Origin of the sequence: Rhodococcus sp. P1Y (assembly GCF_003641205.1) — a bacterium.
Lineage (GTDB): Bacteria > Actinomycetota > Actinomycetes > Mycobacteriales > Mycobacteriaceae > Rhodococcoides.
Genome location: NZ_CP032762.1, coordinates 4,537,878 through 4,595,548, shown reverse-complemented (window position 1 = coordinate 4,595,548; position 57,671 = coordinate 4,537,878). Strand labels below are relative to the sequence as shown.

Here is a 57,671-nt window from a genome sequence, read left to right as displayed (position 1 = left end):
GTGCGTTGGGTCGATCCGTCGGTGTCGTTCATTGCTGCCTCTGTTCTTCGCGTTGGTATCCTCATCGGTTCCCCGTGTCATCGGTCGAGTCGTTGGCTGCCGCCACGCGTAGGTCGGAAATGCTGTCACGCACAAGAAACTTTTGAACTTTCCCGCTTGCGGTACGTGGGAAGTCGTCGACCACGAACAGCTCCTCAGGCCACTTCTGGCGCGCTATCTCCGCACGATCGAAATGGGCTCGCACGTCGTCCAACGATGGAGTCTCGCAATCGTGGCGCACCCGCACCACGCCAGTAGCGTGCTCGCCGAGCCGAGCGTCTTGACCGGCGACGACAACCGCCTCGGCTATGCCGGGCATGGATAGCAGAACGTCTTCGACCTCTACCGCACTGATATTCTCTCCGCCGCGGATGATGACATCCGATTTTCGATCCGTGATGGTCAGATAGCCGTCCACCAGGACGCCGACATCACCCGTGCGATACCAACCGTCCGCATCGAACGCGTTGTCGGTCAACAAATCACTCGTGTATCCGAGACATAGGTCGGGACCTCGACTCAAAATTTCACCGTCTTGGGCCAATTTGATCTCGACACCCAGGCGTGGCGCACCGTCCGTGTTCAAACGTTTGCTCTCGGGTGCGCTGTAGGTCGATCCTGTGACCGAGGGATGTTCGGTGCTCCCATAGGACCGCGTGACGCAAATGCCGAGTTCGGCGAGCTGGCGTGTCACCGTCGGTGGAACCGAGGAGCCTCCCAGCCCCATGTACTTCAAATACTTCAGATGGGCCGGTGTGAACTCGGGTTGGTCCACCAGGCTGGTAACGAAATACGGAGGACCGCCACCGATCGCAATTCCGTGACTGTCCATCAAGCCGAGCACCCGTGCGGGGTCCCACTGGTCCAGCAGGTCGATCGAACTTCCGTCGAGGACAGGTGTCAACAGGGCGCTCACCATGCCGATGAAGTGGCCCACCGGGAGTGCGGTCAACTGCGGCCCACGGTCAGCTGGATAATTGGCAGCCAGCTGGCGTGTCTCGAAGCCGAGAGTTTGATGACTGTGGACGACGCCTTTCGGGTCGCGCGTCGTACCCGAGGTGAACGCGATGACTGCCGGGGTGGACGGATCGACTTCGAGCGTTCCCTCCATCGGCTGGTCGGCGAGCAGTTCGTCGAAGCCGGCACCGACAATGCCCACGATCGGGACCTGCTCGCTCACCGCTGGGTCGTACTTCATCCGCCCGAACTGTTGGGCCGTGATGTACACCTTCGGTTCGGTCTCGGCCAAGACGAACCTCAGTTCCTTGGCTCCATAGAAATGCACCACGGGGACCACGACTGCACCGAGGAACGAGGAGGCCCAGAAGGTGGCTGCAGCTTCCATCCAGTTCGGAAGCTGCATGACCACCACATCACCCGGTCCCACTCCCCGTTCTCGCAAGCCGGCGGCCAGGCGCCTCGCGACGAGCTCGACGTCGCCGTACGTTCCCTCGTACGGGCGTACTGCAGAGTGCACCCTGAAGGTGACATCGGGATGTGCCTGCAACCCGGCTGCGACCATCATGCCAATCGACTCCGTCGTCCACCATCCCTCCGTCTCGTAGAGCTGCTTCAGTTGGCCGGGGATTGTTCGCATCGACTCGAGTTCCTCCGAGGATTGGGGACACAACAGGGGAATTGCGTGATTGGCTTTGCGTACCGGAGGCAGTCGCTCGACGGTCACGTTCGAACCCGCAATTGCACAACGCGGGACAATTACCGAGCTCGAGCATCAGTCGAGCCCGCGCACGGGCAACACACGCTGACTCGCATAAAAGTACTCTGGTCGAGCAGCTTTCGAGGCATTTCCGGGAAACGGCTGGATGTCTCCACGTGAGCGGACGATCGAGATCGGCTGTCGCACTCCCACAATCGGGATGTCATGCCTCCAATCGACAGCCCTCGGGGCCAGGCATCCGCTGTACCTCGGGCCTAGGTTCCATTGCAAATGTGATCTACGTTCTATATTGTACGAGAGTGTGATTCTCGTTACGGCGGTATCGGGAGTCCAGTATCCCGCACCATTTCTCGGAGGCGGACGGGCACTTGGTTGTTCGTCGGTTCCGAGCGAGCGAACGGAGTTTTCTGTTGACGACATCGAGTGCCAATCCTGATTTGAACTGGTTGATTTCGGTCGATGACCACATTCTCGAGCCGCCCCATGTGTGGCAGGACCGGATCGCGTCGAAGGATCGTGACCGTGCGCCCAAGCTTGTGCGCAACGGTGACAAGGAGACGTGGGTGTACGAGAATCGCATCGTTCCCACCAGTGGGCTGTCGGCTGTGGTCGGGAAGTCTCGGGAGGAGTTCAGTCCGGAGGCGATCACGTATGCGGACATGCATCCTGGGTGCTACGACCCGAAGGTCCGGCTCGAGCACATGAACGAGGCCGGTATTCTGGCCTCTCTCGGGTTCCCGTCTTTTCCTCGGTTCTGCGGTCAGATTTTCTATGAAGCCGAGGACAAGGATCTTGCGTTGCGCTGCTTGCAGGCCTACAACGACTGGATCTTCGAGGAGTGGTGTGCCACCGACCCGGGCCGGTTCATTCCGTTGGTGATCATTCCGCTCTGGGACCCGCAGTTGGCTGTCAAGGAGATCGAACGTACCGCTGCTCTGGGTGCGCGTTCTGTCGCGTTCTCCGAAAACCCCGAACCTCTGGGCCTTCCGACCATCAACGATCCCAGCCGATACTGGGACCCCGTCATGGCCGCCGCAGCCGACAACGACCTCGTCATCTCCATGCATGTCGGGTCCTCCTCGCAATTGCCTACCATCGCCAGCGACGCACCCTTCATGGCCAATCTCACCTGGGGGGCGACCCGTACTGCGGGGACGATGTTGCAGTGGCTTTTCAGTGACTACTTCGCCAAGCATCCCAACCTGAAAATCGCTCTGTCCGAGGGCAATATCGGGTGGATTCCGTACTTCCTCGAACGCGCCGAGCAGGTCTACACCAAGCAACGTTTCTGGGCCGCCAAAGGCGTCAAGTTCGAAGGCCATGCCGCCACCGAGGTCCCCATGGACCTCGACATCCGCCAACGGTTCAGAGACCACGTCTACGGCTGCTTCATCGAGGACGAGGCCGGTATCGCCAACATCGATCTCATCGGCGAGGACAACATCATGTTCGAGACCGACTACCCGCACTCCGATAGCACCTGGCCCGACTCCATCAACGTCGCCCGCAAACAGATTCAGCATCTTCCCGAAGCCACCCAGTACAAACTGCTCCGCGGCAACGCCGAGAAACTGTTCCGTTTCACCCCCACCGTCCCCAACCTCGGCTGATGGCTCGCTCGACGCAGACAGACCGCGAAGGCGAGGGGAGGGGTGACGCTTCATCGCCTGGACCCGGGGTCTTCGCGGGCGTGAAAGTCGTCGAACTGGCCCAATGGGTGTTCGTGCCGGTCGCCGGTGCCCTGCTGTGCGATTGGGGAGCCGAGGTGATCAAGGTCGAATCCCCCTCAGCCGGTGACCCCTACCGAGGACTGGTGGAGCAGGGTGTCACTACCGGCAGCGAGACAGTCAACTACTCCGTCGAGCTAGCCAACCGGGGCAAACGAAGTATCGGTCTCGATTTGAAGAGCGCCGAGGGACGAGACATTTTCTACGCGTTGATCGCCGACGCCGACGTGTTCTTGACTAACTTCCGATCGACAGCCCTCGACCGGCTGGGACTGAGCGTCGAAACTTTGCGAGAAATCAATCCGCGCCTGATCTACGCGCGCGGACATGGATTTGGTGTTCGCGGTCCCGACAAAGATGTTCCGGCATACGACAACACGGCCTTTTGGTCACGTGGAGGAATGGCGCACGTGCTGACGCCCGAGAGCATGGAGCACCCGTTGAATCCACGTGGTGCATTCGGTGACCGCCAGGCGGCGATGAACCTTGCTTTCGGAGTATCGAGCGCACTCTTCCGACGGGAGCGCACGGGGGATGCGTCCGTCGTGGACGTGTCCTTGCTTGGCAGTGCGATGTGGACACTCGGTTCAGACATGCTGGGTGCGCTGCAGGGCCAGATGCCTCGCGCCCGAACATCGCGTGGGGAAGGACCGAACCCGCTGGGTAACGTATTCCGCACCAAGGACGGTCGCCACATCACCCTGGCTCTCCTGCAACCCGATCGATACTGGCCCGAGCTCTGCAGCATCATCGGGCGCGAAGATCTGCTCGATGACGATCGCCTCTCCACCATGGCAAGCCGGGCTCACAACCGATCTGAGTGCCTCCGGATACTGGACGAGATCTTCGCGGACCGCACCTACTCCGATTGGGTCGCTCGGTTCGAAAGGTCCCACCTGCCCTGGGCTCCGGTTCAATCCGTGGAAGAGGTCCTCACCGATCCGCAAGTCGTTGCGAACGACTATCTCTCCGCGGTGGAGTTCGACGACGGCATCGAGCTGACTTTTCCGAACGGGCCAGTGCAATTCGACGAGACTCCGCCGGTTCTTCGGAGGGCGCCGGCCCACGGTGCCGACACAGAGGACGTGCTCCTCGGCCTAGGCTTCGACTGGGACCGAATCATCGAACTCAAACTCTGCGGCGCGATCCTGTGAGCAGCCGTCACTCGAGGCGCTTGGACGCGTACTACCGCGAACACCCACTCTCGCTCTCGAAAACCACAATGGCACTCTGTCCCGAAAGGCGACGATGATCCGACGTAGAAGTCAACTCCCCAGTATTGTTGCAGCACTGGGTTTCGCTGCGATGCTCACCATCTCGTGTGCTTCGCCCTCCACCCAGGCCGCAGAATCGGAAGACGTCGGCGATCCAGTGGCCGGGGGCGGCATCGAGGCCGTACAGGTCAGTGAGCCACGCTCGCTCGACCCAGCCGCACTGGGGAACGTCTGGGCGACTCAAGCCATGATCGGCAACGCGCTCTACGGAACGCTGATGACCAACGATCCCGAAACGTTGGAGATCGATTACAACATGGCCGAGGCTTTCTCGACCGACGACGGTGGCGCGACGTACACGATGAGATTGCGGCCGGAATTGATGTTCACCGACGGCACGCCACTGGATGCCGAGGCGGTCAGATTCAACTGGGAGCGCATGAAGGACCCGGCGCTCGGTCCCGGTGCAAGCAAAGTCAGTCCGCAAATCGCGTCGATGACAGTGATTGACCCCGTCACCTTGCAGGTGACGATGGTGGCGCCCAACTCACATTTCGATCAAGCGGTGGTTACCAGCGCACTCAACTGGATTGCGTCACCCACCGCCCTCCGTCAGAACCGTGCCGCGTTCGACGATGCGCCGGTCGGTGCCGGGCCGTTCACCATGAGCAGCTGGAGCCGCCACGACAGAATCACCATGTCCAAAAACCCTGAATACTGGGATGCGCCCAAGCCTTACCTCGACTCGGTGTCGTTCCGTTTCATCGCCGATGCCGCTCAGCGGTTCAATGCTGTCTCTACCGGTGCGACCGATGTCAGCTCCGAAACCAATCCCAAAATCGTGGACGATGCCGACGCCCAGAATCTCGGGACAGACGTCGTCGCGACCGGCGGTGGGCAGTACCTTGCCATGAACACCCGTACTGCGCCGTTCGACGATCCGCGGGCACGCCGGGCGGTGTCGATGGCCCTCGATCTCGCAACACTCAACATGATCGTCTACAGCGATGCAGGTGAGGTCCCGAACACGCTGTTTTCCGCCGAGTCGCCGTACTACAGCGATATCGAACTGAGGCACACCAACCAGGAGGAAGCGCAGGCGCTCTTCGATGAGCTGGCCGACGAAGGAAGCCCGGTGAAGTTCGACTTCACCAGCTTCTCCAGCGCGGAGAACAAGCTCGCAGCGGAAGCCGTTCAGACACAACTGAGCGTCTACGACAATGTCGACATCGGAGTGAAAACCCTGGACTCCACCACTATTCAATCAGTGGTCGGGAACCGCGATTTTCAGATGGTGGTCACCAGCGCGAACATTCTGGATCCCGATACCGAACTGTGGGTCAATTTCCATTCGAAGTCGTCGGGCAACATGACCGGCATCAGCGACCCGGAACTCGACCGGGCACTGGATGCGGGTCGGGTCGGAGCGACACAGGAAGAGCGAAAGAATGCGTACGACGAAGTCCAGGAACGCCTGGTCGATCTGGTTCCGGGCGTGTTCTACATCAGGTCGACGCCGGCGATGTTGTCGGGCACGGGGGTGTACGGCGTGAAGCTCTACGGCCTCGGGTCGCCGCTTCCTGAAGAGATGTGGACGAACCAGGGATCGAACTGAGCCTGTTTAATAGTCGATTTCGCTGGAAGGTAGACGGTGGGTTCACAGATGGACGCTTCGATTGTAGGCATGGGCTTGACCGAGCAGGGCCGTCATCTGGGCGTATCCGGGCGTGAATTGCGTCGACAGGCGCTCGATCTCGCGCTGGCGGACGCCGGGCTCGGGCGGTCGGAGATCGATGGCTACATCATGGTTGGCGCGTCGTTCGAGGATCTCAGATACTTGGGACTCTCCCCAGGCTTCTCGTACTCTTTGATGACGGGCGGGACGTCGCCCACCGCGAGCGTCTTGGTGGCCGCCGGTGCGATCGCCACCGGTCAGGCTACGACCGTTGCCTGCCTCTACGGGGAGGCTTATTCGTCGCCGCACAAGAAGCTGTCCCCGCATACCGAGAACGGAACGGAGCGGGATATCAGGGCCTACAGCTACGGCTATCCATACCTGTACGGCATGGTAGGGCCTGCGGCCACCTACGCGCTCGCGGCCCGTAGGCATATGGAGTTGTACGGCACGACGTCCGAGGATCTCGGCCGGGTCGCGGTCGTCGAGAGGGAGTATGCGTCCACGCGGCCCGGCGCCCAGGGGTACAAGCAGCCGATCACCCTCGACGACCATCAGGGTTCACGGATGATCGTCGACCCACTCCGCCTGCTCGACTGCTCTCGACCGACCGACGGCGGTGCCGCCGTCATCGTCACGTCGACCGAGCGTGCCGCTGACATCACCGATCGAGCCGTCAGTGTGCTCGGTGGCGGAACGTCGCATGCAATCGAGACATGGTGGAACGGAACGATGTTCGAGTCGATGAATGTCGGCCGAGCGGCTCGGACTGCACTCGGCCAGGCTGGCGTCGACCTCGAGGACATCGATACTGCACAGCTGTACGCTCCCTTCACGATCGCAGTCCTGATGCAGCTGGAGGAGTACGGGTTCTGCGCGCCCGGCGAGGGCGGCGAATTCGTTGCAGCGGGCCACACCGGGCCGAACGGCAGCATCCCGACGAATACAGGTGGCGGCCAGCTGTCCGGCTTCTATGCCACAGGCTTCACACCGCTGAGCGAAGGGATACTTCAGATGCGTGGTCAGGCGCCTTCCAGCCAGATCGACGATCCAAAAACATGTCTTGTGAGTGGTTCTGGTGGCAATGGTGGTGTGCAGGGCTCGTGGTCACACGCGAGCCTCGTCCTGGGAGCGACGCGGTGAGCGTGGGACGCCCGCTTCCGGGCGATGTGGTCGAGGACGCGATCGATCAACCGTTCTGGGATGCGTGCAGGGAGGGCATTTTCCTGGTCTACCGCTGTGCCGAGTGCGGAAAGTCGTTCTGGCCCGCGGGATCATGCCCGACTCACGGAATGCAGAGCACCGAATGGGTACGTTCGTCAGGTCGGGGACGCGTGCACACGTGGACCGTCGTGCATCACAAGTACTCCCGGACGTTCACCGACAGCCCGACCATCGTTGCGGTGGTGCAGCTGGACGACGGGCCCTTTTTCCACACGAACCTCACAGCCGTCGACTTCGTCGAACTCGCCGTCGGCCTGGCGGTCCAGGTATTTTTCAGTGCCGACGACGAAGGCATGGTGCTGCCTGTCTTTCGACCTGTGGTGCCTGCGGACGATCGCTAGCTGGCTTCACAGTAAGCCAGCAGTACGCGCTCTGCCCCTCCTCTTCGCGGTACGCACCGCTGAGAGGAGGGGCAGAATTCGTCGGCCGTTGGACGGTCAAGGCCCTTCCAGGATGGTTACAGCGGAGACGGCGGAGGGACCACCGATGTTGTGTGCCAGACCGACTCGCGCATTCTCGACTTGATTGATTGCTGTCCCGCGCAGCTGGTCGAAGAGCTCGACACATTGGGCCACACCGGTCGCGCCCGGCGGGTGACCTTTCGACTTCAGTCCGCCACTGGGATTCACCGGTAGCGAGCCGCCCACGGACGTCTCACCGGTTTCGAGGAGCTTGTAGCCCTCGAACCGATCCGCAAACCCCAGGTCCTCGTAGCTGATCAGTTCGATTCCGGTGAAGTAGTCATGGATCTCGGCGACGTCCACATCGGCCGGAGTCATTCCTGCCATGCGGAATGCACGCTTGGCAGCCCGTGTGGTGGCCGGGAACGCGGTCATGTCGATCTTGTGCTGATGCATGACGGAATCGAGACCCAACCCGACACCGCGTACCCAGACGGGGCGGTCTGTATATCGGTCGACTGCATCCTCGGAAGCAAGGATCAGCGCCGCAGCTCCATCGCTTTGCGGGGCGCAGTCGTACAGGCCGAACGGAGTTACCACGGTAGGAGCCTCGAGTGCCTGCTCGATGGTGATCTCGAATTGCAGTCGTGCTTTGGGGTTGTTCGCACCTTGGCGGTGATTCTTGACCGCGATCATGGCCATGTGTTCACGTGTTGCGGGCGATTCGTGAAGGTAACGGTTCACATGCAGGGCAAAGCCGGCAGGGGAGACAACGCCGAGTGGGTAGTCCCACGCCATGTCACGCGAAGCCGATTCCCACTCCCACAACATGGCTTTCGATGCCGTCTCGCGAATCTTGTCCGCACCCATCACCAGCGCCACCTCGAAGGCACCCGAGGCGATTCCGTACAGGGCATTTCGGATCGCGTCGTTGCCCGTTGCGCACGAGTTCTCGATTCGAGTTACCGGGATGTCGGGTATTCCGAGTGAATCGGCGAGAACGCCCGACGGGAATCCGTCGGTTGTACCCATTGCGCCGAACCACGCCGCTTCGATGTCGGACTTCTCGATACCCTTGTCCACGCTGTGTGCGGCGTCTGCATAGGCCATCGGCAGTAGATCTTTCATCCCCAGGGCGAAATGCTCCGCGAACGGTGTCATTCCCGCGCCGACGACTGCAACTTTTCTCATACAGTCACTCCTTCCGCATCGGCAGCATGTGCCGGGTTCATGATGACGTCGGGTTCGAATGCATAGCCGTAGTCCGAAACACCCGAACGGATCGCGACCCGACGAAGCGTCAGACGTCCTCGGGCTCCGATCTCGACCGAACCGGCATGTGCTCCGGTCACCTTCACCAGGGCACGTACGCCGACATGGTCGAGCTCGACGATGACCAACGAGTACGGCGTTTTGAGGCCCGGCACCGGCACATGCACAGTTGCCTCGGTGTACACGGTGCCGACACGCGGCAGCGGAACCAGTTGGTACCGGGTGTCGAGCGTTCCGTTGTCGGCCAGGTGGTAACGAGGGGGGAAATCAAGCGCGTCGCCGTCTTCGAACCGACCTGCTTCCCAACGAACCTTGGACTCGAAGGCCCGTGCATAGGCCGCAAGTGATATCGGAATTTCGATGCCGGGAACCGTGACACTCGGGCGCGGGACTTGCGGCTGTGGCTCGATACGATGCACCGTCACCGGACCGGACACCACGGTGATGCCGGAGAGGTTGGCCTGCTCCACACCCACCAGCGGTCCTGTCGTCTTCGACTCGGCCATGTCTGCGAGGGCAAACAGTCCCGAGCTCGCGCCCGTGGTCGGGAGCGCTGTGGAACGGCCGTCGCCGAGTTCGGCCGCCATCGTGGCGTCGAGGCCGGCAACGGCGGACGGATGTTTCAACCAGGCCGCTTCGAGAGAAGCCAGGAATCCTCGATCATGTTCCAACCGGGCGTCGCCGTACTCGTGTATCGCACCGGCCAGGTTGCGTGTTCGAACCGGTAGGCTTCTGGCGATTCGCGCCGACGTCCTTACTTGTAAACCATTTTCGGACGTCACTGCGGCGGCGGCGCCGGCTGGATCGAGATCGACACCGATCACCAAAGTGCGTGGCCGGGCAGATCCCAGCGCGTCCAGAGTGGCAGGTGCGCCGCCAAGTCGTTCGGTGACCTCCAGTTCCGGATCGAGCCCGAGCCCTGCGAGAAGTACTGCAGCGTTGCTGCTTTCGAGCAGGGGTAGATTGCGGGTGATCAGCACTACTGTGTCCACCGGAGCTCCGGCGAGGGCAGCGCGCCCGGCTTCTACCGCCATGGTGATGGCATCTTCGTCGTCACCGACGAGGCGGTGTCCGGGGGTACCCCACGGGGGTAAATACGTACCGATCGAAGCTATATGGGGCATGTCGATCTCCTTCCCGAGCTGCGTGGGCGATGCCGCGCGGTGCGGTGAACCGGGGCCAGGAGTGAGCCGGTGTGCGCCGGCCGCTCATCGCCTGCGTCGCCGCGCGAACGGCCGGACCCGGGGACACCCATCCGCTGGCAATCGTTCGAATGAGACGTGTTTGGTGTCGCCATCGATAACGTGTCGACGGTTGCCAGCTTACGCGCAGTCCACGCACGACACAGGCGAACGAACCAAACACCTGCTCTCACAAGATTGCGAGCATCCCTTTGCCTGCGACGCCACGAGCGCGTGCAGGTAGGTGGCAGGTTCATTCGAAATAGGCAGCTTGCAGGTCGTCTTTGTTCCGGCGCAATTCGCTTGCTTCACCTGACAGGACGACGCGGCCGTGGTTGAGAACCACGGCACGATCGGACACCGCCAGTGCCAGATCCACGTGCTGTTCGACCAACAGCACCGCTATACCCTCGTCGAGAGCCAACTCGCGGATCGCAGGCAGCATCTTCGTGACGATCAAAGGTGCCAGACCCAAGCTCATTTCGTCTATCATGAGTGCTCTCGGTCGGGACAGCAGTGCGCATACAACGGCAAGCATCTGCTGTTCTCCGCCTGACAACAAACCGACCTTGCGAGTTCGCAGACCGGCGATTGTGGGGAACCGCTCAAGCAGGAAAATTTCGCGTTTCGGGTCAGGTTTGCGGCTGGTCAGGCGGAGGTGCTCGCGCACCGTCATCGAGGAGAACAGTCCGCGGTCGTCGGGAACCAACCGTAGTCCGCGGCGGGCTGTCAGGAAGGGTCGCTTGTAGTCGACCTTGTCGCCCAGGTAGCTCACCCGGCCGCCCATCGCGGGCAGAAGACCCGCCAGGGCGAGCAGGGTGGTGGACTTGCCCGCGCCGTTGGGTCCGAGTAGCGACACAACCTCTCCCGCAGCGACAGACAGGTCGACGCCGTCGACTGCGGCTATTCCGTTGTAGCCGGCTGATAATCGAACTGCTTCGAGCGCGGATTCAGACATCGGACTCCTCCAAAGGAGCTCCCAAGTACGCGGCCATGACACTGGAATCGATGCGCGCCTCGTCCGGTGTGCCGGTAAAGATGATCTTGCCGAATTCCATCACGTAAATGCGATGACACACACCGAGAACGAGTGACATGTCGTGGTCGATCAGCAGTATGCCGGGTCCACTGCGGGCAACCTCGCGAACACGTTCCGCGAAGTCCTCGCTCTCATTGCTGTCCAGCCCCGCTGCAGGCTCGTCCAGCAACAAAATGCTGCACCTACCGACCAGCGCGCGTGCGACTCCGACGAGCTTCTGTTGACCCAGCGACAGGTCCCTGGCGACGACATCGCTCACGTTGTTCAACCCAACGACTCGGAGCGCAGCTGTTACCGCGGAGTCGACCTTGTTCCCGCGCCGCACGAAGATGTCCCGGATCATCACGGACAAGCCTCCCGGACGCAGTGGTGCGCTGACGTTCTGGGCGACGCTGAGATTGGAGAACAATTCCCCGGACTGCCACGTGCGGGAGAGCCCCGCACGACGCTTGAGGTGCGGGGCCAGTCCGGAGATGTTCTCTCCGCCGAGTGAGGTCGTACCCTCGGACTTGGCGAAGCCTGTGATCGCGTCGACGAACGAGGTCTTCCCTGCACCGTTGGGACCGATGAGGCCGACAATTTCGTTCGGCCGTACTTCCAGCGAAACACTATCGTTGGCAACGACGCCGCCATACCGCACGGTTATGTTGTCGGCAATCAAACCGTGGGTCTTTCCCTCACTCATGGCTCGCTGCCACCTCCCTGTCTGTATCGGTTCTGTCCGGCTGCGTAGTCGACGCATCCGTGACGGGTGGCCCGGAGCGGGATGCTCTGACCCGATCGGCTACGCGGGAGAACTCGCCGGCGATACCGACGGGATTGAGAATGGCAGTGAGAATGAGGGCGATGCCCGAGATCAGCGCGTAGTAGTTGCCGAGCGACAGCGCTTCGTGCACGAGTACGTAGACGATGCCGAGCGGGCCGATGACGCCGGCGACGGCAGCTCCCGTGAACGATGTGATGCCACCGAGATAGGCAACCGCAAGGACCTGCAGACCGACGAAGACGGTGAACGATTCGGCTGACAGCTGGCCTGCGCTGTAGCCGATGAGGCAACCTGCCAGTCCGGCTATGAAGGCCGATATTCCGAATCCGATGAGCTTGGTGGACCGAACGTTGATGCCGACGGACGCGGCAGCGCGTTCGTTGGCACGCACAGCGAGAAAGGTCCGGCCGGTATCTCCGGATGCGAGGCGAATGAACACCCATACGACGACTGCCGCTACCGCGAGAACCGCCAGAGAGAATGGCAGTCGAGCGATTTCGGTGCCCTTTCGGACGCCGAAGTCGAATCCGAACAATGTCGGATTCCCGATCGGGTTGCCCGACGGTGGGGTGAGGCTGTAATTGTTGAACACGAAGCGTTCTATGGCGAGCGCAGCCGCGATGGTGACAATCGCAAGCTGTGCCCCACGGATCCTGAATGCGGGCATTGCTACGGCCATTCCGAGCAGTGCTGCTACCAGGGACGACAGCAGAACGGCCAAGATGGCCGGCATGTCGAAGTCCGTCGTGAGCTTGGACAGTGTGAAGCCTGCAGCACCCGCGAATGCCATCTGTGCCAACGAAATCTGTCCGAGGTATCCGGTGATGACCACGTACGACAGGGCCAGCAACATGAGAATTATCGAGTAGGTCAATCCGAAACGGTAGGTGCTGGATACGACGGTCAGTAGAACGACCATTGCCACGATCACGATCGTTGCCGGGATCGGGCGAAACGTCGGAACCTTGACGTCCGGCAGCTTTACCGTCTGTAGTGATCCGCGCGAGGGTATGCGCCCGCCGAACAGGAACAGAATCACGATCACCACGACGAAGGGTACGACCTGGTCGATTCCGGACTGTGCCCAGACGGGCCACCAGGCGTATCCGGCGATGAGGTTGAGCATCGACTGGAATGCACCGAGAGCAAGGGCCGCGACCGCGACGGTCATGACCGAGTTCATTCGTGCAATCAGAAGCACCGCCAATGCCGGTACGACGAGAAGCGTGTAGTTCAACGGGTTCAGCCCCGTCAAACTCGAACCGAGGATGACGCCGAGGGTGCTCACGAATGCGGCGGCAATCATCGCGATTGCTGCGAGCCTGTCGGGAGAGAATCCGAGAAGCGTTGCACCACGCTCATTCTCAGCAGCCGCGCGAGTAGCAGCGCCTGCGCGGGCGAACGTGAAATATGCCCAGATCGCGCCCGAGGTGAACAACATGATGGCCGTCATGAGCAGCTCTGCCGACGAGACGGAGGTGCCCAGCACGTCGACGGTACCGGTGGGAACGAGCGAATCGACGCGAATATTGTTCGGCCCGAATCGAATCACCACCAGCGCCTGCACTGTAAGCATGAGCGCGACGGATACCACGACTTGAGCGAGGGCCGGGGCCTTGCGTACCGGCCTGAAAACGAGGTAGTGGGTGATCAGTCCGAGCAACACCGCCATACCGAGAGCAATCGCCAGTGCCACCATCGTCGACGGTGGGGTTCCCAACTCCACACGGCCGATCGGGAGCACCAGGTCGCCGTCGATGCGCAGTTGGGCAAAGACATAGGCCCCCCACATCGCGGTTGCACCTTGCGAGAAATTGATGATCCCGGTCGACCGGTAGACGAGCAAGAGCCCGTTTGCCAGTCCGATGTAGACAGCGCCGAGGCCCAATCCGAGGACCGCGAACTGGATGTAGGTACTCATTTTGTACTCCGTCGATCGACTTCGGTCACGAGCTCGGCAACAGAGAAACGTCCAAGTCGATGTAACCTTCTTCGTTCACCGGTGCCAGGTCGCCGCTTTCCTGCACCTCGAAGAAAATAGCTTGGCCGTTGCACGCCGTGGCGATTTCGGGCCATTGGTTGCCGTCGCAGGTGACGGACGGGCCGGCGAAAGACTCGAAGTTCGCGACCTTCTTGAACGTCTCGGTGACCGACTCGGCCGTCACGTTCGAATTCTCCGCGGCATTGAGAATGTTGGCGATATTGGCCACGCTGGCAAATGCGTACAGCGACCGGGACGAAATCTCTGCACCGTACCCGACCGCATTCATGGACTCCTCGAAAGCGCTCAGTTCTTCCTGAACCGATTCCGGCGCAAGCTCACTGGCGCGGGGCACCCACAATCTCGGTTGCATGATCGCACCCGCACTGTCGGATCCGAGTTGGTCGATGAACTCAGCGCAGGATGCGGTGAGTATCGTTCCGTCGAATCCCTGCCTACGCAATGCCTGGAAAAGTCCGGTACATGCGTCCTCTGGCAGTGAGATCACGCCGGCCACATCAGGGTTGTCAGCGATCTGGGTCGCGGCCACCACATTCAAATTCGCGCCTGCGGCTGGTGGATACTGAACTTTGACGTCGATATCGAGATTCTCCGCGATCGGGAGGATCAGATCGTCGACGTATGCGTGGCTGGTCGGGGACTCGTTGACCGCGAGCGAAGCTGATTTCTTGCCCATCATGTTCAACAACGAGAGGGTGCTCAGCGAGCCGAAGGCTACCGGCCCGGTGAAGAAGAACGCTTGGCCGTATTCCGCTTGATCGGCGACGAACGAACCGGCGAGTGTTCCTATGATCGGTATCTGCGCGGCCGCAAGAATGGGCACGCCTGCACCCATGCTTTGATCGATGGCGTCGATGACCAGCGGCACTTGCTTGGAAACGAAACCGTTGGCGCACGTGATCGATGTTTCGGGGCTTCCGTCGCCGGAGCAGACGTCGATGTCTATCGGGCGTCCGCCGATCCCTCCAAGCACTTCGTTCACGTAGTACTCGGCTGCCTCGAGCCCGTAACCGCTCTGTGGATACGCAGTAGCGCCGAGTAGTGGTGCCTGGGCGCCGATGACTATCGGGTCGCCGGATGCCGACGTGCCGTCTGGTCCGGGTTCGCTCGAGCTGCAAGCGGAAACGGCCAGAGCGGCGACAGCCACCAATACGCCTGTCGAGAAAAATTTGTTCATTTTGCCCGTCTCTCGTCATGTGCTGTCCCGGTGTGCGAATGGAGTCGCAACGCGCAACTAGAACTCTTCGCCTGATCCGGTGCGGTTGATCGGCGAGTGGACTGCCGCGAAGCGCCGTGGTCGCCGAAAGCCGGTCTACCCGTCCCTCTTCGTTAGGTCGAGACAGAGTGGATGTGACGTACGCTACTTCAATCATCGCAATGATTGCAAGAATTCGCGGACTGGCGCCAGGCAGGTGCCGGGATGCCGAAACGAGGTGCTCTACGAGCGAAGGGAACGCGACAAATCCCCCCCAGGGGCGCTTGGGGGAGATGTTCTAGACGCGGCGGTCGGGGTGGGTCAGACCCTGGACCTTTTGCTGCCGCGAATGACCTGCCGTGAGATCGCGGCGGAGGCGTTGACGATGTTGTCACCGTAGCGTCGCAGAACCACCGCTTGCGCTGCGGCGAGGTGATCGCGCGCGATGCGTTCGGCTTCTTCGGCGTTTCCGGCCGAAATCTCCTGAACGATTCTCGTGTGTGTGTCGAGCGCGAACTCTGCCTCGGTCTCCGAGGGATATTCGCCACTCTGAGTGCTCACCTCGGCCCATGCCTCTTCCTGCGCGGACCACAGTGCGACGTAACTGCTGACTGCGTACCTGATGGAGGCGTTGGGCGTGAAGGAAACCACGAGATCGTGAAACTCACGCGAGGAGTGGGTGAAGGCGACTCCGTCCCCCAGTTGATGCGAGGATTCCTCGATTGCCGCGGTCAGCGCAGGAACCACGATGGCGTTGCGGTCCGGGCGTTGCGCGCATGCTGCTGCACACATCGGCTCGAGCGTCTGCAATCCGACGGCCAGGTCGTTCAACGTGACGCGCCCCGCTTGCAGTGACAGGCCGAGGTGATACGCGGCGGAAAATTCGTCCGGGCGGTGAACATCGGCACCACCGACATTGCCGCGGCGGACGGTGACGAGCCCCTCGGTCTCCAGGATTCGAAGCGCCTCGCGAACAGATGGGTAGCTGACGCCGAAGTCCTCGACAAGTTGTTCCTGGGTGGGAAGCCGGTAATCGTCGTCGGCGAGTATCCGATTCCGCAGCTCCGCCGCGACCGTTTCCGCGATGCGAAGCTGTGGGACGCGACCGCGCCTAGCGGTTGCCACGCAAGCCCGGTTCTGTCATGACGGGAAGTATAAGCACCAATCGATGAGTTAGTAAACATTGCTATCCTTACAATGATTGCGCTAGCCTCGGCTGTATGGATTTCACGATGTCTGCGGCGGCAGTAGCGCTGCGTAGTGAGCTGCGCACGATGATTCACGAGCAGTTGCCCGCCGATTTCGTCGGCGCGTTCACCGACGATCCCGCCGACCTCGAAGTCGCGCAGAAGTTTTGCCGCCTCCTCGCGGACCGCGGCCTTCTGTGTCTTGCATGGCCGGAGGAAGCCGGCGGGCGAGGCGCATCGGTGTGGGAGCAAACGGTCGTGCGCGAGGAAATGTGGGCCCATCACGAACCCCGGGGCGCCCAGTACATGGGCGTCAACTGGGTCGGGCCGACGATCATGCGGCACGGAACGAAAAGGCAGCAAGAGCAACACCTTCCGCCGATTTCGCGAGGCGAGATCATTTGGTGCCAAGGCTTCAGCGAACCGAATTCCGGCTCCGACCTTGCATCGCTGCGCACTACCGCGAAGCCCGATGCGGACGGTTGGCTGATATCGGGGCAGAAGATATGGACGTCCTACGCGTCGATGGCACAGTGGTGCTTCTTGTTGGCACGCACATCGACGGGTGGTCGCAAGCAGGAAGGCTTGACCGTCTTTCTCGTTCCCATGTCCGATCCGTCCATCGAAGTTCGCCCGATTCGCGCGATGCTCGGCCCCCATCACCTCAACGAAGTGTTCTTCGACGAATTGAGGGTTACCGAGGACAACGTGCTGGGAACCGTGGACAACGGCTGGAGCGTTGTGCAGGAGGTCCTGGCCTACGAGCGCGTGGGCATCGCACGCTACGCACGCGCAGAACGCCTGCTGCACGACGCACCGAAAGTGTTGGGCGATCGGTGGGACGATGTGCCGTCGGAACTGGGCAACCGGTGGACCCGAATGCTGACGCACTGCAGGCGTGCTCGACTACTGGCGTACAAAGTCTTGGCGTTGCAATCCGAGGGCAAGGTACAGCCGGGTGACGCTGCGGCCTACCGAATCGCAGTCACCACCCTCGACCAGGACAGTGCAGAGGTGCTGATCGAAATCGCGGCCCTGGCCGATACGGATTCCGCGGGCGCGGCCGAGCGCGAGGCGATTGTTCAATTCAGAAAAGAAGTCGAAGAACATTGGCGGTATTCGCAAGCGGCGACCGTCGCGTCGGGGAGTATCGAAATGCAACGCGTCCTGTTGGCTCGAGCACTTTTGGCGGTGTCATGATTCTGGAGTTGAGTGAAGAAGCAGCCGAGTTCGGACGGGGCGCCCGTAAGGCGTTGGGAGCGGCGGGCGGCGACGCGTTGGCGCAGCTTGCAGAAGAGGACTCGACACGTCGTGAGCAACTCGTCGCGCCGGTGCTGAACGAACTGGGTGCATGGGATCTCGACCCACGGGGCGACGCTTTGGAGTTGGAGGCTGCAGCCGCCCTTTGCCGGAATGCTGGCTACTGGGCAACGCCCTACCCTGTCGCCGAGCGGCTATCGCGTCCGCTCGACCTCGACGCCGACGGACTGATCGTCGTCGCCGACGGTTTTCCCGCGGCGCCGATTCACGGTCTCGATCTGCGCTGGGTTGCTGTGTCGATGTCCGGCCACCGCAGCAGGGCCACTCCTCGGTCGACGAGCACGTCGCTCCGAAACGACGCCTTCGTGGTCCCGCTGGATCTGAGCGATATCGACGACGACGGCGGTCAGGACCTTGCGCTGGGCCTGTTGCTTCCGTGTTGGACCTTGCTGGGCATGCTCGACCGAGCGGTCGACCTGACCCGCTCGCACGTACTGATGCGTGAGCAGTTCGGGCGTCCCCTCGCGCAATTCCAGGGAGTGCAGTTTCAGCTCACGGATGCGGAAGTCGAACGCAGCGGTGTCGAGGTCCTCGCGAAGTACGCGCTGTGGAGCGTCCAGGTCGGCAACGAGGAAGCTCTCCATGACGTTCTCGCCGCGCGGCTCGCAGCCGTCGAGGCTGCACAGAAGGTCTTTCGCGTCGCCCACCAGCTGCACGGAGCAACCGGCTTCTGTGACGAAACGACACTGTCATGGTTGTCTCGGTACAGTCTTCCGCTCCGCCGCCTCCCATTCGGCCAGTCGGCAACGAACGACGAGCTGACTCGTCTCGCCGGTAGGGGCGGTCTCACCGGGCTGTTCAGCGCCGTCGGCGCGCCTGCCGCCTCATGAAATACGACCTCCCGGATGCGTTGATCGTCGAGTGCGACGGCCCGATCCGAACCGTCGTCATCAACCGTCCTGACGCGCTCAACGCGGTCGACAAAGATCTGCACTGGGCGTTTGCACATGTGTGGCGGCAGCTGGCCGCCGATGTCGACGCTTCCGTGGTCGTACTGACCGGCGCGGGCCGGGCGTTCAGTGCAGGTGGCGATCTGGAGTGGCTCACCTCGTTCCTCGACGATCCGGTTGCTCGCGACGAAAGCATCCGAGAGGCAGCCGAGATCGTCGACGAGATGATGAGGTTTCCGCTTCCCGTGATCGCGGCTGTCAACGGCCCCGCGGTGGGACTCGGGTGCAGCATGGCGGTGTTGTGCGACATTGTGCTCGTGTCGGAAACCGCATCCCTGGCGGATCCTCACGTCGCCGTCGGTCTTGCCGCCGGTGACGGTGGGGCGGCCTTCTGGCCGCTTCTCACGCCGATACTGAGGTCGCGTGAGTTCCTGTTCACCGGTGACCGGATCTCGGCGAGCATGGCAGTCGAACTCGGTCTCGCCTCCCGAGTAGTCGCACCCGACGATCTTGCCGATGAAGCGCACCGCCTCGCGCTTCGCTTGGCAGGTTTGCCGAAAGACGCATTGCGACACACCAAAAGAGTTGTGAACATGCACCTTTCCAGGGCGCTGGCCGGCCCGATGCAAGCCGGGTTGGCTGCGGAGATCGCCACCATGCAATCACCGGAACACCGTGAGCGTCTGCAGGAACTCGAGAAGAGGGGGCAGCGTCGTGGTCAGTGATTCCGGGGGACTCGAGGAATTCCGCCACGAAATCCGGCAGTGGTGTGCGACGAACATTCCGCCGGAGTGGCGCCGGGATCAGACAGGAGCCTCGGACGAGGCTTTCGTCCAGTTCCAGAAGGAATGGTTTCAGCAGCTCCGGAAAGCCGACTTGGCGGTGCCGCACTGGCCCGCAGAGTGGGGCGGGGGCATGTCCGTCGCAAAGCAGACCATCCTCTATCGGGAATTGGCTGCACACGACGCGCCGCGTCTGGTCTTACCGTTCGTCTCCATTCACCATGCAGCGTCGACTCTGCTGTCGGCCGGAACCGAAGCCCAGCGCACTCGCCACCTGCCCGCGATTCTGAACGGCGAAATTTGGTGCCAGGGGTTCTCGGAACCGGGTGCGGGTTCTGACATGGCAGCGTTGAAAACCAGTGCCCGTCGCGATGGTGACGGTTACATCGTGAACGGTCAGAAGCTGTGGGCCAGCGGCGCGCTTCACGCCGATTGGTGCCTGCTGTTGGCCCGCACCGATCCGGCAGCCCCCAAGCGACACGGTATTTCGTACTTTCTGATGGACATGCGATCGCCTGGAATCGAGGTTCGCCCGATCCGGCAAGCCACAGGTGAGTCGCACTTCTGCGAAATCTTCCTGAACGACGTCTTCATCCCTGGCGATCAGCTGGTGGGCCCGGAGAACAAGGGTTGGACCGTTGCTCAGGAAACTCTGGGTGCGGAACGCGGTATGACCATGCTCGAGTTGGCCGAACGGCTGGGGACCGGCGGGTTCCAGTGGGTGCTCGACCTGTGTCGATCTCCGGGGGCCGACGGACGAAGGCCGATCGAGGATGCCGTCGTGGCCGACAGGTTGGCGACATTGGACATAGAAGTCACGGGACTTCGCATTCTTTGTCAGGAATTCGTGGAGCAACGCAGTGCCGGGCCCGCCGATGCCTCGATCGTCAAGCTGTATTACAGCGAACTGCTCCAACGTATGACGGACTTCGGCACCGAGATCGCGGGTCTCGCGACGCACACCGAGCTGCAGAAGCCGCTATCGAGCGGATGGGAGTCGGGAACATGGGCGCTCGATTTCATCAGTTCCTGGGAATGGACGATTCCCGGTGGCACGAGTGAGATCCAACGAACGATCATCGGGGAGCGTGGCCTGGGCCTTCCCCGCGAACCCAGGGGAAAATGATGTCGATCGAGACGCAAGATCTCTCCGAATTTCACGATGACCTGCGATCGGTCGCCCGCGATCTGTTGGCGCGAAGTGGCCCCGGCGAGAACGCGCCGTGGCAGCCGTTGGTCGACTCCGGTTTTCTGGCTCTCGAAGTCCCAGAAGCATTCGACGGTGCCGATGCAACACTCGCCGAAACCGCTGTCGTTCTGACGGAGATGGGCCGTACCGCCGCGGCGGGGCCGTACGCAGGGATTGCGGTGTTGGGCCTGGCGCTTCTCGACTCGCTGTCTCCCTCGACGGTTCGCGACGCCTTGTACGCGTCGACGGTCACGGGTGCAGCACGGCCGGTCGCGGTGATCCCGGGGGAGGGGCCCGACATGCTCGTTGCACGGCTCGAACACGCAGCGGACGGGTACATCCTCGACGGAACTGTTGCCTTCGTACTCGACGCACCTGCGGCCGATAATCTCCTGATTCCTGCCCTCGCAGCGGACGGCTCGGTCGTAGTCGTGCACCTCGAGCCGAATGTGCCGGGGCTCGACATCGTCGAACATCCCGTTCTGGACTCCAGTCGATCTCTCGGCTCCGTGGTTGCCGACAACGTCGCCGTCCGTGCCGATTCGGTGTGGCGGTTCGAAGCCGACGGCCGAATCGCGTTGCAGAGATTGAACAACCGCGCGGCGATCGCTGTCGCATGTGACAGTGTCGGATTGAGCGAGGCAATGCTGGACGCAACGGTCGCCTTCGCAGGGGAACGCGAGCAGTTCGATCGAAAGGTCGGCTCGTTCCAAGCAGTCAAGCATGCGTGTGCGGATATGCTCGTGCAGCTCACTGTCGCGAAGAAGCTTGTTGCGGCCGCCGTTTCAGCGGACAGAGGTGGCGTCGACGAGGCCGCGGTGGCGGCGTCGATGGCGAAGTCGTTCGCGTGCAGCATGGCAGTACAGACTGCAGGAAAAGCGATGCAGCTGCACGGCGGTATGGGCTACACGTGGGAGAGCGGAATTCATGTGTACCTCAAGCGTGCTGCCCTCAACCGGTCGCTGTTCGGATCGCCGGCGCAGCATCGCGCGCGACTGGCGCGACGCTACGGCTGAGTTTCCGCGCGACACTCGCAGAACCAACGAGTCGGCGAACGAACCTTTCGGGTTCGTTCGCCGACTCTTTTCGGCACGCTGCCGGCGGTGCGAATCAGCGACCCGCCGGCAGCGCCTCGCTGTAGTCTCCGTCCGGAGCGGTGGCCTCAGCATTCCACTGTTCGACGAGGACTCGCTTGAGTACTTTTCCGGAATCGTTGGTCGGTAGTGGCTCATCTCGCATCCACCATCGGCTGGGGACGGCGAAGTGAGCCAAGCGTAGCGCGGCGAAGTCGCCCAACTCCGAGACAGACGGTGCAGCCCCTGGTTCCAGACGAACGACAGCAGCGACGATTTCACCCAGGTCCGAGTCCGGGAGCCCGATGACGGATACTTCGCGCACTGCTGGATGGGCGCGGAGGACTTCTTCGACGCGAGCGGGAGCGATGTTCTCGCCGCCGCGGATGATCACGTCTTTGGCGCGTCCGGTGATGTACAGGAAGCGATCGGCGTCGACGTGTCCGAGGTCGCCCGTCCGGATCCAGCCGTCGGCATCGATCGTGTCGTCCCCTTGCGCGCCCCAGTACCCATCCATACCTGCTGGCGAGCGAATCAACAGTTCGCCGTTTCCATCGGAATCAGCATTGTCGACACGGGCTTCGACGACGGGTGCCAGTCGACCGGATGAACCTGGGTGACTCGCGATCTCGGCACCGACGCCTGTGCTCACGACCCCTCCGGCTTCGGTCAGACCGTATGTCTGCCCGACTCCCCGGCGCGTGCTGGGGAAGGCGCTCTTGACGCGAGCCAGGAGCGCGTCGTCGACCGGGGCCCCACCCAGAACGACCGTCCGCAATGATTTCACGTCGCGCAGCGGGAGGTCCTCGTGCCCCAGAATCCGTTCCATCATCGTGGGGACGCCGGAGAACATCGTCACTTTCCGAGACTCGATGAGCGACAGAACCGCTTTCGGATCGAAACGTCCCTCCAGGAAGACGATTTCACTGCCCGTCATCAACGGAAAGAGAATCAGCTGTATCGCGCCGATGTGAAACAGTGGAAGCCCTACGAGCGCAACACTCGCAGGATTGTCGTCCGTGATCTGCGTGGGCAGTTTCTTCGCGACAACCATGAGCGTCTGGAGGTTGGCGACGAGAGCGCGGTGGGTGAGGACCGCGCCTTTGGGGAAGTTGGTCGTCCCCGCGGTGAAGAGAATGACAGCCGGGTCGTCCTCGCCTGTGGTGTCCGAACCGTCGGGCGCCGGGAACGAATCCAGGGCCTCGAAAACGTCGTCGACGCTCGGGAGCATGAGGGTGGTGACGAAACCGGGCACCCGCTCGGAGCGGCGTTCGTCGGTGACGACGATGACGGGCGATGCAATTTCACATGCGTTGGCCATCTCCTCGGCGGACCACCAACCGTTGCACGGAACGACGATCGCGCCGATGTCGAGAATCGCAAAGAACATACCCACCCATTGGGGGCTGTTCGAGGCATAGATGCCGATACGGTCACCGCGCTCGACGCCCTTGGAGCGCAGGTATTGCGCGAAACGGTGAACCATCTGCTCGTGCTCTGCAAACGTCACCACAGTCGCACCGTGACGGATGAATGGCCGGTCGCTCCAGCGGCGAGATTCGCGCAGAGCAGCCATGATCGTCGTCGGCCGGTCTCTGTAGACGAGCCCTGGGTGGCCGCAGAAGCTACCAACCTCGACGGTGTCGCCCCACAGGTTCGTTTCGGGCATCAAGAACTCCTCACCGAGTGGCATCCGCGCTGGTCAGCGAGCCCGACCGCGCGGTGGGACACCCATTTCATGTTCGATGCTAAGTGTGTTTGTTCAATCATGTCAAGGATTGCAACTTTAGTGCTATGTTGATTCTGCGACGCTCCTGGCACACGGGATGGGTTCGCGAGCGATTCGCACGACGTCAGCCCGGCCGCGTCAGGCCGAGCACCCAAATCCCCTCGTCGAATCCGCTTACGTCACAGATCAGGAGGCTTACATGACAGACACGACACTCGAAACAGATCGCGAGTTCGCGCGTATCGACGACGAACAAGTGGCCGCTTTGAGGAACATGATCGGGAAGCCGATCCGCAGCGATCGGCCGCACATCACGGAGCTCACCTCCGACGCGATCCGGCATTACGCCTTTGGTATCGGAGATCGGAATCCCCTGTGGACCGAACCCGAATACACTGCATCGCAGGGAAAACCGCAGTTGGCACCCCCATCGGCGCTTCTTGCGATGGACAAGGTCTTCAGTGGTTATGTCACAGGGCTGCCCGGCATTCACGCGATGTACGCCGGCACGACGTTCGAGTTCGAACGTCCGTTGCAGGTCGGTGACAAGCTGAAGGGCAGCGCAACCCTGAAGGAACTGATCGAACGGCCGAGCAAGTTCGCCGGTCGTTCTTGGCAGCAGATTTATGAGGTGCCGTTCCACGATCCCGAGGGCAACCTTGTGTGTACGGGGCACTCGTACTGCTTCCGTATCGAGCGCGACAATGCTCGTGAGAACAAGAAGTACGAAGAGATTCGCGTGGAATGGACGCCGGATCAGATTCAGGAGATCGCGCAGCGTTACCGCGACGAAGAGGCACGCAGGCGCGGTGACAAGCCGCTGTACATCGACGAAGTCAAGGTCGGAGACAAACTGCCTGCGCTCACCAAGGGGCCGTACACCGCGACAACGGCAATCGCCTACCTGCTGGGCTGGGGTGGACTGTACGTGCGCGGCCACGGCGACGCATTCGATCTCTTCAATCGCCACCCGGCTCTCGGGATACCCAACGAGTGGGGCGTGCCGGAGCCACCGGAGCGTGTGCACTGGGATCCCGACCTGGCTCGCCGCGTCGGCGTTCCGGGGGCCTACGACTACGGCCCGGAACGCGTGTCGTGGATGAGTCACGTCATCACCGACTGGATGGGTGATGCAGGATTCATGAAGTATCTCGACGTTCAGGTCAGGCGCCATAACGTGCTCGGTGAGCTCGTAACGTGCGATGGTGAGATCACTGCTGTCGACACCGCAACGCGCACAGTCGAAATCAAGCTCGATGCAGTAAATCAGGACGGACACGAGTCTGCTCGCGGTACCGCACGAGTAGTGCTTCCCGCCCGATAGAACACACTGAATCAACGGACGCCGCATGTGCACTGACGTGTGGCGCACTGCGAGGGCTGGACGGGCATTGTCGCTCGTTCAGCCCTCGCTTGCGTTTCTGGGCTCGACCGAACACCGGTTGTAATCCATCCTTATGAAGATAACAAGACTTGCAATCGTTAGCTGTTGATGGTTGGCTCAGTCAGGGCATGTGGTCTGCGTCACTGATTTCTGCGGAATCGAGTTCACGCGGCTGCGTCGTCGACGTCGAACTATCTGATTCGAATCACTCTCGAAGCGAAGGGGCGGTCGTTATGCAGTTGGCCCGATACACGAACAACGATTCCATCGATGTCGGCGAAGGTTGGAGTGTCGAACGCCTTACCTCACCCAGTCGATTGTTCGGAGCGAACGGCATCCGTACCGGGGCCGACGGCCGTATCTACGTCGCACAGGTGGCAGGCAGTCAGATAAGCGCATTCGACGTCGAGACCGGACAACTGGAAACCATCAGTGCAATGGGCGGCGACATCGTCGCGCCCGACGATGTCGCCTTCGATCCAGCCGGCGACATGTACGTCACCGAGTATTACAACGGCCGCGTGAGCGTTCGTGGAGCCGCCGGGGGCACGCGCACGCTGCGTGACGATCTTCCGGGAGTGAACGGAATTACCTTCCATCAAGGACGGTTGTTCGTCAACGAGTGCCGCATCGGTGGCCGGTTGATGGAACTCGACCTTGCAGGCGGTGCGCCCCGAGTGTTGCTGGACAACCTCCCGATGCCGAACGCGATGGAGGTCGGTCCGGACGGGTTGCTGTACTACCCGATGTTGGGTACCAACGAAATTTGGAGGATCGACCCAGAGGGTGGCGAACCGCAACGCGTCGTCGGTGACCTCGGTGTGCCCGATGCGGTGAAGTTCGACTCCGAAGGTTTCATAGTGTCCACGCAGGTTGCGTCGGGTGAGGTGTTGCGAATCAACCCGCGAAACGGCGACCGCACCGTATTGGCCAGTCTCACAACGGGTCTCGACAACCTCACCTTCGTTGGAGATCGCCTCTTCGTTTCCAACATCACGGGACAGATCACCGAGATACTGGGCGGCGGAGAGACAAGAACGGCGCTGCCGGACGGACTGACCTGGCCATTGGATCTCACCGCCGGACCCGACGGCACCGTGTACATCGCCGACGGCGCAGCCTTGGTGGCGCGCACTCCCGACGGCGAACTTCGAGACCTGGGGAGACTGTTCAGCCCGGGCTACCCGACGTACGTCCGTGGGGTGGCTGTGTCGGGTGACGGAGAGTTCGTGTGTACCGGTAACGGTGCGGTGGCTCGCTACCGGCCGGCGCTCGCCGAGTCGGAAGTCCTGGCCGACGGGTTCGACCAGCTCTACGGGGTCGCGGTGTCATCGTCCGGTGTTGTTGCGGTCGCCGACATGGGCGCAGGCAAGGTGTACTCCGTCGAAACCGGTGGGGCGACGGCAATCGCCACGGGTTTGTGTCAACCCGTGGGTGTTGCCTTCACCCCGTCCGGCACCTGCCTGGTATCCGAGGCCGGCGCCGGACGGGTCGCCGCAATCCGTGGCTCGGGAGTCGACACGGTGATCGACGGCCTCGGTACCCCTCACGGAATCGTCGTGCACGAAGGCTGGCTGTACATCGTGGATGTCGAAGCCAAGACGCTGATCCGGGTGGACCTCGAGAGCAAAGAGCAGCAGACTCTTGCGCGCAACCTACCCGTGGGTGCCCCCGAGGGCGTCACACCCAAGCCACTGCTCGGCCTACCGCCCGTTTTCGGGCCACAGGGACCGTTCACCGGCCTCGCTGTCGGTCCTGGCGGCGTCGTCTACGTATCGGCGGACGCAGAGGGCAGCGTTCTCGCAATCCGCCAAAACCCGCAAGACGTGTGAACACCCCCGCGTCACGACCGACAGCACAAAACCAAGGAGACCTACATGACAAGTTGCAGTCCCACACAGACACCCGAGGTCGACCACGTCGCACTTCGCGCCAAGTACCTCGCAGAACGTGACAAGCGGCTCCGCCCCGACGGGCAGGCGCAGTACGTCGAAACCGACAAGGAATTCGTCGAATACTACGAGGAAGATCCGTACACCCCGGTCGTCCCGCGTCTGCCGATCAAGAAGGACATCGAGGTCGTCGTACTCGGCGGTGGCCTGTCCGGTCTCGTATCGGCGGCCCGCATCAAGGAAGCCGGCATCGACGACGTTCGGGTCATGGACCATGCTGGTGATTTCGGCGGCGTCTGGTATTGGAACAGGTACCCCGGAATTCAGCTCGACTCGGACGCATACTGCTACCTTCCGTTGGTCGAGGAGGTCGGCTACGTACCGAAGGAAAAGTACTCGCACGGCGACGAGGTGTTCGAGCACTGCCAGCGCATCGGGAAACACTTCGGACTCTACGACGGTGCGATCTTCAGTACCTTGATCCTCTCCCAGGAATGGGAAGAAGAGACAAAGCGCTGGCTGATCCGCACCAACCGCGGCGACGAGATCCGCGCGCGATACGTCGTGATGTGCCATGGGTCCCACAACCGTCCGAAACTGCCTGGGATTCCGGGGATCACCGACTACAAGGGTCATACTTTCCACACCGCGCGGTGGGATTACGAGTACACCGGCGGTGACATGCACGGCGGGCTGGACAAGTTGGCCGACAAGCGCGTCGCCATCATTGGCACCGGCGCCAGTGGCGTTCAGGTCGTGCCGTACCTCGCAGAATCCGCCAAGCATCTGACCGTTTTCCAGCGGACACCGTCGGCCATCTACGAACGTGGCGACGTAGCCACCGACCCGGAATGGGCAGCATCGCTGAAGCCTGGCTGGCAGGAGGAGTTGCGTCGCAACTTCCACACCGGAGCCTTCGAGTCCTTCGCCCCGGGGCAGGACGATCTGATCTGCGACGGCTGGACGGAGGTCAACCGCAATCTCTCGGCGTACTTGACTGCCAACGATGGCTGGGCGGACTTGACGCCCGAGAAGTTCATGGAACTCCGCGAGATCAAGGACTACGAGTCGGGGCAGCGGCTACGGGACCGGGTGGATGCGATTGTCACCGATCCCGCGACGGCCGAGAAACTGAAGCCGTACTACCGCCCACTGTGCAAGCGCCCCGCGTTCAACGACGGCTTCCTCCCAACGTTCAACCGTCCCAACGTCACCCTGGTCGATGTGTCGAACACGAAGGGCGTCGAGCGCATCACCGAGAACGGTGTCGTCGAGGACGGTGTGGAGCACGAAGTGGACTGCATCATCTTCGCCAGCGGCTTCGAGATCACCAGCGATCTCGATCGTCGCCTCGGCATCCACCCATATGTGGGTCGCGACCGGCTCTCGCTGTACGACCACTGGGGCAAGGGTTATCGCACACTGCACGGAACGATGAGCCACGGGTTCCCCAACCAGTTCTTCACCGGCTTCATCCAGGGCGGCGTAACTGCAACCACGACAGCGATGTTCGAGCAGCAGGCCGTTCATATCGCGTACATCATCAAGGAAGCCCGGGCGCGTGGGGCCGAGACCGTCGAGCCGACGCTCGACGCTCAGGACGAATGGTGCACCACTGTGAAGGACACGGCACTCGACAACAGCAATTTCCAGCGCGAGTGCACCCCCGGTTATTACTACAACGAGGGAGAAGCTCAGCTACGTACCTATCTGGGTGACCCGTACTGGCCAGGCTTTTACCTACTCGAGGATTTGCTTCGCGAATGGCGCAACTCGGGTGAGCTGCCAGGCTTGGTGCTGACCGAGTCGAAAGACGCGGTGCCCGCTCGAAGCTGAGCGCACGGGTCCTCACTTCATACGAGTGCGCGACCTGATCCAACTCGGATCAGGTCGCGCACTCGTATTCGTCGGGCAGATCAGCGTGCCGTCCAACCGCCGTCCACGACGAGTGTTTGACCGGTGACGTAACTACCGGCGTCACTGCACAGCCACAGCACAGCACCGACGATGTCCTCGGCCGTGCCGGTTTTCGGTAGAGGCGTGTTGCGGCGTAGGTATTCGGCGGAGCGCTCGTTTTCGTACAGCGGTCCGGTGATTTCGCTTCTGAAAAATCCAGGTGCGACCGTGTTGACTCGGATCGAGTGCCGTGCCCACTGCACCGCCAACTCGACCGTGAGACCTGACAGTCCTGCTTTGCTCGCCGCGTAGGACGCCTGGGGAATACCGGGCAACCCGACCCGACCACTGATCGACGAAATGTTCACGATCGTTCCACGGCCGGCGTCCCTCATGTGAGGAAAAGCGCTCTGCGCCAGTACAAACGGAGCCAGCAAGTTGAGGTCCATAGTGCGCCTCAACGCGTCGAGTGGCTCGGATTCGGCGCGCTCTTCGGTGAACATGCTGCCGGCCGCGTTGACGACAATCTCCGGCGGGCCCAACTTTTCCACGACGGTGGGGACGATGGCGCCCACTTCTTCGAGGTCGGACAGGTCGCATGCGACCGCCAGTCCTCCGATTTTTTCTGCGAGTGCCTTCAGCCTGTCGACGCGTCGCGCCACCAGAACCACCTCGGCGCCGAATGCTGCCAGTTCCTCGGCGATGGTTGCCCCCAGCCCCGAGGATGCACCGGTCACTATTGCGACGCGACCCGACAGGTCGAACATGCGCTGTGCGGATGCGTTCCGATTCTCGGTGCTCATGCCGGTCGGCCTGACGTCGGTGCGGTGAGGGTGGTCGAGTTACTGTCGGAGCGTTGTTCGACGACGAAGTCGTAGAGCCCGGCGCGCCGAACTTTGCCCATTGCATTGACGGGAAGGGTGTCGACCACTGTCCAGAACTCGGGCACCTTGTACGGCGACAAGTCGCGCCTGCACAACTGGGTCAACTCGTCGAAATCGATGTCCTGCTCGGTGCTTTCGATGACTGCACCGACTCGTTGACCGAGCCTGTCGTCCGGAACGGGATACACAGCGACCTTGACGATGTCCGGGTGTGCGGCGAGAACCCTCTCGACTTCCAGCGGGTATACGTTTGCGCCACCTCGGATGATGATCAACTTCTTCCTGTCCAGCACGCGTAGCCAACCGTCGGCGTCCACGGTACCGATGTCACCGGTTGCGACGATGCCATCACGAGGAGGCACGACGACGCCGTTCTCCCAATAGCCGAGCAACGGTGTCCACGTTTGTGCCCACTCACCCGTCGACGCACCGGTCAGACACAGTTCACCGAGTTCGCCGGCAGGCAGTCGTGCACCCGAATAATCATACGCCGCAACGTCGTATTGCGGGAGAACCCGGCCGCTGGTCCCCGGAAGCCACTCGCTACCCGGTGGGTCGATCGACACGACGGTGGGCGCCTCGGTGAGTCCGTATGTGACGCGGGGGACCAGACCGTGCGCCTCGGCGAAGGACCGGCGCAAACTGTCGGGAGTGTCGCTACCGCCACACCAGACTTCGTCGAGGGAGCTGATGTCGATGTCCGGACGCTGCGCCAAATCATGGAGTTGAGCCGGTGCGCCGTTCCAGACCGTGACGCGCCGCGAGGAGATCCATTCGGCCACGCCGTCGAGATCTCGGCGATCCATGATGACGGCGCACCCACCCGCCTGCGCGGTCAACAGGGTCGACAGGACCATGAGGTTGAGAATGGTCATGGGGAAGCTGTCGCCCTTGCGGAGTTCCGGGCCCCAACCGCGGGTCGCGACAAGAGCTGCTCCGGGGAGGAGAAGATTGCGTTGGCTGTGAACAATCGCTTTGGGTCTCCCCGATGTTCCACTGGTGAAAGCGATCCCGGCTGGCGAATCTGGATTCATCTGTGCCGACGGTATCCGATCCGCACTCTCCAGCAATGCGCGCCACCTGTCGAGTGACACCGTACGGGGGGTGTCGATTCGACACTTCGGGCCGGCAAGCACCACAGCGGGTTCGCACAGAGCGATCAGTTCCATCTGCTCGTTCTGTGGAAGAGCTTCGCCCACACCTACCCAGATCGCACCGACACGTTGAGTTCCGTGGAAGGCAGCGACGATGTCGAGATCGTTCGGCAGGCACGCTGCCACGCGATCACCCGGAACTACACCGAGTGCACGTAGAGCTCCCGCTGCTCGCTGGGCTCGGTCGTCGAGGTCTAGGTAAGACCAAACGCCGGACGCGGCCTCGACAGCAGGACTGTTCGGACGAGTTTCGAGAGCGCCCTGGAGCACCGTGGCGATCGTGCCGTCGAATTTCTTCACGACCCAGTCATACCACCATCCTTGCAAGGATTCATCTGATAGCGTCGAAATCGGCGAATTCGCCACAACGTGCCAGCCGAACCGGCCCGCAGCGATCTTCTCCCGTCTCCATCATCCGGGAACTACGGCGGGCAATCCGATCGGTTTCGAAGGCGCACAGCAATCGACACGCAGCAGTGAGGTTCACACACATGAAGCACACAGGGCCGTTGTCCGGCGTTCGCGTCATCGATCTGACTGCCATGGTGATGGGGCCCTACTGCACCCAGATAATGGCTGACATGGGCGCGGATGTCGTCAAAATCGAAGCGCCGTCCGGAGACAACACCAGATACATCTCGGTCGGTCCGGAGCCGGGAATGAGCGGGGTGTTCGTCAACGTCAATCGCGGCAAACGCAGTGTCGTCCTCGACCTCCGTTCGGAGGAGGGGCGAGCGACGCTGCGTGAACTCATCGTGGGCGCGGACGTTTTCGTGCACTCGATGCGCGGTTCGGCGATAGCTCGGCTCGGGTTCGACTACGAGGCCGTTTCGGTAATCAACCCGTCGATCGTCTACACGAACTGTTACGGGTACGGCCGCCGTGGCCCAGATGCGAATCTGACCGCATACGACGACACCATTCAGGCCGAGTGCGGGCTGCCGTTCGCGCAGGAGCAGTTGACGGGTGAGGTCGGCTACGTGGGGACGATCATTGCCGACAAGGTCGCCGGAATGACCGCCCTGTACGCCACGACCACCGCGCTCTTCCACCGAGAACGGACGGGGGAAGGACAGGAGGTCGAGGTCGCGATGTTCGAGACGATGGCCGCGTTCATGTTGGTCGAACACGCCAACGGCGCGATGTTCGAGCCGCCGGTGGGTCCGGCGGTCTACCCACGTGCGGTCGCTCCGAAGCGAAAGCCGTATCGCACCAAGGACGGTTACCTGTCGGCGCTGGTGTACAACGACAAGCAGTGGTCGACGTTCGTCGATGCGGTACAGCCGAACTGGGCGGACGAGCGCTTCGCGACCCTTGCGCAGCGGGCGCGGTGCACCGACGTCATCTACGGTCACCTCGAGAACACGTTCGCGAAACGAACGACGCAGGAGTGGCTGGATCTACTTCGTTCGTTGGACATTCCGTGTGCGCCGGTTCGCACGTTGGACGAGTTGTTCGAGAACCCACATCTCGAGGCCGTTGGGTTTTTCGAGCGGGTGAAGACGGAAAATGGCACCGTCTCATTCCCCGGTCCGCCTACCTGGTTCTCCCGCACTCCCGCGCGCGTGGCCGGGCCGGCGCCTCGGCTGGGCGCGCACACCGAGGAGGTGCTGGGGGAAATGGTGGCCGGATTGCAATCATCGTAAAGATAGCAATGCTTGTAATGCTTGACTCGCAGTGGTTATGCTGGACCTGCTGTGGCACGCGTCACGATACAAGGCAGCCGGGTGTGACAGCGACACTTCCATGATCCTCACGGGTACGGAGAGTTTTCGGCGTTCGACGTTCTCGAGTCACGGGAGGAGCAAAGATTTGCTTGCAACAGGAGGGAACGCGTAATGGCACACCCGATCGAATTGGACGGGCGAATCGTCGTGGTGACAGGTGCTGCAGGCGGCGGCATCGGGACCTCCGTCACGCGAATGACCGCGGAGGCCGGTGCGACGGTGATCGCCGTGAGCCGGTCGGAGGAGAACCTGGTCGCAAATATTTCCCCCCTGCAGGCGGATGGGCTTCCGGTCGTCCCCGTCATCGCGGACGTGTCGACCGACGACGGCGTCGCGGCTGTCATCGAGGTGGTACGCAGAACGGAAGGTCGGCTCCATGGTCTGGTCAATGTTGCCGGTGGCGCCGCGCCTTCCACCTGGATGCCGGCCACCAGGGTCAGCCGCGACGATTGGCGCGCGCTGTTCAACCAGAACCTCGAAACGATGTTCTTCATGAGCCAGGCCATCGCAGCGGAACTGAAAGTACAGGGCAATACAGGATCGATCGTGTCTATCTCGTCCATCTCGGGAATGAACACGGCGCCGTTCCACATCGCATACGGCACTGCAAAAGCCGCCTTGGTTGCTGCCACTCGCACCATGGCAGTGGAACTGGCGCACGATGGGGTCCGCGTCAACGCGATTGCACCCGGGGTGACTGCCACGCCTGCTTCACGCACGTTCATCGAAGAAGATCCGGAACGCGACTCCCGTGCGATCGCGATGGGACGCCGTGGACTCCCTGAGGAGCAAGCCGGCGCCATATTGTTTCTGCTGTCCGATCTTTCGACCTACATCACAGGTCAGACGCTCTTGGTGGACGGCGGATTGAATCTGAAGTGGACCCATATGGGTGCGGACCACACCTCTCTGTTCCTCAAAGACGAGTCGTTCCGCGCGGCAATTTCACACTGACACAACAGCTCGAAAGGAAGAACCATGACGGACATCATCGACAACGTGCAGGAAACCGCGACGACCGCCACCGAGGACGCGTCACCGATTCTCACGATTCCGGTGGAGGCCTACATTTCTCGCGACTACGCGAAGGCCGAGTTCGAACGCCTGTGGTCCAAAGTGTGGCAGCAGGTGGGTCGCATCGAGGATATTCCGAATGTCGGTGATTTCCTGACGTACGAAATCCAAGATCAGTCGTTCATCATCGCTCGGACAGAAACGGGACTGAGGGCGTACCACAACGTTTGTTCGCATCGAGGCCGTCGATTGGTCGATACCCCCGAGGGCGAGCGGCAGGCAATGGGCAATTGCAAGCAGTTCGTCTGCGGATACCACGGCTGGCGCTACAACCTCGACGGAACGAATACCGTTGCGCCGCAGAGGGTGGACTGGAAGAACACCCTCACCAAGGAGAACAGCAAACTCGTCGACGTCAAGGTCGACACCTGGGGCGGTTGGGTGTGGATCAATCTCGACCCCGACTGCGAATCCCTGGCGGACTATCTCGCTCCTGCCACGAGGTTGCTCGACCACTTCGAGACTCAGAAGCAGCGGTTTCGCTGGCGGAGGTGGCTCGTGGTCGATTGCAACTGGAAGGTCGCGCTCGAAGCCTTCGCGGAGACGTATCACGTGCCGTACACCCACCCAGAGTTCATGGCGTTCGGTGTCTACCTCGGCTGGTCGAGGCCTCATGGCATTCACAGCAACATCGGCTTCGAGGCCCCGAAGGGGATGGACGAAAACCAGGCGAAGGTTCGCATCGGCAGCGGGCCCGATCCCCGACTCGCGACGCAGGAAATGCAGAACTTCACCTGGTCGAACGCAGGTACGAGCACCACCAAGACTTTGGTCGATGCCGCGAATCGGTTGGTCGAGGAACTGCCCGAGGGGACGCCTCCGGCTCAGGTCCTGCGGCACTGGCTGGAGTCGGCCAAGCGCGACGACGCTGCGCGTGGCGTGATCTGGCCGGAGATCGATCCGGCCATCGTTGCAGAAAGCGGAACCGCCTGGCAGATCTTCCCCAATTTCCAGATCGGGCACGGTCTGAACAATATGATCAGCTACAGCGCGCGACCCTACGGAGACGACCCCGACAAGTGCATCTTCGAGGCCGCAGTCTACGAGCTCTACCCGGAAGGTGAAGAGCCAGAGACCAAGTGGGAGTACACGCCGGAGGACGGCGCGGGATGGCTGACCGTGCTGCCACAGGACTTCAGCAACATGTCGGCCGTCCAAAAGGGAATGAAGAGCAAGGGCTTCAGCGGCGCGAAGCCCAATCCTTACCGTGAGCAGAGTGTCGTCAACCTGCACCACAACTTGGCCAAATACATGGGAACCGGCGAACCGACTCTGCGCGACTGAGTCGGCGACTGCCGATGGCCGGCCCTCCACGTACTCCATTTCGGACAACCTGCTTCATCTAGGACGAACATGACAAGTAGCTCAGCGACCGAAAGCCTCGGTGATTTCGGCGGGGGACAAGCCAGATTCGACGGTCGGGTGGCGGTGATCACGGGAGCGGGTCGTGGCCTCGGCCGCGCTTACGCGCTTCTCTTGGCGGCCAAAGGTGCGAAGGTGGTGGTGAACGACCCGGGTGTCGGACCCGACGGTACCAATTTCGACAATGGGCCGGCCGACGACGTGGTGCGTGAAATTCAGGCGGCGGGCGGTGCTGCCGTCGCGTGCACCGAATCGGTTGCCACTGCCGACGGAGGCCGGGCGATAGTCGACACTGCCATCGAACATTTCGGCCGTATCGACATTCTCGTACACAACGCCGGTATCAATCGCTACGGGTTGCTGCCGGACATGACGCACGAGGACTTCGATGCTGTACTCGACGTGCACCTCCGCGGTGCATTCCACGTCGTTCGCCCTGCGTTCCCTCTCATGGCTGCCGCCGGATACGGCCGCATCGTGCTCACTTCGTCGATTCTGGGCTTCTACGGTAACCACCGCGTCGCCAACTACGCCGCCTCGAAAGGCGGAATCATCGGCCTGGCAGGTGTAGTCGCAGTCGAGGGTGCCGATCACGGAGTCAAGTGCAACGTCATCGTGCCCGCAGCATTGACGCGGCTGGCTGCAGCGCTGGACACCTCGGCCTACCCGCCGATGGGGCCGGAACTCGCCGCCCCGGTGGTCGGCTGGTTGGCGCACGAATCATGCTCCGTCAACGGAGAGACGCTCATATCCATCGCGGGCCGTGTGGCGAAGGCGTACGTCGCCGAAACACGCGGCGTCTACCGGCCGGAATGGTCCATCGATTCGGTCGGGGAGCAGATCGACGAGATCTGCGACACCACCGACCCCTGGGTCTTGCCGTCGGTATCCGGATACGGCGAACACCTCAAACGAAGCTTCGCAATTGCCAGAGAGGGCAGCAAGCATGTCAGTCAAAGTATTTGAACGAATTCTCGACCTCTTCGAGGCAGAGGGTATCAACACGATTTTCGGTATCCCCGATCCCAACTTCGTGCATATGTTCCATCTGGCCGAGGAACGTGGGTGGAACGTGGTGGCACCGCACCACGAGGAATCGGCGGGCTTCATGGCCGAAGCAGTGTCTCGCATGACCGGAAAAGCAGCGGTGTGTATCGGCACGCTCGGACCAGGCGTCGCCAACCTCGCCGGCGCGATGATGTGTGCCAAGGTCGAGAATTCGCCGGTCATCTTCCTGGGCGGACAACGCGGGCGCGTCACCGAGCAGCGTGTACGTCGCGGACGTATCCAGTTCGTCAAGCAGGTCGAACTGTTCGAACCGTCCGTGAAGTACAGCGCCAGCATCGAATACGCTGATCAGACGGACGAGATCATCCGCGAGGGCTTGCGCAAGGCACTGTCGGGCACCCCCGGCCCGGTCTACATCGAGTACCCGCAGCACATCATTCAAGAAGAGTTGGACGTGCCGGCTGCATTGCCGCCGAGCGCGTATCGGCTCACCAATCAGATGGCCGGGCCCGACCGGGTCGCGCAGGCCGTCGAAGCGATTAAGGCTGCCAAGCAGCCTATTCTCTTGATCGGACACGGAGTTCACACGTCTCGCGCCGGTGAGTCCGTCCGCGCATTGGCAGAACTCATGGCATGCCCGGTCATTCAGACGTCGGGTGGCACCTCGTTCATCGAGGGCCTCGAGGACCGCACATTCCCGTACGGGTTCTCCAAGTCCGCTGTCGAGGCTGTCGTGCAGTCCGACCTGTGCTTGGCAATCGGCACGGAACTGGGAGAACCCACGCACTACGGGCGCGGGCGGCACTGGGCCGAAAACGAGTCCAACCGCACGTGGCTACTCATCGAACAGGACCCCGAGGCCATCGGTGTCAACCGCACCATCGACATTCCCCTGGTCGGAGATCTTCGCGCGGTCGTCCCGCAGCTCGTCGAGGCGCTGAAAGATTCGCCGCGCACGGCAACACCCGAGTTGGAGGCCTGGATTCGGGAAGACGCGCGACAGCTTGCGGAACTCGCCGAGACGGCTCCCGCCGGCATGTCCCCTGTGCATCCCGCTCGCATAGTGGTCGAAGCCACCAAGGAATTCCCAGCCGACGGCATCATGGTTCGCGACGGCGGAGCCACGACGGTATTCGGGTGGACCTACTCGCAGGCGAAGCCACACGATGTCATGTGGAACCAGAACTTCGGTCACCTCGGTACCGGTCTTCCCTACGCGGTCGGCGCCGGCATCGCCGATGGTGGCAAGCGCCCGATCATGCTCGTCACCGGAGATTCTTCTTTCCAGTTCCACATCGCCGAGCTCGAAACGGCGGCTCGCTTCAATCTTCCTCTCGTGTGCGTTGTCGCTGTGGATTACGCCTGGGGTCTCGAAGTGGGCGTGTACAAGCGCACCTTCGGCCAGGGGTCGCGAGAAACCGGCGTCCACTGGAGTCAAGAGACCCGCCTCGACAAGGTCGCCGAAGGGTTCGGTTGCTACGGCGAATACGTCGATACGGACGCCGACATCGGTCCCGCCATCAAGCGCGCGTACGCCAGCGGCAAGCCCGGCGTCATCCACGTTGCTGTCGACCCGAAGGCGAACTCGGAGGAAATGCCCAACTACGGCGAATTCCGCACCTGGTACGCGGAGGGCTCGCAGTGACACGCCAGACGGCTATGCCGGTCGGCGTCCTGAAGACGACTATGGAGAGGGATGAGCGGTGATGCGCGAATATCGGAAGTTCTACATCGGTGGGCAGTGGGTCGAGCCTGCCGGCTCGGCGACGATGGACATCGTCAACCCTGCCACCGAGGAAGTGTGCGGCATCGTCGCGATGGGTTCGGACGCCGATGTCGACCGGGCAGTAGCGGCCGCCCGCGGCGCTCTACCGGGTTGGGCTGCAACTCCTGTTGCCGGCCGAGCAGACGTTCTGCGTGCGATCCTGTCCGAGTTCGAGAAGCGAACCGCGGATCTCGCCGAAGCTTTGACCGAAGAGATGGGGGCTCCCAAAGCCCTGGCAAGCGGATTCCAAGTGAACCTCGGTGCGGGACACCTCAACACGGCTATCGAAGCACTGGAGAACTACCGCTTCGAAGAACAGCGTGGTGCATCGCTCATCGTTCAGGAGCCGATCGGCGTGTGTGGACTCATCACACCGTGGAACTGGCCGATCAGTCTTATCGCCGTGAAGGTGTTTCCGGCACTCGCAACGGGGTGCACGATGGTGCTCAAGCCGTCGGAGCGCTCTCCGTTCAGCGGCCAGATCTTCGCGGAAATCCTCGACAGCGCGGGTGTACCCGACGGTGTCTTCAATCTCGTGCAGGGTGATGGGCCCGGTGTCGGCGCCGCCTTGTCCGGACATCCCGACATCGACATGATCTCCTTCACCGGCTCGACCCGGGCTGGTGTCGATGTCGCGGCGCGTGCGGCACACAGCGTGAAGCGAGTGACGCAGGAACTCGGTGGCAAGGGCCCGAACATCATTCTGGACGACGATGATTTCGCCGCGAATGTCGGCAAGGGCGTCGCGAGCATGATGATGAATTCGGGTCAGACGTGCAGTGCACCGTCTCGAATGCTGGTCCCCCACAGTCGCATGGCCGAAGCCGCCGAGATCGCGCGCGAGGCGACTGCGCACGTGACCGTGGGTGACCCCAACGGCGATTTCGCAATCGGACCTGTCGTTGCGAAGTCCCAGTTCGACTCCATCCAAACGCTCCTACAGCAGGGGATCGACGAAGGCGCGACGTTGGTTGCAGGCGGTCCGGGTCGTCCCGACGGTCTCGAAAAGGGTTACTACGTCAAGCCGACCGTGTTCGCCGACGTCAAGAATGACATGACGATCGGTCGCACCGAAATTTTCGGACCCGTTTTGACGATCATCGGCTACGACAACATCGACAACGCAGTCGAGATCGCCAACGACACGGACTACGGATTGGCCGCGTTCATTGCCGGGGCCGATGTGGAGCAGGCGCGTTCGGTAGCGCGTCGCATCCAAGCCGGCTCGGTCGTCATCAATGATGCGTTCGACTTCTCGGCGCCGTTCGGCGGCTATAAGAAGAGCGGAAACGGGAGAGAGTGGGGCGACTTCGGCTTCCTCGACTACCTCGAAGTAAAGAGCGTTCTCGGGTACGGAGAAGGCGATTCCTGACCGTACAGATCGACTGTCATCACCGGTGCGCCAGCCACGGTGGACCGAACCCGCTCTATAGGAGACGTGCCATGGAAACCATTGAAACCAAGAAGCTCGGTGACAAGGTCGGTATCGAGTTCGTCGGAGTCACGGCTCAGCAGCTCCGTGAGGACGACAACCTCGCCGAACAGGTCCGTGATGCGGTCGACAAGCAAGGTGTCGTCCTGTTTCGCAAAATCGACGCGGACGACGAGACGCAGGTCGCGTTCTGTCGAAAGCTGGGTCCTCTCAACGACTTTTCGATGCTGCCCCCATACGGCGTCGACGAAGTCATGGAAATCAGCTTCGACCCGTCGAACCCTTTGGCCAAGCACCTGAAAAGTAACGATTACTGGCACGTGGACGGGCTTCTCGACGAGAACCCGGCGAAGACTGGCGTGCTCAGCGCGCGCGCTGTGGCTGACAAGGGCGGGGAGACTGAATTCGCCAGTTGCTATGCCGCGTACGACGCTTTGACGGACAGCGAGAAGGAACAGTTCGAGGATCTCCGCGTCATCCACAATTTCGAGAACGTGCAACGAAACTCGTATCCGGACCCCACTCCGGAGCAGATCGCTGAATGGCGACAGCGTCCGGAATACAATCGGCCGCTGGTGTGGCAGCACGAGAACGGCCGCAAGTCCCTCGTGATCGGTGCGACCGCATCTCACATCGAGGGCATGGACTACGAAGAAGGCCGCGCTCTGCTGAAGCAGCTCACCGAACGCGCGACGGCACCGGGCTTGGTGTACCAGCACGTGTGGTCGGTGGGAGACATGGTTCTGTGGGACAACTCGGGTCTACTGCATCGCGCTTGCGACTTCGACCGCAGCGAACCGCGTCGCATGCATCGCTCAACGGTCACCAGTACCGAGAAAGCCGTTTAGGTAGCCGAACGACAGCGGTCGAACAGACCGTCCGACACAGTTATCGCGTTCGGCCTCGCCGAGTTCGGCTCATCGAACTCGGCGAGGCCGAACGTGACAACATGCTGGCTCCGAGGGAGCGGGTTTCATTGTTCAAACAGATCTGTTTTTTCCGGAAACGTTCCGATATGACCTCGGAGCAATTCCTTGATTATTACGAGAATCAACACTCACAGCTTGCTGCGAGAACCGGAAAGCCGAGTATCCCGAATGCGGTGCGATATGTTCGGCGGTATCTCACGCCGTTGGAAAATCCGGTTACAGGCCAAGTGCATGACAGCGGTTACGACTGCATCATGGAGATTTGGTGGAACACCCGGGAAGATTTCGAGCACTCGCAGCGGCTTATCAGCGATCCTGATCGGTTGCCGCACACGATCGCGGACGAGAAGAATTTATTTGCAACGCACGCAAACCCCATCTGTGCCGTGGAGGAGTACGACTCTCCCATGGGGCCTGCAGGTGAATCCTACGAGTGGGTTCCTGTAGTGCGTCCTTGATTTTGCGCCAGTCGAAAGGTGGCCAGCGGTGAGCAGTGTGCACGACCTTCCAGCGCATGTCTTCCGCCACATCGAATCGGGAGTCGTGACGGAGTTTTCGACTGTGTCGAGAGCAGGTGTGCCGATCGACACACCGACCTATTACTTTCCGTCCGACGACATGGCAACGATCGATGTGGCAACGGGTCTGCCCAACCCCGCGAAGGCCGAGCGTGTCCGTCGCAACGCAAAGGTGGGTCTTCTGATCGAGGGTGGACCCGACGAGCCGGTAGTCGTCGTGCGAGCGCGCGGTGCGGTACGCGACAGCGACATTCAAGCGAACGCCATTCGCTATCTCGAGGAGACCGGTTACAAGGGGATCAGTCATGGCATCACGTGGGCGGATGCGCGGAAGGCAGTGACGTACTGGTCACGCATCATCATCGAAAACAAGCCGGAACGTATCTATTGGTGGGACAACCAGGCTGCGTTGGACGGTCCGCCGCACGTGTGGCGGGCTCCGGCTGATACGTCGTATCCGGCCTCCGATCCGGCACCCTCGGGGGTGATGAAACGGTCTGCGTGGCCCACTCGTCCTTGGCTGGACGTTGCCCGTGATGCGCTTACCGGGGGAGCGTCTGCGCATCTTTCGATTCTCGACTCGGATGGGTACCCGCTTTCTGCGCGCGCGCGTTCTGTCGATCTGACGCGTGAGGGGTTTTCGTTGTCAATGCCTCTAGGACTGCCTTGGGAAACAACGGGCCCAGCAACACTGACGTTTGCTGGATTCCACACTTTCGTCGGCCAGGCAGACCTGGAAGGCGGACTGGTCACTCTTCGGGTCGAGCGTGCGCTACCGCAACACCCGTCAGCCCTCGACACCAAACAGGTTCTTCGACCCAGCGCAGATACTTTGGCGAAAGCACGCGTGCGACTCGATTACGAGGCCGAGCGGCGCGGGCAGTCTTTGCCGACGATTCCGGCCGACCCACCCACACGTACGCGACTTGCATTGTTACGGCAAGAGCGAATCGACAGCGATGCCCCGATCACGGGACTGACATCGGGAAATAACAATCGAACAAGCTGACACATTACAGCGGCATTGCCGGTCGCCGGTCGATAGTATTACGACGCTCTGCCGGTTCGTAAGTAGCATCGGCTGCGGCTCGGGTAGTTTCGGATTACTCTTGTTGCTGACGACCGCTCATCAGCCCGATCGGACGACGGTTCGATCGCATAGAAATGGGAGATCATTCCCCCAGCTGTAGCGGCTGTGAAACGGCACGGCTGATTCCCCGCCGCCGATCGACGATCAAACACCGGTGCGCCGGCCACGGTGAACCGAGAAACCCCTTCAGGAGACCTGCAATGGAAACAATCACGACCAAGAAGCTCAACGACAAAGTGGGCGTGGAGTTCGTCGGAGTCACAGCCGACCAACTTCGTAACGATGACAGTCTGGCCGTCGCGGTTCTCGACGCTTTGGAAGAACGCGGTGTCGTGTTGTTCAGGAAGATCGACGCCGACGATCAGAGTCAGGTCGACTTTTGCCGAAAGCTCGGTCCACTGAACAACTTCAAGGATCATCCTCCGTACGAAACGGAAGAGGTCATGGAGATCAGCTTCAGTCCGTCCAATCCGACAGCCGCGTACCTGAAGAGCAACGACTTCTGGCACACCGACGGGCTTCTCGATGACCACGCTGCCAAGACGGCTGTCCTGAGCGCTCGGGTCGTAGCAGACAAGGGCGGCGAAACCGAGTTCGCGAGCACCTACGAGGCGTACGACGCGTTGACCGACGACGAGAAAGAGCGGTTCGAAAACGTACGGGTCATTCACAGTTTCGAAGCTGTGCAGCGCCATTCGTACGAGAACCCCACAGCAGAACAGATCGAGGAGTGGAACGCCCGCCGTCCGGGTCGAGAGCACCCCTTGGTGTGGACACATTCCACAGGACGTCGTTCCTTGGTATTGGGGGCGACCGCGTCGCACATCGTAGGGATGGACGTCGAAGAAGGGCGAGCACTGCTGAAAGAACTCGTCGACCGTGCGACAACGCCTGATCGCGTCTACCGACACACGTGGGCCGTTGGTGACATGGTGCTGTGGGACAACTCGGGTCTGCTGCATCGCGCCTGCGAGTTCGATCGCAAGGAGCCGCGCAGAATGCATCGATCGACCATCACCGGAAGTTCCGTCGGTCAGTGACCGAATCTACTGACCGTGCTTCGGTCCCCCGCATCCCGGCATTGCCTTTGTCCCAATGGCCGGACGAAATGTCCGAATTCGTGGCTCGGCTCCGGTCGAACGTCGTGACCCAGGACGACGAGGCGAGTCGGACGGCAGGGATGAACATCGTCGGCACCCTGGCCAATCACCCTGCGCTGGCAATGGCGTATCTGACGTTCAATGCGCAGTTGTTGACGGGGAATTCGCTGACGACTCGTCAGCGTGAGCTGCTCATCCTCCGTGTGGCTCACCTGCGGCGCAGTGATTACGAATGGGCGCAGCATGCGCTGATTGCGAAAGACGTAGGCATCTCCGCCGAGGAGACTGCTCGCGTCGCCGAGGGTCCGCACGCAGAAGGTTGGTCTCACGTCGAACGCGTGATGTTGACGGCGGTGGACGACTTGATCCTCGACGGCGCGATATCGGCCGATACGTGGACCGAACTGGGGGAGTACTTCGGTCACACGCGACAGATCGACCTCGTCTTCACCGTGGGTACGTACGCCATGTTGGCCATGGCTCTGCGTTCTTTCGCCGTCGAACCAGAGCCTGCACTCGTTCCGCATCTGCCATCGCAGCCACGTTGACCGAGTCGCCGATCGAAACCAGTTCCGAGTGAAGAAGGATGCGACAATGATCCGCGCGGTAGAAGAAGTCCTGGCCGGCGTTCCGGACGGATTGTTCATCTCGGGTGCTTGGCGTCCGTCGAATTCGAAAGCTGTCCTCGCCGTTCGTGATCCGGCGACCGGTGAGATCGTCAAAGAGATCGCCGATGCGACGCCGGAAGACGGAATTGCGGCACTCGACGCAGCCGTCGACGCGGCCGAATCCTGGGCACGGACGCCCGCGCGTGCACGAGGCGAGCTACTCAGGCGCGCGTTCGACCTGATGCAAGAGCAAAAAGAAGACTTTGCGCTGTTGATGAGCGTCGAGATGGGCAAACCCCTGGCCGAGGCGCGCGGAGAGGTGGTGTACGGCGGCGAATTCTTGCGTTGGTTCGGGGAGGAAGCCGTTCGAATCAGTGGCAGATACGGTCCGAATCCCGAAGACACGGGCCGGATGATCGTGTCGCAGCACCCGGTCGGCCCGTGCTTCCTCATCACGCCGTGGAACTTCCCATTGGCAATGGCAACCCGGAAAATCGCCCCGGCGCTGGCGGCTGGATGCACCATGGTGGTCAAGCCCGCGGCGGCTACGCCGTTGACGACGCTGATGCTGGTGGAGTTGTTACGCGAGGCTGGGCTACCCGACGGCGTCGTCAACGTCGTGACAACGTCGTCGTCCTCGGCCTTGTCGTCACCCATTATTTCCGATGCGCGTCTGCGAAAGCTGTCTTTCACCGGCTCGACGCCAGTGGGACAGCGCTTACTTCAGCAGGCGGCCGAGAACGTCCTACGAACCTCGATGGAACTGGGTGGTAACGCGCCCTTCATAGTTTTCGAGGACGCCGATTTGGACAAAGCGGTCGAAGGCGCAATTGCAGCGAAATTCCGCAATATCGGTCAAGCGTGCACGGCAGCGAACCGCTTCATCGTGCACCGTTCCGTGATGGGTGAGTTCGTCGAGCGGGTAACTGCGAGAGTCGAGGGCTTCGTCGTCGGGCGCGGTACCGAGCCCAACGTGACAATCGGCCCACTCATCGACGAAGACGCGGTGAAGAAAACCGATATGTTGGTGGCAGACGCAGTTTCTCGCGGCGCGGTGGTCGTGACCGGTGGTGAGCGTATCGACCGGGTAGGTAGCTTCTATGCACCGACGGTTCTCACCGAGATTGCCCCAGGGAGCGATATTCTCCGAGACGAGATCTTCGGCCCCGTTCTTGCCATCGCTCCGTTCGACACCGAGGACGAAGCGGTCGGCTTGGCGAACGACACCGAGTACGGTCTCGTTTCCTATGTCTTCACCGAAGACTTCACGCGCGGGCAACGGATGATCGAGCGCCTCGAGACCGGAATGATGGGCTTGAACGTAGGTGTCGTGTCCAACGCCGCGGCGCCCTTCGGTGGTTGGAAGATGTCCGGGTTGGGGCGCGAGGGCGGCGCCGAAGGAATACACGAGTACCTGCAAACGAAGTACACGCTCACGCCTTCACCGTTCGGTTGATGCCCTTGTCGGCGCCGTCTGGGACCCAGATACGCTCGGGTGGTGGCTGAACGGGGACCATATCGCAATGGCGAAGCGCGGCGCGAGGAAATCCTTGCGGTGGCGCTGACGGTCGTTGCGCGGGTCGGCTACAGCGGCGCCACTGTGCGTGAGTTGGCCGACGCGGTCGGTATGAGTCGATCCGGTCTGCTACACCACTTCGGGACGAAAGATGATCTGTTCGCGGAGATACTCAGGCGCAGTGATGCTTTCGACGTCGATCGATTCGCTACGCGGGCGCGCGGGAGCGGCGATAGTCCAGCGAGTCTTGCGGCATCTTTCTTGCGGGTGATTCGTCATCACCGAGATGTGCCCGGCCTCATCCCGCTGTACATTCGGAATGCCGCCGTCGCGGCCGAGCCTGATCATCCCGATCACGACTTTCATCGCGGACGCCAGGCCTACGCACATACCATCACTGCCGCTGCATTCGACAGAATGCAGCGGCAGGGATCGATGGTCTCGGACATTGCGCCCGACGTGCTTGCCACCTTGCTTCTGGCATTGCAGGACGGTCTCAAGCTTCAATGGCTCTTCGACCCCGCGATAGACATGCCGGATGCGGTGACAGGTTTCTTCCGGTTACTCGAAATGGCGTCACGGGGTGGTCCCGCGCGCGTGGCTCCGAGACCGAATCAGACCAGGTAGCGTCCACCGTTCACGCTGATGGTCTGACCGGTCACGTAGCCGGCATCGTTCGACGCGAGGTACGCCACGGCTGCGGCGATGTCCTCCGGGCGCCCAGCCCGCTTCATCGGCGTCGTCAAGGCGTGCTGATCGACGTCGACAGGTGAGTCGCGCAGCATCGGTGTGTCCACGAATCCCGGAGGGACGTGGTTGACGGTGATGCCCTCGGCGGCGAACTCCATTGCCAACGACTTGGTAAACCCGATCACGCCACCTTTGGAGGCGGCGTAGTGGGTCATCCAGGGTGCGCCGGTCTGAGCCGAGGACGACGAGATGTTGATAACCCGCCCCCAGCCACCGTCGAGCATGTCCGGGAGGAATTGTTGGCTGCAGAGGAACGGGCCCTTGAGATTGATTCCCTGCACCCGGTCCCACAGTTCTTCGGTGATGCTCAAAAATGAATCGAACGCGCTGATCCCGGCGTTGTTCACCAAAATTGAGACGGCACCGAAGTTTTCACGGATGCGTGCACCGGCGGCAGCGATAGCGGCCGCGTCTGCGGCATTCGCGCCGACAGCCATCGCTTGTCCGCCGTTGTCTACGATCGACGTCGCAACGTTTTCGGCGCCGGCTTCGTCGAGGTCCCACACGATTACTGTCGCGCCGTCCTCCGCCAATCGAAGGGCGATGGCTTTGCCGATGCCTCGTGCGCCGCCGGTAACCACGGCAACTTTGCCCTGCAGTGACATGTGCTGTCCTCCTGTATCGATGTATTCGTCTGCGACGCTACGAGAGTCGGTCCCTGCAACACCGAACGATGTCCGGTGTTCGGGGAACGTGCACTTGATGAATGTGTCGCGCGATGTTTCAATTAAGTCAGTCGATTGATTTATTCGATGTCGCGACCCGAAGTCATGGAGCGTTTGATGACCGATTCGAGCAGTGGAACCCCTACAGCGACGGTCGATACCGCAGAGGTGCCGACCACCGGCGTCGTAGTGGCAGTCTTGGCGTTCGCCGGGATCGTTGTCGCTGTCATGCACACGCTCGTCGTACCACTCATTCCGCAGTTCCCGACGCTGCTGAACGCGCCGGCAGCGGATACCGCCTGGGTCATAACTTCGACGTTGCTGGCTGCTGCCGTTGCCGTGCCCACGATGGGGCGGCTCGGCGACATGTTCGGCAAGCGGCGCATGATGCTGGTCAGCTTGGCGTTGTTGATCGCAGGTTCTGTTGTGGGTGCTCTGAGCACCAGCGTGGTGCCGTTGATCGTCGGACGTGCCTTGCAAGGACTCGCGGCGGGCGTCATACCCCTGGGAATCAGCGTGATGCGCGATGTGATCCCCGCCCGCAAACTGCCGGGTTCCATCGCCGTCATGAGCGCCTCTCTGGGTGTGGGTGGCGCGCTGGGCCTTCCCGCTTCGGCAATCATTGCGGAATACACGGATTGGCACTATCTGTTCTGGGTGGCGGCGACCCTCGGTCTGCTCGCTGCCGTGCTCGTCGTCACGTGCGTACCCGAATCCGACGTACGTACCGGCGGCTCCTTCGATTTCGGGGGGGCCTTCTTGTTGTCCATTGGTCTGGCCGCCCTGCTGCTGGGTATCTCGAGGGGTGGTGGTTGGGGGTGGGCGAGTATTTCGACGTTGGCAGCATTCGGCATCGCCGCTGCCGCCTTCGTGACATTCGGCTGGTGGGAGCTGCGCGTCGCACGGCCATTGGTGGATCTACGTATCAGTGTGCGCAAGCAGGTGCTGTTCACCAATCTCGCTTCGATCGCTTTCGGATTTGCCATGTTCGCCATGACGCTGGTGGTCCCGCAAGTTCTGCAACTTCCCAGGGACACCGGGTTCGGGCTCGGTCAGTCGATGCTCGTAGCGGGTCTGGTCATGGCACCATCGGGATTGGTGATGATGGCGGTAGCGCCGCTGTCGTCTGGGATCACACGAGCGGTGGGCCCCAAGGTCACGCTGCTGTGCGGTGCTGTGGTCATCACTGCGGGATACCTGATCGGTGTCTTCATGATGAACGCCGTATGGCAGATGATCTTGATGACGAGCATCATCGGAGCGGGCACAGGTATGGCATACGGCGCGATGCCGGCATTGATCATGGCAGCGGTTCCGACGTCGGAAACGGGAGCGGCCATCAGTTTGAACACACTGATGCGATCTCTCGGTACATCGTTCGCAAGTGCTCTTGCGGGTGTCATTCTGGCTCAGATGACTGTCACCGCAGGTGGACTGACACTTCCCTCGGACAGTGCATTCAGACTCGTCATGGCGGTCGCAGCAGGCGCCGGAGTCCTCGCCCTCGTACTGACGTTATTTCTGCCTCGGTACGAAGCGCCCGGTCGAGACGTCCGCGAACCGATGCCGGCGTCGACTCGCCGTGGACAGGTCGACGCCCAACCGACCGTAGGCTGACCTCGTGAGCGATATCAAGATGCGTTCAACGCGCGCCTCGGACACTCGTGAGGCGATCATGACCGAAGCCGAGCGGTTGTTTGCCGAGCTCGGCGTCTTCGCAGTATCCAACCGGCAGGTCAGCGAGGCCGCGGGGCAGGGGAACAACGCGGCGGTCGGATACCACTTCGGAACCAAAGCAGACTTGATACACGCCATCGTGAAGAAACATATGGCCAGGGTGGACGCCATTCGCATTCGGCATCTCGATGAGCGGGGTGCTTCGAAAGACCTACGTGATTGGCTGACCTGTTTGGTGCGTCCCTCCACGGATCACCTCGCGGAATTGGGCAATCCGACGTGGTATGCGCGCTTCAGTGCTCAGATCCTCACCGACCCGAATTTGCGCATCATCATGCAGGACGAGTCACTCGCCTCGCCGGCGTTGCAGCGAACCTTGGCAGGAATGCGTCGATGTATACCGGATCTCCCGAGCGACGTGCGTGCTTCGCGCGGAGAAATGGCTCGTACGCTCATGATTCACGTGATCGCGGACCAGGAGCGCCTCATGGCAGACCAACGCACCGAGAAGGCACCGACTTGGGACGAGGTCGGTACCAACCTGATCGACGCGCTGTTCGGGCTGTGGCACGCGCCGGTCTCGCGCTGACCGGCGGGTCGCGAATTCAGACGCCGGCGGCGACTTCGACCGTGTCGGAACGGGTCGAACCGTTCTCGATGTGCTGCCGATACTTCATCGCATGGCGAGGTGCGCCGAACGCGGTAACGGCAATCAGACGGTTGTCGGCGAAGTGCCCGAGAACAGTGCCCTTGACCGGCCCACCGGAGAGGCCGTCGCCATGCAACTGTTCGACGGTGTCCGTGCCTGCGGTATGTCCGAAAGCCTGAATCTTCAGACCGAACTGGTCGGACCAGAAATAGGGCACCGGCTGCGCATCCGGAGTGACACCGAGAATCGACGCGGCCACCGACCTCGCTTGCGAGATGGTGGAGTTCCAATGCTCGCATCTGACATGCCGATCCGCGACTGGATCGAGCCACGCTGCAGCATCGCCCAGTGCCCACACATTGTCTGCCCCGTAGGCACGGCCAGTGGAGTCACATCGGATGCCGTTGTCGACGATCAACGGTGTCTTCACCAGCCATTCGACGTCGGCGGTGCCGCCGATGCCGACGACTCCGATATCGGCTCGGTGCTGCGATCCGTCTTCGAGCGTAAGCGCCACGCCTGAGTCCGCGTCGACGAACTCCCGCAAGGCAACACCGCATTGCAGGTCTACGCCGTTCTCACGGATGAGCCGCGCGGACAGTTGCCCGACCTCGGTTCCGAGTGTCCGAGCGAAAGGAACAGCCATTGCTTCGATCATCGTGACCGAGACACCGTGACCGACTGCAGCACTGGCGATCTCGGTTCCGATGAATCCCGCACCGACAATGAGGGCGGAGCTTGCCTCGGTGAGTCGTGACCGCAGCGTTATGGCGTCGTCGAGTGTCCGTAGCGTGGTCATCGCCTCAGGCTGACCCGGAAGACGCCGAGCCTTCGAGCCGGTGGCGATGACGAAGATATCGGCGGTGATCGACGCACCGTCGGATAGGCGTACTGCGTCACCGTCCAGTTGGATCACCGGTCGGCCGAGGTAGGTATCGACCGCCAGCCCGGCCAGCGCTTCGTCGTTTACGAGCCGGGTCTTCTCGGGTTCCCACTGACCGGACAACACCTGCTTCGACAACGGTGGCCTGTCATAGGGGAGATGGGTCTCCGAACCGACCAATGACAGCCGGCCGGTGAACCCCTGTTGCCGAAGTGCCTCGATGGTTCGAATGCCACCGAGGCCGGCGCCGATCACCAGGATGTGGCCCGGAGCAGTCGTCATGGCCGGGCTTCCGTTTCTGGGTCACGGTAGAACGCCGCCAATTGCGCTGCAGCTGCCCCGAGGCCCAGTGCCGTGGTGAGGGCAGTTGCGCGGCCACCATGCAGTGCTCGGTCCCAGCCCAAGCGGCGGTCGGCGCTCCACCGTCCGGGGCCGAGACCGGAGAGAGCGATTGCAGCGACCGACAGGTTCATGACGTACTCCCATCCCTCGGACGTGATGAAGAATCCGTTGGGCGCGTGAACGGATCGCGCAGCGACAGCCATGGTGCCGACGACTGCTGCGGCCGCGAACGGGGTAGCAGCACCCGCGACGAGCGCAACCCCTGCACCCACCTCGACGACAGCGCTGGCGCGGGCCTGCAGTTCCGGCTGTCGGAAGCCGATGGAACCGAACCACCCGGCAGTGCCCTTCAGGCTGCGACCGTGTTTGAGGCCGTGGGCAACCATGGTTGCGCCCACGGTGCCTCGGATCAGCAGCCGGACCGCTTCGAGGCCCGGACTGTCGGGGAGCTTGGTCATCGTCGACCTTTCGCGTAGATCACGTGTTGAACTCAAACGTTGAAGCGCAACGCGCCGTCGATCCGGATGACGGTGCCGTTGAGGTAGTCGTTTTCGATGATGTCTTGAGCCAGACGGGCGTATTCGTCTACATGGCCCATACGTTTCGGGTTCGGAACCGTCGGCCCCCACTTGGCCTGCGCGTCTTCCTCGGTCATTCTGAAAGCGGGTGTGAAGAACGTTCCCGGCGCGATGCTCATCACCCTGACCCCGACCGGTGCCAGGTCACGGGCAGCCGTGAGAGTCAGGCTGATCACGCCGCCCTTTGCAGCGGAGTAATCCGTCTGGCCCACTTGCCCCTCGAAGCCCGCAATGCTCGCGGTGGTCACGATCACCCCGCGCTGGCCGGATTCTCCGGGCTCGTTCTTGGCCATCGCTGCCGCAGCCTGACTCATCACGTTGAACGTGCCAGTCAGGAATATGTCGACCGTGCGTCGGAACGTCTCCAGTGCATAGGTCTCCCCGGCACGATTGAGCATCCGTCGTCCCGCGGCGGGCCCGCCGTGCACGACGACGCAGGACCGTAGTGGCGCAAACTCCACCGCGGCGTCGACCGCAGCCTTGACTGAATCTTCGCTCGTGACATCGGTCGAGACGAATCGGACGCCGTCACCGAGTTCGGCTTCGAGGGTTTTCCCCTTGTCCTCGGCGAGATCGGCGATGACGACGTGTGCGCCGGCTGCGACGAGGCGCCGCACGGTTGCCTCGCCGAATCCTCCGGCGCCGCCGAACACGAGCGCTGACGACTGCTTCAGTTGCATCTACTTCTCCTGTTGATCAGTACTGCTCGTGTGTTGGACGTACCACTCGAGCTTCGGTGGATCGATTGTTCGGTCCATGGTTTCCGTAGCGTCGAGCCGTCCGTTCTTCGCCGCGTCCATGAGTACTTCGTTGGCGCGCTCCACGTCCGATTCGTCGAGTTCGTACACCGTGAGAAAGCGGGTGGGTGATGTCGAACCAGACGGGTCCGCAAGGCGATAGCGAGTGACGGTGCCGATCGAGGGCACCGCCTGTTTCGTCTGGGGTATGTGCAATTCGTCGTACCAGCGGTTGAATTCGTCGATCGACTCCTCGGACGCAGGAGTCGACCAAGCGAGAAGCAGTGCTTTGGCCATGTCAGTCCTTCCTCGAGATTCGAATGTGATTTCTGCTCAATGCACTTCGACGATCACGGCGCCGCCTTGGCCGCCGCCCGCGCACATCGCCGCCACGCCGATGCCGCCCCCACGTCGGCGAAGCTCGTGGGTAAGGGTGGTGAGCATTCGGGCACCGCTTGCTGCGATCGGGTGGCCGAGGCTGCATCCGCTACCGTGCACGTTGACGAGGTCCTCGTCGATGCCGAATTGACGGCAAGCCGCGACGGGTACCGATGCGAACGCTTCGTTTATCTCCCACAGGTGAATGTCGGAGATTTTCAGATCTGCGCGTCGAAGGACTCGATCGATTGCCTGCAGGCCCCCGTCGCCCGTGTACTTGGGGTCGACGCCGACCGATGCCCACGCTCGAACGGTCGCCATGGCCGATATGCCGAGTGCGGCGGCCTTGTCGGCGCTGGTCACCATGAGGGCTGCCGCTGCGTCGTTGGCTCCGCTGGCATTCGCAGCGGTGATCGAAAACCCTTCGATCTCGGGGTGCACGGGTTTCACCGACGCAGCCTTTTCTATCGACGTGGTTCGCCTCGGATGTTCGTCGACTGCGAACTGGGTGACCGACCCATCCGGCGAAGTAACGTCGATCGGCGCGATCTCGTCGTCGAAACTACCGGCATCGATCGCTGCAATGGCCCGGTGATGTGACCGCACAGCCCAGGCGTCCATGTCCTCGCGGGTCAAGCCGTACTTCTGAGCGATGTTCCAGCCGACCGACAACGTCGTGTCGTCACGCGCGTCGCCCCTGTACGGGAAGGTGGGCGCGTGGCGAATTTCGGTGTCCTCGGTGCCGAAGACGGGCCACAGCGATTTCGGGGCGGTGGAGGACGATTGCACTCCGCCTGCCACCACGATGTCGTCCATGCCGGCCCGAATGGTGGCTGCAGCCAGCGCCACAGCAGAGAGGCCGCCGGCGCAGTGTCGGTTCAGCGCGAGGCCGGGGACGTCTTGCATGCCTGCCGCCACGGCCGCGTACCGAGCTAGATCCCCGCCGCCGTAGTAGGACTCGGCCAACATGACATCGTCGACGCTGTCAGGATCGATTCCCGACCGTCGAACGGATTGCGTCAGGACGTGAGTGGCCAGGTCTTCGGCAGTGGTGAAGCGCAGTGCTCCCTTTTTCGCGGTGCCGACGGGGGTCCTGACTGCGTCGACGATGACTGCTTCGTTCATTTTTCCTCTTTTCGACCACTGCGGCGTGGTACCTGCGAAAGCTGACTCGAATATTTGAACCGTAGTTCACAGTCTTGCCGGGATCAATGGCGTCGGTTTCGGCGAATAGCCTGAAACCCATGTCGATCAGGCTCTTCATCTGATTGAATCGGTATTCATAAGTTTGAAGATACTGAGGATGGTGACTTTCGGTGGCGGAATCGCAGCAATTGAGTGTGCGGCGCAACGACTACTCGCTCGATGAGCAGCAGGAGGCGGTGCGAGAAACGTTCGAGGACTTCTTCACGGCACTGTGTCCCAGCTCGGTCGTACGTGCTGCAGAACCGCTGGGCTTCGACCCGAGCTTGTGGAAGAAGGCGCTCGCGACCGGTGTCGTCACCATGGCAGTGGCAGAAGAGCGCGGCGGTGACGGCGCGACGTTGATCGACCTGGCGCTCGTGGCCGAGCAGTACGGGCGCACCCTGGCACCGATACCGCTGATCGAGGCGATCACCGCTGCCCGGATGCTGGCATCCGTCGGAGGGAACGCTGCAGACGAGCTTCTCGCCGAGGTTCTTGCCGGCAAGACCACCGGAACAGTTGCGCTGCACCGCGCCGACAAACTTCTCGACCAGGCGGTACCAGCCGGCGCGGTCGCAGACTTGGTGCTCGCACTCAGTGGCGACGATTTGATTGCTGTCCGAGGTGTAGGCGTGCCGGAAATCTTGCCGAACTTGGCAGGCGCACCACTCGCACGACTGACCGCATTCGGCGGCGAGCGCATCGTCCTCGCAAGCGGTGACGAGGCGCTGAAGACCTATGCCGAAGCCCTGCGCACGTGGAAGTTGTTGACCGGTTCGGCGCTGGCCGGTTCCGCGTCGGCATCGGTGGCAATGGGCGTCGACTTCGCCAGCAGTCGACAAGCATTCGGTCAGTTCATCGGCACGTTCCAGGCCATCTCGCATTCCCTCGTCGACGCCGCGACGCTGATGGAGGCTTCGAGAAACCTGGTCCGAAAAGCAGCGTGGTACGAAGAACACGAGCCGCAGTCCGATCCCGCACTCGTTTCGATGGCATTCCTCGCGGCCTCGAGGGCGGCTGTGAAGTCGGCGACCGTCGGAATCCACGTGCAGGGCGGATTCGGGTTCACGAACGAGTCGGACATGACATTGCACTTCCGTCGCGCCAAGGGGTGGGCACTTCTCGGTCAGCGACCATCCGCGGACCTGGAGATCATTGCCGAGTCGCTGCCCTGGGCCCCTCACATCTGACGCAACATCCCGAAAGGACGACCTGATGGATTTCAGTGCCTTCGAGCTCGACGACGAATTACGCAACTTCTGGATCGAGGTCAACGATTTCTTCGACCAGCACGCCACAGACGAGGTCTACGAAGAAGAACACCGGACCGGATCCGGCTACAACAACGATTTGCACGAGGCGATGGGAAAACGCGGTTGGCTGACGCCTGCCTGGTCGCTCGACGAAGGTGGCGCCGAGCTCGACGCGCTGCGTCAGCGCCTTCTCAAGCTCGAGATGGACCGACGTGATCCACCCCACGTAACGCTGTCAACGACGAGTATGACTGTCGCAGTCGTTCGCGCGAACGGCAGCGAGAAGCTGAAGGAAAAAGTTCTGCCCGGCGTGGCATCGGGTCAGATCAGGATTTGTCTCGGCTATACCGAGCCCGACGGCGGATCCGACCTTGCGGGTGTACGAACCAAGGCGACTCGGGTGGACGGTGGCTGGGTCATCAACGGCGCCAAAATGTTCACGACCGGCGCTCACAATTGCCAATACAGCATGTTGGTCACCCGAACCAACCCCGACGTGCCCAAGCATCGCGGCATCACTATCTTCCTCGTGCCGCTCGATGGGCCCGGCGTGGAGATTCAGCCGATCGCGACCCTGGGCGGCGAGCGCACCAATGCTGTCTTCTACGACAACGTCTTCATCGACGACGATCATCGTTTGGGGCCGGTGGACCAGGGCTGGGCGGTGATGAGTGCACCGCTCGATTCGGAACACGGCGTCAAGGCTGCCGATGGGTTGGCCGAAATCAACGGCGGCGCACCGTACGAAGCAGCACTGCGGAAGCTGCTGTTTCACGCGGTGCGGTGGGCGAAGACGCCCGACGTCGAGGGCATCGTCCATTTCGACAAGCCCGAGGTGCGTGTCCAGTTGGCGGAAATTGCACTGGATGTCGAGACGATTCGTAACGCTCCCGGGCCGATGGGGAGGGTCATCTCCTCCGAAAAGCTGATCGAGCGATCGGCAGACATCTTGGACCTCGTCGGTCCCGACGCGCTGCTGCCGCGCGGCGCCCAAGGGGCTGTCGAAGATGGGATCCTGGAGTGGGGTAACAGGTTCGCACAAGGTACCGCGATTTACGGGGGCACGACGGATGTTGCCCGCAACATCGTGGCACAGCACATGTTGAAGCTGCCGCGCCCGCCGAAAATCGGATGATCGGGGTGATCTCGGTCAGCTGGTGGCGTATCCGCCGTTGACCGGGATCGTCTGTCCGGTGATCCAGCTACCGGTATCGGACGCCAGCCACAGGACGGTCGCGGCGACGTCGCCGGGAGTGCCGAGTCGGCGGGTCGGGTAGCGCCGACGGTGCGTCGCCAGCCGCTCGTCGTCGGTAGCTGTTCCCGGAGGTTGAATCGTCCCCAGAGACACTGTGTTGCAGGTTATTCCGTCCGGACCGACTTCCTTCGCGAGGGACCTGGTGAAGCCTGCTCCCGCGGCCTTCGATGCTGCATACACCGCCATGCGAGCCTCGCCCGTACGCCCGGAATCGGACGAAATGGTGACGATTCGACCCCATCCGCGTTGTCTCATTCCGGCGAGAACTGCATGGCTGCACTGCAGTACGCCGTAAACATTGATGCGCAGCACAGCCTCCCAGTCCGCCGGTGTGCTTTCTTCGAACCGAAGCATCCTCATGCCGTCCGCGGGCAGCCCTGCATTGTTGACGAGAATGTCGATGGGTCCCAGTTCAGCTGCCACCTGGGCCACCATCGCGCGTACTGCACCCGCATCGGTGACATCGGCGACGACGGCGGCCGCTCGCCCGCCGGCGGCCTCTATTCGCGATACAGAATCCTCTGCTCGACCCCGGTCGATGTCGTTGATAGCCACGTGGGCGCCCTGCTGAGCAAGCACCAGGGCGATTTCGGCACCGACGCCTCGGCCTGCCCCGGTGACCAACGCGGTCCTGCCATCCAATCGAAACATTCGTTTCCCGCTTTCTGTGGTTCACGCCACTTCTCGGTGTTAGAGTACAAAAAAATGAACGTCCGCTCACGATACTGAGCGGAGCGTTCCCGAGTGCGTTTCGACAGGGGATGTGATGATCGGACCGCCGCAGCCCTTCGAGGTGAAGATCGAGGGGGCGACTATGTCCGGACTGATCTCGGTTGCCGAGGAACCTCGAGCTGTGATCGTGGCTTTGCATGGCGGAGCGACTACTCCGGAATACTACGACGCACCGGGCCACCCGCGGCACTCATTGCTCCGTCTGGGCGCTGCCCTGGGGCTGACCGTGGTCGCGCCGGATCGCCCCGGGTACGGTGCGTCGCGCGGGATGATGGGTGACGATGTCAGCCCCGCGCGCCAGGTGGACATGACTTTTGCCGGCCTGCACGAAGTGTTGAAGCACCGAGAAAAGGGCGCAGGGTTGTTCCTGCTCGGGCATTCCCAGGGCTGTGTTCTGGCGATGCGAATGGCAGCGGATCCCCGGGGTTCCGCCATTCTGGGTCTCGAGATCGCCGGCACGGGCGTAGAGCTCAACGCTCGCGCCCACTCGGCTCGTCGAGCAGCACGGCAAGGGGGTGAACGAAGTGGTTTGCGAAACCTGTTGTGGGAGCCCGCGTATCTCTACGAAGGACGATCCCGAGTGCTGAGTTCCGCACCCGCGTTCGAGGGAGTCGATGCGTCGACCTGGCCGACGGAGTTCGCCGTTCTGGCGCCCGAAATCTCTGTGCCGGTTCGAATAAGCCTCGGAGACCATGAGTTCTGGTGGCAAGAACCGCCCGCTGGTCTCAGCGCCATGGCGAACCTGTTCGTGCGATCCGAGCGCGTAGTGACGCACGAGCAATATCAATCGGGCCACAACACGAGTCTCGGTATTTCGGCGCTCGCTTACCACCTGACGACAATCGCGTTCGTCGAAGAATGCTTGCTGACGCACGACCGCATCAGCGGTGAACACACAGAGATGGAGATCTTCAATGCCTGATTACAAGACCGGTGAGCGCCTACGAAGCCAGGTGTCGACCGTGCAGTTCGTCGTTGTTCGCGCTGACGCCGGGATTGGCGACGTCATGTGTGACGGTCACGCCTTCGCGCGCGAAGGCGAAGACGTCACGGCCGGAGCGCCGTCGAGCGACGGCCCCCAGGTGCTCATCGGCAAACGCTACGAGGACGAGGCGGGGACGATCGAGTTGCTTTGCGTCACAGGCGGAAACGGAAACCTGACTTTGGCCGACAGTTCGTTGCAGGTCAAGGTCCCCAAGCCCTTGCCCGCTTCGGACTGATCTCCCACCGATCCGACCGAAAATCTGAAACTGGAGAACGTGACGTGAACGTTGCAATGCTACTCGAGATGGCCAGCGCTACCTGGCCGCACGATACGGCGGTGGTCGAATGCTCCGAGCGTGTTCGACGGATGAACTACGGTGACCTGGCTTCGTGGTCCGCAGGTGGCGCGACGGTCGCTGCCGAACAGAATGCCGATGCCATCCTGTTCGTCGGTGTGAACGGAATTGCCATGCCCGTTGCACTGTTTGCGGCGGCGCGCCTCGGTATCCCATTCGTGCCGTTAAACTACCGACTGGCCGACGACAAGCTCGCCGAGCTCATCGCCGAGTTCGACAGGCCGTTGATCATCGCAGATGAACCCGGGCGTATTCGGTCGACCGGAAAGACGCTGACACGACAGCAATGGCTCGACCAGGTAGCTACGGCCGAACCGCTCGAGGC

The 57,671-nt window shown here is 61.8% G+C and carries 51 protein-coding genes (1 of these 51 only partly in view); 33 read left to right on the top strand and 18 right to left on the bottom strand.

Going from position 1 to position 57,671, the window contains the following annotated elements:
• Positions 1-61: 61 nt before the first annotated feature.
• On the bottom strand, positions 62-1,636 hold the full coding sequence (locus D8W71_RS21175) for an AMP-binding protein (protein ID WP_121119704.1): 1,575 nt from the start codon (positions 1,634-1,636) through the stop codon (positions 62-64).
• A 491-nt stretch (positions 1,637-2,127) separates the two neighbouring features.
• On the opposite strand from D8W71_RS21175, the gene D8W71_RS21170 reads away from it, so the two are divergent.
• The 5 genes from D8W71_RS21170 (at position 2,128) to D8W71_RS21150 (ending at position 7,898) form a co-directional block, all read left to right on the top strand.
• Complete coding sequence (locus D8W71_RS21170) at positions 2,128-3,327, top strand: amidohydrolase family protein (RefSeq protein ID WP_236077540.1); 1,200 nt, start codon at positions 2,128-2,130, stop codon at positions 3,325-3,327.
• Positions 3,327-4,598: a CaiB/BaiF CoA transferase family protein gene (locus D8W71_RS21165; protein WP_121116293.1), complete on the top strand. Its 1,272-nt coding sequence runs from the start codon at positions 3,327-3,329 to the stop codon at positions 4,596-4,598. Before D8W71_RS21170 ends, D8W71_RS21165 begins: the two co-directional genes overlap by 1 nt.
• 94 nt (positions 4,599-4,692) lie before the next feature.
• Complete coding sequence (locus D8W71_RS21160; protein ID WP_121116291.1) at positions 4,693-6,273, top strand: ABC transporter substrate-binding protein; 1,581 nt, start codon at positions 4,693-4,695, stop codon at positions 6,271-6,273.
• 48 nt (positions 6,274-6,321) lie between these two features.
• A complete protein-coding gene (locus tag D8W71_RS21155; RefSeq protein WP_236077539.1) occupies positions 6,322-7,476 on the top strand; it encodes a thiolase family protein in 1,155 nt (384 codons plus the stop codon).
• Entirely contained in the window at positions 7,473-7,898 is a 426-nt protein-coding gene (locus tag D8W71_RS21150; RefSeq protein WP_161965481.1) for a Zn-ribbon domain-containing OB-fold protein, read from the top strand. Before D8W71_RS21155 ends, D8W71_RS21150 begins: the two co-directional genes overlap by 4 nt.
• A 96-nt stretch (positions 7,899-7,994) precedes the next feature.
• Here the strand turns inward: D8W71_RS21150 and D8W71_RS21145 are convergent, their stop codons facing one another.
• The 7 genes from D8W71_RS21145 to D8W71_RS21115 all read right to left on the bottom strand — a co-directional run bounded on the left by D8W71_RS21145 (position 7,995) and on the right by D8W71_RS21115 (position 16,538).
• The gene (locus tag D8W71_RS21145; protein WP_121116285.1) at positions 7,995-9,149 is read right to left on the bottom strand and encodes a thiolase C-terminal domain-containing protein; all 1,155 of its coding nucleotides are present in this window, start codon (positions 9,147-9,149) and stop codon (positions 7,995-7,997) included.
• Complete coding sequence (locus D8W71_RS21140) at positions 9,146-10,354, bottom strand: OB-fold domain-containing protein (protein ID WP_121116283.1); 1,209 nt, start codon at positions 10,352-10,354, stop codon at positions 9,146-9,148. The genes D8W71_RS21145 and D8W71_RS21140 overlap by 4 nt, the downstream gene beginning before the upstream one ends.
• 310 nt (positions 10,355-10,664) lie before the next feature.
• Positions 10,665-11,369: an ABC transporter ATP-binding protein gene (locus D8W71_RS21135; protein ID WP_121116281.1), complete on the bottom strand. Its 705-nt coding sequence runs from the start codon at positions 11,367-11,369 to the stop codon at positions 10,665-10,667.
• Positions 11,362-12,135, bottom strand: a complete 774-nt coding sequence (locus tag D8W71_RS21130; protein ID WP_201265154.1) for an ABC transporter ATP-binding protein — start codon at positions 12,133-12,135, stop codon at positions 11,362-11,364. The genes D8W71_RS21135 and D8W71_RS21130 overlap by 8 nt, the downstream gene beginning before the upstream one ends.
• Positions 12,128-14,137, bottom strand: a complete 2,010-nt coding sequence (locus D8W71_RS21125; RefSeq protein ID WP_121116279.1) for an ABC transporter permease — start codon at positions 14,135-14,137, stop codon at positions 12,128-12,130. The genes D8W71_RS21130 and D8W71_RS21125 overlap by 8 nt, the downstream gene beginning before the upstream one ends.
• Positions 14,138-14,162: 25 nt before the next feature.
• Entirely contained in the window at positions 14,163-15,395 is a 1,233-nt protein-coding gene (locus D8W71_RS21120; RefSeq protein ID WP_121116277.1) for an ABC transporter substrate-binding protein, read from the bottom strand.
• 339 nt (positions 15,396-15,734) lie between these two features.
• Positions 15,735-16,538, bottom strand: coding sequence for a FadR/GntR family transcriptional regulator (locus tag D8W71_RS21115; protein ID WP_121116275.1), 804 nt, complete (start codon positions 16,536-16,538; stop codon positions 15,735-15,737).
• Between the two features lie 95 nt (positions 16,539-16,633).
• Here D8W71_RS21115 and D8W71_RS21110 point away from each other — a divergent pair, with 95 nt between their 5' ends.
• The 5 genes from D8W71_RS21110 to D8W71_RS21090 are packed head-to-tail and all read left to right on the top strand — an operon-like array spanning position 16,634 to position 21,797.
• Positions 16,634-17,800: an acyl-CoA dehydrogenase family protein gene (locus D8W71_RS21110; RefSeq protein ID WP_121116273.1), complete on the top strand. Its 1,167-nt coding sequence runs from the start codon at positions 16,634-16,636 to the stop codon at positions 17,798-17,800.
• Positions 17,797-18,750 carry an acyl-CoA dehydrogenase family protein gene (locus tag D8W71_RS21105; protein ID WP_121116271.1) on the top strand — a complete coding sequence of 318 codons (954 nt, stop codon included), beginning with the start codon at positions 17,797-17,799 and terminating at the stop codon, positions 18,748-18,750. The genes D8W71_RS21110 and D8W71_RS21105 overlap by 4 nt, the downstream gene beginning before the upstream one ends.
• On the top strand, positions 18,747-19,535 hold the full coding sequence (locus D8W71_RS21100; protein WP_121116269.1) for an enoyl-CoA hydratase/isomerase family protein: 789 nt from the start codon (positions 18,747-18,749) through the stop codon (positions 19,533-19,535). Before D8W71_RS21105 ends, D8W71_RS21100 begins: the two co-directional genes overlap by 4 nt.
• Entirely contained in the window at positions 19,525-20,718 is a 1,194-nt protein-coding gene (locus D8W71_RS21095; protein ID WP_121116267.1) for an acyl-CoA dehydrogenase family protein, read from the top strand. Before D8W71_RS21100 ends, D8W71_RS21095 begins: the two co-directional genes overlap by 11 nt.
• Complete coding sequence (locus D8W71_RS21090) at positions 20,718-21,797, top strand: acyl-CoA dehydrogenase family protein (protein ID WP_121119699.1); 1,080 nt, start codon at positions 20,718-20,720, stop codon at positions 21,795-21,797. The genes D8W71_RS21095 and D8W71_RS21090 overlap by 1 nt, the downstream gene beginning before the upstream one ends.
• 94 nt (positions 21,798-21,891) lie before the next feature.
• Here the strand turns inward: D8W71_RS21090 and D8W71_RS21085 are convergent, their stop codons facing one another.
• Entirely contained in the window at positions 21,892-23,523 is a 1,632-nt protein-coding gene (locus D8W71_RS21085; RefSeq protein ID WP_161965480.1) for a class I adenylate-forming enzyme family protein, read from the bottom strand.
• Between the two features lie 259 nt (positions 23,524-23,782).
• Here D8W71_RS21085 and D8W71_RS21080 point away from each other — a divergent pair, with 259 nt between their 5' ends.
• From D8W71_RS21080 to D8W71_RS21070, 3 genes are all read left to right on the top strand, one after another.
• Complete coding sequence (locus tag D8W71_RS21080; protein WP_161965479.1) at positions 23,783-24,907, top strand: FAS1-like dehydratase domain-containing protein; 1,125 nt, start codon at positions 23,783-23,785, stop codon at positions 24,905-24,907.
• Between the two features lie 293 nt (positions 24,908-25,200).
• The gene (locus D8W71_RS21075) at positions 25,201-26,799 is read left to right on the top strand and encodes a Vgb family protein (RefSeq protein ID WP_121116262.1); all 1,599 of its coding nucleotides are present in this window, start codon (positions 25,201-25,203) and stop codon (positions 26,797-26,799) included.
• Between the two features lie 45 nt (positions 26,800-26,844).
• Positions 26,845-28,695 (top strand): flavin-containing monooxygenase, encoded by a 1,851-nt coding sequence (locus D8W71_RS21070; RefSeq protein ID WP_121116260.1) that lies wholly within the window; start codon positions 26,845-26,847, stop codon positions 28,693-28,695.
• 80 nt (positions 28,696-28,775) lie between these two features.
• Here D8W71_RS21070 and D8W71_RS21065 read toward each other — a convergent pair whose 3' ends face one another.
• Together D8W71_RS21065 and D8W71_RS21060 are read right to left on the bottom strand one after the other, a co-directional pair.
• On the bottom strand, positions 28,776-29,558 hold the full coding sequence (locus D8W71_RS21065) for an SDR family NAD(P)-dependent oxidoreductase (RefSeq protein WP_121116258.1): 783 nt from the start codon (positions 29,556-29,558) through the stop codon (positions 28,776-28,778).
• The gene (locus tag D8W71_RS21060; protein ID WP_236077538.1) at positions 29,555-31,093 is read right to left on the bottom strand and encodes a class I adenylate-forming enzyme family protein; all 1,539 of its coding nucleotides are present in this window, start codon (positions 31,091-31,093) and stop codon (positions 29,555-29,557) included. The genes D8W71_RS21065 and D8W71_RS21060 overlap by 4 nt, the downstream gene beginning before the upstream one ends.
• 191 nt (positions 31,094-31,284) lie before the next feature.
• On the opposite strand from D8W71_RS21060, the gene D8W71_RS21055 reads away from it, so the two are divergent.
• The 13 genes from D8W71_RS21055 (at position 31,285) to D8W71_RS20995 (ending at position 45,549) form a co-directional block, all read left to right on the top strand.
• Complete coding sequence (locus tag D8W71_RS21055; protein ID WP_121116256.1) at positions 31,285-32,439, top strand: CaiB/BaiF CoA transferase family protein; 1,155 nt, start codon at positions 31,285-31,287, stop codon at positions 32,437-32,439.
• A gap of 192 nt (positions 32,440-32,631) precedes the next feature.
• Entirely contained in the window at positions 32,632-33,474 is an 843-nt protein-coding gene (locus D8W71_RS21050; protein ID WP_121116254.1) for an SDR family NAD(P)-dependent oxidoreductase, read from the top strand.
• A gap of 24 nt (positions 33,475-33,498) precedes the next feature.
• On the top strand, positions 33,499-34,878 hold the full coding sequence (locus tag D8W71_RS21045) for an aromatic ring-hydroxylating oxygenase subunit alpha (protein ID WP_121116252.1): 1,380 nt from the start codon (positions 33,499-33,501) through the stop codon (positions 34,876-34,878).
• A 69-nt stretch (positions 34,879-34,947) separates the two neighbouring features.
• Entirely contained in the window at positions 34,948-35,922 is a 975-nt protein-coding gene (locus tag D8W71_RS21040; RefSeq protein WP_121116250.1) for an SDR family NAD(P)-dependent oxidoreductase, read from the top strand.
• Positions 35,903-37,609, top strand: coding sequence for a thiamine pyrophosphate-binding protein (locus D8W71_RS21035; RefSeq protein ID WP_121116248.1), 1,707 nt, complete (start codon positions 35,903-35,905; stop codon positions 37,607-37,609). The genes D8W71_RS21040 and D8W71_RS21035 overlap by 20 nt, the downstream gene beginning before the upstream one ends.
• A gap of 61 nt (positions 37,610-37,670) precedes the next feature.
• Positions 37,671-39,101: an aldehyde dehydrogenase family protein gene (locus tag D8W71_RS21030; RefSeq protein ID WP_121116246.1), complete on the top strand. Its 1,431-nt coding sequence runs from the start codon at positions 37,671-37,673 to the stop codon at positions 39,099-39,101.
• A 71-nt stretch (positions 39,102-39,172) separates the two neighbouring features.
• Positions 39,173-40,009 carry a TauD/TfdA dioxygenase family protein gene (locus tag D8W71_RS21025; RefSeq protein WP_121116244.1) on the top strand — a complete coding sequence of 279 codons (837 nt, stop codon included), beginning with the start codon at positions 39,173-39,175 and terminating at the stop codon, positions 40,007-40,009.
• Positions 40,010-40,176: 167 nt separating this feature from the next.
• Entirely contained in the window at positions 40,177-40,548 is a 372-nt protein-coding gene (locus D8W71_RS21020) for an EthD domain-containing protein (RefSeq protein WP_201265152.1), read from the top strand.
• Between the two features lie 28 nt (positions 40,549-40,576).
• Positions 40,577-41,617: a hemerythrin HHE cation-binding protein gene (locus tag D8W71_RS21015; RefSeq protein ID WP_121116242.1), complete on the top strand. Its 1,041-nt coding sequence runs from the start codon at positions 40,577-40,579 to the stop codon at positions 41,615-41,617.
• A gap of 281 nt (positions 41,618-41,898) precedes the next feature.
• Positions 41,899-42,738 carry a TauD/TfdA dioxygenase family protein gene (locus tag D8W71_RS21010; RefSeq protein ID WP_121116240.1) on the top strand — a complete coding sequence of 280 codons (840 nt, stop codon included), beginning with the start codon at positions 41,899-41,901 and terminating at the stop codon, positions 42,736-42,738.
• A complete protein-coding gene (locus D8W71_RS21005) occupies positions 42,735-43,346 on the top strand; it encodes a carboxymuconolactone decarboxylase family protein (protein WP_236077537.1) in 612 nt (203 codons plus the stop codon). The genes D8W71_RS21010 and D8W71_RS21005 overlap by 4 nt, the downstream gene beginning before the upstream one ends.
• Positions 43,347-43,392: 46 nt before the next feature.
• Positions 43,393-44,862, top strand: a complete 1,470-nt coding sequence (locus D8W71_RS21000; RefSeq protein WP_121119691.1) for an NAD-dependent succinate-semialdehyde dehydrogenase — start codon at positions 43,393-43,395, stop codon at positions 44,860-44,862.
• A 42-nt stretch (positions 44,863-44,904) separates the two neighbouring features.
• Positions 44,905-45,549: a TetR/AcrR family transcriptional regulator gene (locus D8W71_RS20995; protein ID WP_161965478.1), complete on the top strand. Its 645-nt coding sequence runs from the start codon at positions 44,905-44,907 to the stop codon at positions 45,547-45,549.
• Here D8W71_RS20995 and D8W71_RS20990 read toward each other — a convergent pair.
• On the bottom strand, positions 45,537-46,277 hold the full coding sequence (locus tag D8W71_RS20990) for an SDR family NAD(P)-dependent oxidoreductase (protein WP_121116236.1): 741 nt from the start codon (positions 46,275-46,277) through the stop codon (positions 45,537-45,539). The two genes, D8W71_RS20995 and D8W71_RS20990, sit on opposite strands and share 13 nt — an antisense overlap.
• Before the next feature lie 177 nt (positions 46,278-46,454).
• Here D8W71_RS20990 and D8W71_RS20985 point away from each other — a divergent pair, with 177 nt between their 5' ends.
• Positions 46,455-47,954 carry an MFS transporter gene (locus D8W71_RS20985; RefSeq protein ID WP_121119687.1) on the top strand — a complete coding sequence of 500 codons (1,500 nt, stop codon included), beginning with the start codon at positions 46,455-46,457 and terminating at the stop codon, positions 47,952-47,954.
• 4 nt (positions 47,955-47,958) lie between these two features.
• Positions 47,959-48,603 (top strand): TetR/AcrR family transcriptional regulator, encoded by a 645-nt coding sequence (locus tag D8W71_RS20980; RefSeq protein WP_236077536.1) that lies wholly within the window; start codon positions 47,959-47,961, stop codon positions 48,601-48,603.
• A 16-nt stretch (positions 48,604-48,619) separates the two neighbouring features.
• Here D8W71_RS20980 and D8W71_RS20975 read toward each other — a convergent pair whose 3' ends face one another.
• From D8W71_RS20975 to D8W71_RS20955, 5 genes are read right to left on the bottom strand one after another with little or no spacing between them, the layout of a single operon-like run.
• Positions 48,620-49,828: an NAD(P)/FAD-dependent oxidoreductase gene (locus D8W71_RS20975; protein WP_121116234.1), complete on the bottom strand. Its 1,209-nt coding sequence runs from the start codon at positions 49,826-49,828 to the stop codon at positions 48,620-48,622.
• Complete coding sequence (locus D8W71_RS20970; RefSeq protein WP_121116232.1) at positions 49,825-50,346, bottom strand: DoxX family protein; 522 nt, start codon at positions 50,344-50,346, stop codon at positions 49,825-49,827. Before D8W71_RS20970 ends, D8W71_RS20975 begins: the two co-directional genes overlap by 4 nt.
• Positions 50,347-50,378: 32 nt before the next feature.
• Entirely contained in the window at positions 50,379-51,146 is a 768-nt protein-coding gene (locus tag D8W71_RS20965) for an SDR family NAD(P)-dependent oxidoreductase (protein WP_121116230.1), read from the bottom strand.
• On the bottom strand, positions 51,147-51,500 hold the full coding sequence (locus D8W71_RS20960) for a hypothetical protein (protein ID WP_121116228.1): 354 nt from the start codon (positions 51,498-51,500) through the stop codon (positions 51,147-51,149).
• 36 nt (positions 51,501-51,536) lie between these two features.
• Positions 51,537-52,706, bottom strand: a complete 1,170-nt coding sequence (locus D8W71_RS20955; RefSeq protein ID WP_121116226.1) for a thiolase family protein — start codon at positions 52,704-52,706, stop codon at positions 51,537-51,539.
• Positions 52,707-52,897: 191 nt separating this feature from the next.
• Here D8W71_RS20955 and D8W71_RS20950 point away from each other — a divergent pair, with 191 nt between their 5' ends.
• Both D8W71_RS20950 and D8W71_RS20945 read left to right on the top strand, forming a co-directional pair.
• The gene (locus D8W71_RS20950; RefSeq protein ID WP_121116224.1) at positions 52,898-53,956 is read left to right on the top strand and encodes an acyl-CoA dehydrogenase; all 1,059 of its coding nucleotides are present in this window, start codon (positions 52,898-52,900) and stop codon (positions 53,954-53,956) included.
• A 25-nt stretch (positions 53,957-53,981) separates the two neighbouring features.
• The gene (locus D8W71_RS20945) at positions 53,982-55,154 is read left to right on the top strand and encodes an acyl-CoA dehydrogenase family protein (protein WP_121116222.1); all 1,173 of its coding nucleotides are present in this window, start codon (positions 53,982-53,984) and stop codon (positions 55,152-55,154) included.
• Between the two features lie 15 nt (positions 55,155-55,169).
• On the opposite strand, the gene D8W71_RS20940 is transcribed toward D8W71_RS20945, so the two are convergent.
• Positions 55,170-55,925, bottom strand: coding sequence for an SDR family NAD(P)-dependent oxidoreductase (locus D8W71_RS20940; protein ID WP_121116220.1), 756 nt, complete (start codon positions 55,923-55,925; stop codon positions 55,170-55,172).
• Positions 55,926-56,040: 115 nt separating this feature from the next.
• Between D8W71_RS20940 and D8W71_RS20935 the strand changes: the two genes are divergently transcribed.
• The 3 genes in view from D8W71_RS20935 to D8W71_RS20925 are tightly spaced (at most 44 nt apart) and all read left to right on the top strand, a layout consistent with a single transcriptional unit that may run on beyond the window.
• The gene (locus tag D8W71_RS20935) at positions 56,041-56,928 is read left to right on the top strand and encodes an alpha/beta hydrolase (protein WP_121116217.1); all 888 of its coding nucleotides are present in this window, start codon (positions 56,041-56,043) and stop codon (positions 56,926-56,928) included.
• Entirely contained in the window at positions 56,921-57,226 is a 306-nt protein-coding gene (locus D8W71_RS20930) for a hypothetical protein (RefSeq protein WP_121116215.1), read from the top strand. Before D8W71_RS20935 ends, D8W71_RS20930 begins: the two co-directional genes overlap by 8 nt.
• Before the next feature lie 44 nt (positions 57,227-57,270).
• Positions 57,271-57,671, top strand: the 5' end (the start) of a protein-coding gene (locus D8W71_RS20925; RefSeq protein WP_236077535.1) for a class I adenylate-forming enzyme family protein. 1,069 nt of this gene lie beyond the right edge of the window; only the first 401 of its 1,470 coding nucleotides appear in the window; it begins with the start codon at positions 57,271-57,273; its stop codon lies beyond the right edge, outside the window.

Bases quoted from the DNA above. Each gene is read 5' to 3' on its own strand.
- D8W71_RS21175 (WP_121119704.1), bottom strand. From the start codon at position 1,636: ATGCGAACAATCCCCGGCCAACTGAAGCAGCTCTACGAGACGGAGGGA.
- D8W71_RS21165 (WP_121116293.1), top strand. From the start codon at position 3,327: ATGGCTCGCTCGACGCAGACAGACCGCGAAGGCGAGGGGAGGGGTGAC.
- D8W71_RS21160 (WP_121116291.1), top strand. From the start codon at position 4,693: ATGATCCGACGTAGAAGTCAACTCCCCAGTATTGTTGCAGCACTGGGT.
- D8W71_RS21155 (WP_236077539.1), top strand. From the start codon at position 6,322: ATGGACGCTTCGATTGTAGGCATGGGCTTGACCGAGCAGGGCCGTCAT.
- D8W71_RS21145 (WP_121116285.1), bottom strand. From the start codon at position 9,149: ATGAGAAAAGTTGCAGTCGTCGGCGCGGGAATGACACCGTTCGCGGAG.
- D8W71_RS21140 (WP_121116283.1), bottom strand. From the start codon at position 10,354: ATGCCCCATATAGCTTCGATCGGTACGTATTTACCCCCGTGGGGTACC.
- D8W71_RS21135 (WP_121116281.1), bottom strand. From the start codon at position 11,369: ATGTCTGAATCCGCGCTCGAAGCAGTTCGATTATCAGCCGGCTACAAC.
- D8W71_RS21130 (WP_201265154.1), bottom strand. From the start codon at position 12,135: ATGAGTGAGGGAAAGACCCACGGTTTGATTGCCGACAACATAACCGTG.
- D8W71_RS21125 (WP_121116279.1), bottom strand. From the start codon at position 14,137: ATGAGTACCTACATCCAGTTCGCGGTCCTCGGATTGGGCCTCGGCGCT.
- D8W71_RS21120 (WP_121116277.1), bottom strand. From the start codon at position 15,395: ATGAACAAATTTTTCTCGACAGGCGTATTGGTGGCTGTCGCCGCTCTG.
- D8W71_RS21110 (WP_121116273.1), top strand. From the start codon at position 16,634: ATGGATTTCACGATGTCTGCGGCGGCAGTAGCGCTGCGTAGTGAGCTG.
- D8W71_RS21105 (WP_121116271.1), top strand. From the start codon at position 17,797: ATGATTCTGGAGTTGAGTGAAGAAGCAGCCGAGTTCGGACGGGGCGCC.
- D8W71_RS21100 (WP_121116269.1), top strand. From the start codon at position 18,747: ATGAAATACGACCTCCCGGATGCGTTGATCGTCGAGTGCGACGGCCCG.
- D8W71_RS21090 (WP_121119699.1), top strand. From the start codon at position 20,718: ATGTCGATCGAGACGCAAGATCTCTCCGAATTTCACGATGACCTGCGA.
- D8W71_RS21085 (WP_161965480.1), bottom strand. From the start codon at position 23,523: ATGCCCGAAACGAACCTGTGGGGCGACACCGTCGAGGTTGGTAGCTTC.
- D8W71_RS21080 (WP_161965479.1), top strand. From the start codon at position 23,783: ATGACAGACACGACACTCGAAACAGATCGCGAGTTCGCGCGTATCGAC.
- D8W71_RS21075 (WP_121116262.1), top strand. From the start codon at position 25,201: ATGCAGTTGGCCCGATACACGAACAACGATTCCATCGATGTCGGCGAA.
- D8W71_RS21070 (WP_121116260.1), top strand. From the start codon at position 26,845: ATGACAAGTTGCAGTCCCACACAGACACCCGAGGTCGACCACGTCGCA.
- D8W71_RS21065 (WP_121116258.1), bottom strand. From the start codon at position 29,558: ATGAGCACCGAGAATCGGAACGCATCCGCACAGCGCATGTTCGACCTG.
- D8W71_RS21055 (WP_121116256.1), top strand. From the start codon at position 31,285: ATGAAGCACACAGGGCCGTTGTCCGGCGTTCGCGTCATCGATCTGACT.
- D8W71_RS21050 (WP_121116254.1), top strand. From the start codon at position 32,632: ATGGCACACCCGATCGAATTGGACGGGCGAATCGTCGTGGTGACAGGT.
- D8W71_RS21045 (WP_121116252.1), top strand. From the start codon at position 33,499: ATGACGGACATCATCGACAACGTGCAGGAAACCGCGACGACCGCCACC.
- D8W71_RS21040 (WP_121116250.1), top strand. From the start codon at position 34,948: ATGACAAGTAGCTCAGCGACCGAAAGCCTCGGTGATTTCGGCGGGGGA.
- D8W71_RS21035 (WP_121116248.1), top strand. From the start codon at position 35,903: ATGTCAGTCAAAGTATTTGAACGAATTCTCGACCTCTTCGAGGCAGAG.
- D8W71_RS21030 (WP_121116246.1), top strand. From the start codon at position 37,671: ATGCGCGAATATCGGAAGTTCTACATCGGTGGGCAGTGGGTCGAGCCT.
- D8W71_RS21025 (WP_121116244.1), top strand. From the start codon at position 39,173: ATGGAAACCATTGAAACCAAGAAGCTCGGTGACAAGGTCGGTATCGAG.
- D8W71_RS21020 (WP_201265152.1), top strand. From the start codon at position 40,177: ATGACCTCGGAGCAATTCCTTGATTATTACGAGAATCAACACTCACAG.
- D8W71_RS21010 (WP_121116240.1), top strand. From the start codon at position 41,899: ATGGAAACAATCACGACCAAGAAGCTCAACGACAAAGTGGGCGTGGAG.
- D8W71_RS21000 (WP_121119691.1), top strand. From the start codon at position 43,393: ATGATCCGCGCGGTAGAAGAAGTCCTGGCCGGCGTTCCGGACGGATTG.
- D8W71_RS20990 (WP_121116236.1), bottom strand. From the start codon at position 46,277: ATGTCACTGCAGGGCAAAGTTGCCGTGGTTACCGGCGGCGCACGAGGC.
- D8W71_RS20985 (WP_121119687.1), top strand. From the start codon at position 46,455: ATGACCGATTCGAGCAGTGGAACCCCTACAGCGACGGTCGATACCGCA.
- D8W71_RS20975 (WP_121116234.1), bottom strand. From the start codon at position 49,828: ATGACGACTGCTCCGGGCCACATCCTGGTGATCGGCGCCGGCCTCGGT.
- D8W71_RS20970 (WP_121116232.1), bottom strand. From the start codon at position 50,346: ATGACCAAGCTCCCCGACAGTCCGGGCCTCGAAGCGGTCCGGCTGCTG.
- D8W71_RS20965 (WP_121116230.1), bottom strand. From the start codon at position 51,146: ATGCAACTGAAGCAGTCGTCAGCGCTCGTGTTCGGCGGCGCCGGAGGA.
- D8W71_RS20960 (WP_121116228.1), bottom strand. From the start codon at position 51,500: ATGGCCAAAGCACTGCTTCTCGCTTGGTCGACTCCTGCGTCCGAGGAG.
- D8W71_RS20955 (WP_121116226.1), bottom strand. From the start codon at position 52,706: ATGAACGAAGCAGTCATCGTCGACGCAGTCAGGACCCCCGTCGGCACC.
- D8W71_RS20945 (WP_121116222.1), top strand. From the start codon at position 53,982: ATGGATTTCAGTGCCTTCGAGCTCGACGACGAATTACGCAACTTCTGG.
- D8W71_RS20940 (WP_121116220.1), bottom strand. From the start codon at position 55,925: ATGTTTCGATTGGATGGCAGGACCGCGTTGGTCACCGGGGCAGGCCGA.
- D8W71_RS20935 (WP_121116217.1), top strand. From the start codon at position 56,041: ATGATCGGACCGCCGCAGCCCTTCGAGGTGAAGATCGAGGGGGCGACT.
- D8W71_RS20930 (WP_121116215.1), top strand. From the start codon at position 56,921: ATGCCTGATTACAAGACCGGTGAGCGCCTACGAAGCCAGGTGTCGACC.